Origin of the sequence: Pseudomonas sp. Leaf48 (assembly GCF_001421885.1) — a bacterium.
Classification (GTDB): domain Bacteria; phylum Pseudomonadota; class Gammaproteobacteria; order Pseudomonadales; family Pseudomonadaceae; genus Aquipseudomonas.
Map to the genome: position 1 here is coordinate 1 of NZ_LMLH01000004.1, position 56,245 is coordinate 56,245.

The 56,245-nt window shown below is 58.9% G+C and carries 55 protein-coding genes and 1 pseudogene (1 of these 56 cut by a window edge); 27 read left to right on the forward strand and 29 right to left on the reverse strand.

The features are described from left to right. Window positions 1-160: 160 nt before the first annotated feature. Together rpmG and rpmB are read right to left on the reverse strand one after the other, a co-directional pair. A complete protein-coding gene (gene rpmG, locus ASE98_RS04485; protein ID WP_007894709.1) occupies window positions 161-316 on the reverse strand; it encodes a 50S ribosomal protein L33 in 156 nt (51 codons plus the stop codon). Window positions 317-327: 11 nt separating this feature from the next. Then, the gene (gene rpmB / locus ASE98_RS04490; protein ID WP_007894701.1) at window positions 328-561 is read right to left on the reverse strand and encodes a 50S ribosomal protein L28; all 234 of its coding nucleotides are present in this window, start codon (window positions 559-561) and stop codon (window positions 328-330) included. Window positions 562-1,008: 447 nt separating this feature from the next. On the opposite strand from rpmB, the gene ASE98_RS04495 reads away from it, so the two are divergent. Then, window positions 1,009-2,595 carry an ABC transporter substrate-binding protein gene (locus tag ASE98_RS04495; protein WP_060540176.1) on the forward strand — a complete coding sequence of 529 codons (1,587 nt, stop codon included), beginning with the start codon at window positions 1,009-1,011 and terminating at the stop codon, window positions 2,593-2,595. 138 nt (window positions 2,596-2,733) lie between these two features. Here the strand turns inward: ASE98_RS04495 and radC are convergent, their stop codons facing one another. Continuing rightward, complete coding sequence (radC, locus tag ASE98_RS04500) at window positions 2,734-3,408, reverse strand: RadC family protein (protein WP_060540177.1); 675 nt, start codon at window positions 3,406-3,408, stop codon at window positions 2,734-2,736. A gap of 134 nt (window positions 3,409-3,542) precedes the next feature. Between radC and coaBC the strand changes: the two genes are divergently transcribed. From coaBC to argB, 4 genes and pseudogenes are all read left to right on the forward strand, one after another. Continuing rightward, entirely contained in the window at window positions 3,543-4,751 is a 1,209-nt protein-coding gene (coaBC, locus tag ASE98_RS04505; RefSeq protein WP_060540178.1) for a bifunctional phosphopantothenoylcysteine decarboxylase/phosphopantothenate--cysteine ligase CoaBC, read from the forward strand. A 5-nt stretch (window positions 4,752-4,756) separates the two neighbouring features. Beyond that, on the forward strand, window positions 4,757-5,212 hold the full coding sequence (gene dut, locus ASE98_RS04510; protein ID WP_060540179.1) for a dUTP diphosphatase: 456 nt from the start codon (window positions 4,757-4,759) through the stop codon (window positions 5,210-5,212). 290 nt (window positions 5,213-5,502) lie between these two features. Further along, a pseudogene (locus ASE98_RS04515) lies at window positions 5,503-6,879 on the forward strand (phosphomannomutase/phosphoglucomutase); the annotation flags it as partial. 17 nt (window positions 6,880-6,896) lie between these two features. After that, entirely contained in the window at window positions 6,897-7,802 is a 906-nt protein-coding gene (gene argB / locus ASE98_RS04520; protein WP_060540181.1) for an acetylglutamate kinase, read from the forward strand. 178 nt (window positions 7,803-7,980) lie between these two features. Here the strand turns inward: argB and pyrE are convergent, their stop codons facing one another. Then, window positions 7,981-8,625: an orotate phosphoribosyltransferase gene (pyrE, locus tag ASE98_RS04525; RefSeq protein ID WP_007975175.1), complete on the reverse strand. Its 645-nt coding sequence runs from the start codon at window positions 8,623-8,625 to the stop codon at window positions 7,981-7,983. Window positions 8,626-8,705: 80 nt separating this feature from the next. On the opposite strand from pyrE, the gene ASE98_RS04530 reads away from it, so the two are divergent. Next, window positions 8,706-9,485, forward strand: coding sequence for an exodeoxyribonuclease III (locus ASE98_RS04530; protein ID WP_003176915.1), 780 nt, complete (start codon window positions 8,706-8,708; stop codon window positions 9,483-9,485). A gap of 69 nt (window positions 9,486-9,554) precedes the next feature. Here the strand turns inward: ASE98_RS04530 and gltS are convergent, their stop codons facing one another. The 3 genes from gltS to rph all read right to left on the reverse strand — a co-directional run bounded on the left by gltS (window position 9,555) and on the right by rph (window position 12,282). Next, window positions 9,555-10,763, reverse strand: a complete 1,209-nt coding sequence (gene gltS / locus ASE98_RS04535; RefSeq protein WP_060540182.1) for a sodium/glutamate symporter — start codon at window positions 10,761-10,763, stop codon at window positions 9,555-9,557. Between the two features lie 399 nt (window positions 10,764-11,162). Then, the gene (locus tag ASE98_RS04540) at window positions 11,163-11,531 is read right to left on the reverse strand and encodes a DUF4870 domain-containing protein (RefSeq protein ID WP_060540183.1); all 369 of its coding nucleotides are present in this window, start codon (window positions 11,529-11,531) and stop codon (window positions 11,163-11,165) included. A 28-nt stretch (window positions 11,532-11,559) separates the two neighbouring features. Next, entirely contained in the window at window positions 11,560-12,282 is a 723-nt protein-coding gene (gene rph, locus ASE98_RS04545; protein ID WP_060540184.1) for a ribonuclease PH, read from the reverse strand. Window positions 12,283-12,548: 266 nt separating this feature from the next. Between rph and ASE98_RS04550 the strand changes: the two genes are divergently transcribed. The 6 genes from ASE98_RS04550 to ASE98_RS04575 all read left to right on the forward strand — a co-directional run bounded on the left by ASE98_RS04550 (window position 12,549) and on the right by ASE98_RS04575 (window position 17,853). Next, complete coding sequence (locus ASE98_RS04550) at window positions 12,549-13,412, forward strand: YicC/YloC family endoribonuclease (protein ID WP_060540185.1); 864 nt, start codon at window positions 12,549-12,551, stop codon at window positions 13,410-13,412. Between the two features lie 12 nt (window positions 13,413-13,424). Further along, complete coding sequence (gene gmk / locus ASE98_RS04555; RefSeq protein ID WP_060540186.1) at window positions 13,425-14,045, forward strand: guanylate kinase; 621 nt, start codon at window positions 13,425-13,427, stop codon at window positions 14,043-14,045. Between the two features lie 167 nt (window positions 14,046-14,212). Further along, window positions 14,213-14,476, forward strand: coding sequence for a DNA-directed RNA polymerase subunit omega (gene rpoZ / locus ASE98_RS04560; protein ID WP_007921129.1), 264 nt, complete (start codon window positions 14,213-14,215; stop codon window positions 14,474-14,476). Window positions 14,477-14,533: 57 nt separating this feature from the next. Further along, a complete protein-coding gene (gene spoT / locus ASE98_RS04565) occupies window positions 14,534-16,639 on the forward strand; it encodes a bifunctional GTP diphosphokinase/guanosine-3',5'-bis pyrophosphate 3'-pyrophosphohydrolase (RefSeq protein WP_060540187.1) in 2,106 nt (701 codons plus the stop codon). Window positions 16,640-16,664: 25 nt separating this feature from the next. After that, on the forward strand, window positions 16,665-17,045 hold the full coding sequence (locus ASE98_RS04570; RefSeq protein ID WP_003229509.1) for a RidA family protein: 381 nt from the start codon (window positions 16,665-16,667) through the stop codon (window positions 17,043-17,045). Window positions 17,046-17,112: 67 nt separating this feature from the next. Next, on the forward strand, window positions 17,113-17,853 hold the full coding sequence (locus tag ASE98_RS04575; RefSeq protein ID WP_060540188.1) for a hypothetical protein: 741 nt from the start codon (window positions 17,113-17,115) through the stop codon (window positions 17,851-17,853). Between the two features lie 127 nt (window positions 17,854-17,980). Here ASE98_RS04575 and ASE98_RS04580 read toward each other — a convergent pair whose 3' ends face one another. Further along, window positions 17,981-18,838 carry an SDR family oxidoreductase gene (locus ASE98_RS04580; RefSeq protein ID WP_060540189.1) on the reverse strand — a complete coding sequence of 286 codons (858 nt, stop codon included), beginning with the start codon at window positions 18,836-18,838 and terminating at the stop codon, window positions 17,981-17,983. 187 nt (window positions 18,839-19,025) lie between these two features. On the opposite strand from ASE98_RS04580, the gene exbB reads away from it, so the two are divergent. From exbB to ASE98_RS04610, 6 genes are all read left to right on the forward strand, one after another. Further along, on the forward strand, window positions 19,026-19,994 hold the full coding sequence (gene exbB, locus ASE98_RS04585; protein ID WP_060540190.1) for a tonB-system energizer ExbB: 969 nt from the start codon (window positions 19,026-19,028) through the stop codon (window positions 19,992-19,994). Window positions 19,995-20,000: 6 nt separating this feature from the next. Beyond that, window positions 20,001-20,429, forward strand: a complete 429-nt coding sequence (gene exbD, locus ASE98_RS04590; protein WP_060540191.1) for a TonB system transport protein ExbD — start codon at window positions 20,001-20,003, stop codon at window positions 20,427-20,429. After that, window positions 20,426-21,175 carry an energy transducer TonB family protein gene (locus tag ASE98_RS04595; RefSeq protein WP_060540192.1) on the forward strand — a complete coding sequence of 250 codons (750 nt, stop codon included), beginning with the start codon at window positions 20,426-20,428 and terminating at the stop codon, window positions 21,173-21,175. The genes exbD and ASE98_RS04595 overlap by 4 nt, the downstream gene beginning before the upstream one ends. A gap of 190 nt (window positions 21,176-21,365) precedes the next feature. Continuing rightward, entirely contained in the window at window positions 21,366-22,295 is a 930-nt protein-coding gene (locus ASE98_RS04600; RefSeq protein ID WP_060540193.1) for a hydrogen peroxide-inducible genes activator, read from the forward strand. A gap of 9 nt (window positions 22,296-22,304) precedes the next feature. Further along, window positions 22,305-24,380, forward strand: coding sequence for an ATP-dependent DNA helicase RecG (recG, locus tag ASE98_RS04605; protein WP_060540194.1), 2,076 nt, complete (start codon window positions 22,305-22,307; stop codon window positions 24,378-24,380). A gap of 78 nt (window positions 24,381-24,458) precedes the next feature. Further along, entirely contained in the window at window positions 24,459-25,859 is a 1,401-nt protein-coding gene (locus ASE98_RS04610; protein WP_060540195.1) for an aminoacyl-tRNA deacylase and HDOD domain-containing protein, read from the forward strand. A gap of 163 nt (window positions 25,860-26,022) precedes the next feature. Here ASE98_RS04610 and ASE98_RS04615 read toward each other — a convergent pair whose 3' ends face one another. The 7 genes from ASE98_RS04615 to ASE98_RS04645 form a co-directional block, all read right to left on the reverse strand. Beyond that, window positions 26,023-27,342 (reverse strand): hypothetical protein, encoded by a 1,320-nt coding sequence (locus ASE98_RS04615; RefSeq protein ID WP_060540196.1) that lies wholly within the window; start codon window positions 27,340-27,342, stop codon window positions 26,023-26,025. 244 nt (window positions 27,343-27,586) lie between these two features. Beyond that, entirely contained in the window at window positions 27,587-27,970 is a 384-nt protein-coding gene (locus tag ASE98_RS04620) for a hypothetical protein (protein ID WP_060540197.1), read from the reverse strand. Between the two features lie 176 nt (window positions 27,971-28,146). Continuing rightward, window positions 28,147-28,515: a DUF6124 family protein gene (locus ASE98_RS04625; protein WP_060540198.1), complete on the reverse strand. Its 369-nt coding sequence runs from the start codon at window positions 28,513-28,515 to the stop codon at window positions 28,147-28,149. A gap of 296 nt (window positions 28,516-28,811) precedes the next feature. After that, window positions 28,812-29,717, reverse strand: coding sequence for a leucine-rich repeat domain-containing protein (locus tag ASE98_RS04630; RefSeq protein WP_060540199.1), 906 nt, complete (start codon window positions 29,715-29,717; stop codon window positions 28,812-28,814). A gap of 258 nt (window positions 29,718-29,975) precedes the next feature. Further along, the gene (locus ASE98_RS04635; RefSeq protein ID WP_003213368.1) at window positions 29,976-30,251 is read right to left on the reverse strand and encodes an HU family DNA-binding protein; all 276 of its coding nucleotides are present in this window, start codon (window positions 30,249-30,251) and stop codon (window positions 29,976-29,978) included. 194 nt (window positions 30,252-30,445) lie between these two features. Further along, window positions 30,446-31,594 carry an NAD(P)/FAD-dependent oxidoreductase gene (locus ASE98_RS04640; protein WP_060540200.1) on the reverse strand — a complete coding sequence of 383 codons (1,149 nt, stop codon included), beginning with the start codon at window positions 31,592-31,594 and terminating at the stop codon, window positions 30,446-30,448. A gap of 22 nt (window positions 31,595-31,616) precedes the next feature. Continuing rightward, on the reverse strand, window positions 31,617-31,784 hold the full coding sequence (locus ASE98_RS04645; RefSeq protein WP_003177199.1) for a rubredoxin: 168 nt from the start codon (window positions 31,782-31,784) through the stop codon (window positions 31,617-31,619). Between the two features lie 200 nt (window positions 31,785-31,984). Between ASE98_RS04645 and ASE98_RS04650 the strand changes: the two genes are divergently transcribed. Both ASE98_RS04650 and ubiA read left to right on the forward strand, forming a co-directional pair. Further along, window positions 31,985-32,548 (forward strand): chorismate--pyruvate lyase family protein, encoded by a 564-nt coding sequence (locus ASE98_RS04650; protein WP_060540201.1) that lies wholly within the window; start codon window positions 31,985-31,987, stop codon window positions 32,546-32,548. Continuing rightward, on the forward strand, window positions 32,548-33,438 hold the full coding sequence (ubiA, locus tag ASE98_RS04655; RefSeq protein WP_060540202.1) for a 4-hydroxybenzoate octaprenyltransferase: 891 nt from the start codon (window positions 32,548-32,550) through the stop codon (window positions 33,436-33,438). The genes ASE98_RS04650 and ubiA overlap by 1 nt, the downstream gene beginning before the upstream one ends. A 129-nt stretch (window positions 33,439-33,567) precedes the next feature. On the opposite strand, the gene ASE98_RS04660 is transcribed toward ubiA, so the two are convergent. After that, entirely contained in the window at window positions 33,568-33,960 is a 393-nt protein-coding gene (locus ASE98_RS04660) for a COG4315 family predicted lipoprotein (RefSeq protein ID WP_060540203.1), read from the reverse strand. A 152-nt stretch (window positions 33,961-34,112) separates the two neighbouring features. On the opposite strand from ASE98_RS04660, the gene phoB reads away from it, so the two are divergent. The 3 genes from phoB (at window position 34,113) to ASE98_RS04675 (ending at window position 37,628) form a co-directional block, all read left to right on the forward strand. Beyond that, complete coding sequence (gene phoB / locus ASE98_RS04665; protein WP_060540204.1) at window positions 34,113-34,802, forward strand: phosphate regulon transcriptional regulator PhoB; 690 nt, start codon at window positions 34,113-34,115, stop codon at window positions 34,800-34,802. A 75-nt stretch (window positions 34,803-34,877) separates the two neighbouring features. Further along, window positions 34,878-36,164, forward strand: a complete 1,287-nt coding sequence (phoR, locus tag ASE98_RS04670; RefSeq protein WP_236707777.1) for a phosphate regulon sensor histidine kinase PhoR — start codon at window positions 34,878-34,880, stop codon at window positions 36,162-36,164. Window positions 36,165-36,287: 123 nt separating this feature from the next. Continuing rightward, window positions 36,288-37,628, forward strand: a complete 1,341-nt coding sequence (locus tag ASE98_RS04675; protein WP_060540206.1) for a hemolysin family protein — start codon at window positions 36,288-36,290, stop codon at window positions 37,626-37,628. A gap of 292 nt (window positions 37,629-37,920) precedes the next feature. Here ASE98_RS04675 and ASE98_RS04680 read toward each other — a convergent pair whose 3' ends face one another. The 8 genes from ASE98_RS04680 to ASE98_RS04715 form a co-directional block, all read right to left on the reverse strand. After that, the gene (locus ASE98_RS04680; RefSeq protein ID WP_060540207.1) at window positions 37,921-38,817 is read right to left on the reverse strand and encodes a peptidoglycan DD-metalloendopeptidase family protein; all 897 of its coding nucleotides are present in this window, start codon (window positions 38,815-38,817) and stop codon (window positions 37,921-37,923) included. A gap of 207 nt (window positions 38,818-39,024) precedes the next feature. Further along, window positions 39,025-39,939, reverse strand: coding sequence for a response regulator (locus ASE98_RS04685; RefSeq protein ID WP_060540208.1), 915 nt, complete (start codon window positions 39,937-39,939; stop codon window positions 39,025-39,027). Window positions 39,940-40,106: 167 nt separating this feature from the next. Beyond that, complete coding sequence (gene phoU, locus ASE98_RS04690; protein WP_060540209.1) at window positions 40,107-40,868, reverse strand: phosphate signaling complex protein PhoU; 762 nt, start codon at window positions 40,866-40,868, stop codon at window positions 40,107-40,109. A gap of 72 nt (window positions 40,869-40,940) precedes the next feature. Continuing rightward, the gene (pstB, locus tag ASE98_RS04695; RefSeq protein ID WP_060540210.1) at window positions 40,941-41,774 is read right to left on the reverse strand and encodes a phosphate ABC transporter ATP-binding protein PstB; all 834 of its coding nucleotides are present in this window, start codon (window positions 41,772-41,774) and stop codon (window positions 40,941-40,943) included. Between the two features lie 164 nt (window positions 41,775-41,938). After that, complete coding sequence (gene pstA / locus ASE98_RS04700) at window positions 41,939-43,609, reverse strand: phosphate ABC transporter permease PstA (protein ID WP_060540211.1); 1,671 nt, start codon at window positions 43,607-43,609, stop codon at window positions 41,939-41,941. 16 nt (window positions 43,610-43,625) lie between these two features. Beyond that, window positions 43,626-45,908, reverse strand: coding sequence for an ABC transporter permease subunit (locus ASE98_RS04705; protein WP_060540212.1), 2,283 nt, complete (start codon window positions 45,906-45,908; stop codon window positions 43,626-43,628). Window positions 45,909-46,125: 217 nt separating this feature from the next. Continuing rightward, on the reverse strand, window positions 46,126-47,127 hold the full coding sequence (locus ASE98_RS04710) for a phosphate ABC transporter substrate-binding protein PstS (protein ID WP_060540213.1): 1,002 nt from the start codon (window positions 47,125-47,127) through the stop codon (window positions 46,126-46,128). 248 nt (window positions 47,128-47,375) lie between these two features. Further along, window positions 47,376-48,674 (reverse strand): MFS transporter, encoded by a 1,299-nt coding sequence (locus ASE98_RS04715; RefSeq protein ID WP_060540214.1) that lies wholly within the window; start codon window positions 48,672-48,674, stop codon window positions 47,376-47,378. A 362-nt stretch (window positions 48,675-49,036) separates the two neighbouring features. Here ASE98_RS04715 and ASE98_RS04720 point away from each other — a divergent pair, with 362 nt between their 5' ends. Further along, entirely contained in the window at window positions 49,037-49,441 is a 405-nt protein-coding gene (locus ASE98_RS04720; RefSeq protein ID WP_007942704.1) for an acyl-CoA thioesterase, read from the forward strand. 71 nt (window positions 49,442-49,512) lie between these two features. After that, the gene (locus tag ASE98_RS04725) at window positions 49,513-50,412 is read left to right on the forward strand and encodes a D-hexose-6-phosphate mutarotase (protein WP_060540215.1); all 900 of its coding nucleotides are present in this window, start codon (window positions 49,513-49,515) and stop codon (window positions 50,410-50,412) included. 116 nt (window positions 50,413-50,528) lie between these two features. On the opposite strand, the gene ASE98_RS04730 is transcribed toward ASE98_RS04725, so the two are convergent. From ASE98_RS04730 to purE, 4 genes are all read right to left on the reverse strand, one after another. Next, window positions 50,529-51,065, reverse strand: coding sequence for a DUF3299 domain-containing protein (locus ASE98_RS04730; protein WP_060540216.1), 537 nt, complete (start codon window positions 51,063-51,065; stop codon window positions 50,529-50,531). A gap of 87 nt (window positions 51,066-51,152) precedes the next feature. Further along, the gene (locus ASE98_RS04735) at window positions 51,153-51,398 is read right to left on the reverse strand and encodes a GlsB/YeaQ/YmgE family stress response membrane protein (protein ID WP_060540217.1); all 246 of its coding nucleotides are present in this window, start codon (window positions 51,396-51,398) and stop codon (window positions 51,153-51,155) included. A 106-nt stretch (window positions 51,399-51,504) separates the two neighbouring features. Beyond that, window positions 51,505-52,587, reverse strand: a complete 1,083-nt coding sequence (locus ASE98_RS04740; protein WP_060540218.1) for a 5-(carboxyamino)imidazole ribonucleotide synthase — start codon at window positions 52,585-52,587, stop codon at window positions 51,505-51,507. An 11-nt stretch (window positions 52,588-52,598) separates the two neighbouring features. Continuing rightward, window positions 52,599-53,090: a 5-(carboxyamino)imidazole ribonucleotide mutase gene (purE, locus tag ASE98_RS04745; protein ID WP_008030713.1), complete on the reverse strand. Its 492-nt coding sequence runs from the start codon at window positions 53,088-53,090 to the stop codon at window positions 52,599-52,601. Between the two features lie 458 nt (window positions 53,091-53,548). Here purE and ASE98_RS04750 point away from each other — a divergent pair, with 458 nt between their 5' ends. After that, complete coding sequence (locus tag ASE98_RS04750) at window positions 53,549-54,139, forward strand: reprolysin-like metallopeptidase (RefSeq protein ID WP_060540219.1); 591 nt, start codon at window positions 53,549-53,551, stop codon at window positions 54,137-54,139. A 55-nt stretch (window positions 54,140-54,194) separates the two neighbouring features. On the opposite strand, the gene ASE98_RS04755 is transcribed toward ASE98_RS04750, so the two are convergent. Continuing rightward, entirely contained in the window at window positions 54,195-55,106 is a 912-nt protein-coding gene (locus ASE98_RS04755; protein ID WP_060540220.1) for a LysR substrate-binding domain-containing protein, read from the reverse strand. Between the two features lie 180 nt (window positions 55,107-55,286). Between ASE98_RS04755 and aspA the strand changes: the two genes are divergently transcribed. After that, on the forward strand, window positions 55,287-56,245 hold the 5' portion of the coding sequence (aspA, locus tag ASE98_RS04760) for an aspartate ammonia-lyase (protein ID WP_060540221.1). It continues 466 nt past the right edge of the window; the window shows 959 of its 1,425 coding nt (coding positions 1-959); the start codon lies at window positions 55,287-55,289; its stop codon lies beyond the right edge, outside the window.

Sequence of the window (56,245 nt, forward strand, 5' to 3'; positions counted from 1 at the left end):
AAGCCAGCGTGTAATCGCGCTGACTGCGCCTTTTCCCCGAATCCATTGCTCCCTCCTGAAAATAGGTCAGAAGGTGTAAACCTTATTCAGGACGGGACACCCAACAAAAAAAGGCCCGTATCTCGCGATACGGGCCTTTTTCGTAAGAGGGAAAAATCAATTACTTGATTTTGCCTTCTTTGTAGATCACGTGCTTGCGAACAACCGGATCAAATTTCTTGATCTCGATTTTGTCCGGAGTAGTACGCTTGTTCTTGTCGGTAGTGTAGAAGTGACCAGTACCGGCGCTCGAAATCAAACGAATCAATTCACGCATGATTAGCTCCCTTAGATCTTGCCGGCTTTGCGGATTTCGGCCAGCACGACAGTGATGCCGCGCTTGTCGATGATACGCATGCCTTTGGCAGATACGCGCAGACGCACGAAACGTTTCTCTTCTTCAACCCAGAAGCGGTGATGCTGCAGGTTCGGCAGGAAACGACGACGGGTTTTGTTGTTTGCGTGGGAAATGTTATTCCCAGTCACCGGACCCTTACCGGTAACTTGACAGACTCTAGACATGCCTCAGCCCTCTAAACCACATGCCCAACCCGGCATGGGTTGGCCGCTTAATCTCTCAGTCATTTGGCGCCAGGCGCCGCGTTTCTTTAAGGGTCTTACCGGCTACACCTACAAACGAAGGAACCGGGCCCCTAGAAAAGAGCGCTGCTTTATACCAGAAAGACTTGAGAGCAACAACATTCGGTGTGCGCACAACCCATAAAAAAGCCATTTTTTGCGCTACGAGCGCTTTGGACAAAGGCTATCGTCGGTGGTGACCGCTCGTCGAAGAAAAATCGGCTACCCTGCCAAGTACGCTTTTTGCCCAGCAGTGGCTCAGCAAAACCGACCGTCCATAGTCCCCTGAAAATGAATACGGGGATAGTCATTTTCAAAAGAGCCCACTAGGGTAAGCCTTTTCCAGACTGCACTTGCAGATGGGCCTTCGATCTGTAAAGGAATCCGACCATGCGCCTCGCTGCCCTACCGTTGTTGTTTGCCCCTTTCCTGCTGAGTCCGCAGGCCATGGCGGCGGCCCTGAGTGTCTGCACCGAGGCAAGCCCGGAAGGGTTCGACGTCGTGCAGTACAACTCGCTGACCACCACCAACGCCTCGGCCGATGTGCTGATGAACCGCCTTGTGGACTTCGACACCGCCAGCGGCAAAGTGATAGCCAGCCTGGCTGAGAGCTGGGAAGTCAGCCCCGACGGCCTGGTCTACGTCTTCAAGCTGCACCCGCAGGTGAAATTCCACCGCACCGAATACTTCACTCCGAGCCGTGAACTGACGGCTGAGGACGTGATATTCAGCTTCGACCGCATGCTCGACCCGTCTCATCCGTGGCACAAAGTCGCTCAAAGCGGATTCCCCCACGCCCAATCAATGCAGTTGCCCGCACTGATCAAAAAAATCGACGCCCTCGACCCGCTGACTGTGCGCTTCACCCTCGACCACCCGGATTCGACCTTCCTGGCGACCCTGAGCATGGGCTTCGCTTCGATTTACTCGGCCGAGTACGCCGACAAACTGATGAAGGCCGGTGCGCCCGAGAAGCTCAACAGCCAGCCCGTCGGTACCGGCCCGTTCATTTTCACGCGATTCCAGAAGGACGCCTCGGTTCGCTACAAGGCCAATGCCGACTACTTTGGCGGCAAGCCTTCGGTCGATCCACTGATCTTCGCCATCACGCCGGACGCGAACGTGCGCCTGCAGAAACTGCGTCGCAATGAGTGCCAGATCGCCCTGTCGCCCAAGCCTCTGGATGTCCAGGCCGCACAGCAGGAGCCGACGCTGAAAGTCGAAAAGACTGACGCGTTCATGACCGCATTCGTCGGCATCAATAGCCAGCATCCGCCGCTGGACAAACCCGAAGTACGCCAGGCCATCAACCTCGCTTTCGATAAGGCCAACTACATCAAAGCCGTGTTCGAAGACACCGCCGAAGCGGCCAACGGTCCGTATCCGCCCAACACCTGGAGCTATGCGAAAAACCTTCCGGGTTATCCACATGACATTGCAAAGGCCAAGGCATTGATGGCCAAGGCCGGGTTCAAAGAGGGTTTCCAGACCACCATCTGGACCCGCCCGTCCGGCAGTTTGCTCAACCCCAACCCCAGCCTCGGCGCCCAGTTGCTGCAGTCCGATCTCGCGCAAATCGGCATACAGGCCGAAATTCGCGTGATCGAATGGGGCGAGCTGATCCGCCGCGCCAAGGCCGGTGAACATGACCTGCTGTTCATGGGTTGGGCCGGCGACAACGGCGATCCGGACAACTTCCTCACGCCGCAATTTTCCTGCGCCGCGGTGAAGTCCGGCACCAACTTCGCCCGCTACTGCAACCAGGACCTGGACAAGCTCATCAGCGCCGGCAAGACCACCGGCGAACAAGGGGTGCGCACCAAGCTCTATGAACAGGCCCAGGCGCAGATCCAGCAGCAGGCGTTGTGGCTGCCATTGGCTCACCCGACGGCATTTGCCCTGACGCGCAAGGATATCGAGGGCTATGCGGTGAGCCCGTTCGGCAGGCAGGACTACTCGAAGGTCAGCATCAAATAATCCGCTCCTGCACGCCCCCCTGTAGGAGCGAGCATGCTCGCGAAGAACGTCAATATGACGCGGGACGCCTGAAAGGCCGTGTTCTCTGATCGTTTTTCGCGAGCATGCTCGCTCCTACAGGAGGGCGTCAGCCCTCTCCTACATCCACCCATACTCCGCCATCGACAGCGGATCGCCATCGCCGATGATGAAGTGATCAAGCACCCGCACGTCGATCAATTCCAAGGCCTTTTGCAGGCGCTTGGTCAGCTCTCGGTCGGCCTGGCTTGGGTTGGGGTTACCCGACGGGTGGTTGTGGCACAGAATCAGCGCTGCGGCGTTGTGGGCCAGCGCGCGCTTGACCACTTCCCGCGGATGCACGCTGGTGTTGTCGATCGAGCCGTGGAACATTTTCTCAAAGGTCAGCACTTGATGCCTGGAGTCGAGAAACAGGCAACCAAATACCTCATGGGGCTCGTGGCGCAGCAGCGACTTCAGGTATTCACGAACCGCCTGCGGGCTCTCCAGCGCCGTTTTTTCGCGCGCACGCTCAGCCAGATGGCGCCTGCTTATTTCTTGAGCGGCCTGCAGTTGGGCAAATTTCGCCGGCCCTAACCCCAGCTGCTTGCTAAATGTTTCCTGGTCCGCTTCAAGCAGCAAGCGCAGGCTGCCAAACTGACTCAACAAGTGTCGAGCCAGATCGACGGCGCTTTTACCGACTACGCCCGTGCGTAAAAATATCGCCAGTAACTCGGCGTCCGAAAGGCTTCCCGAGCCTTGTTCAAGCAACCTCTCCCGCGGCCGTTCCGCCGCCGGCCAATCGCGAATACTCATAGCACCTCCCTGTCTGTGGGCGCCGCTGTTCCGTCGCGGTCGCTGTGATATCGTAGCCCATCTTTTTTGCGGGCGAATTCACCTGGGGAGGGGGTTTCGCCACGTATGTCACCAACGAATTGAAAGGCAGGCCTATGCAGCGGCTGTATCGGAAACGCATTGTTCTGGGCGTCGGCGGCGGCATTGCTGCCTACAAAAGCGCCGACCTGGTTCGCCGCCTGATCGACCAGGGCGCCGAAGTGCGCGTGGTCATGACCCGTGGCGGCGCCGAGTTCATCACCCCGCTGACCATGCAGGCTTTGTCCGGCCACCCGGTTCACCTGGATCTGCTGGATCCGGCGGCAGAAGCGGCCATGGGGCACATCGAGCTGGCCAAATGGGCGGATCTGGTGCTGATCGCTCCGGCCACCGCAGACCTGATCGCCCGCTTGGCCCAAGGCATTGCCGACGATTTGCTGACCACCCTGGTGCTGGCCACCGACGCCGTGGTCGCCGTTGCCCCGGCAATGAACCAGGCCATGTGGCGCGACCCGGCCACCCAAGCCAACCTGCAACTCCTTGAAAGCCGTGGCCTGAAGACTTTCGGCCCGGCCTCCGGCAGCCAGGCCTGCGGCGACGTTGGCATGGGTCGCATGATGGAAGCCAACGATCTGGCCCAATGCGCGGCAGACTGCTTCCAGCGCCAGGCGTTGACCGGCCGCCACGTGGTGATCACCGCTGGCCCGACTCAGGAAAACATCGATCCGGTGCGTTACATCACCAACCACAGCTCCGGAAAAATGGGCTTTGCCCTGGCCGAAGCGGCGGTGGAAGCTGGCGCCCGCGTCACCCTGATCAGTGGCCCCGTGCATCTGCCGACCCCGGACCGCGTTACGCGAATCGATGTCGTCAGTGCCCGCGACATGCTCGCCGCCTGCGAATCCGCGATCCCGTGCGATGTGTTCATCGCCTCTGCGGCGGTTGCGGACTACCGACCAGAGGTCGTTGCCCCGCAAAAACTTAAGAAAGATCCTACAAGCGGCGACGGCTTCGTTCTGCAAATGGTGCGCAACCCGGACATCCTGGCCACCATCGCGACCCGTCCCGACCCCCCGTTCAGTGTCGGTTTTGCCGCCGAAACCGAACACCTGCTCGATTACGCTGCCCGCAAGCTGAAAGACAAGAATCTCGATTTGATTGTCGCCAACGACGTCGCCAACCCGACCATTGGCTTCAACAGCGAAGAAAACGCATGCAGCGTGATCGACCGCGAGCTTCATACCACCGCTTTCGCCCAGACCAGCAAGAGCAAGATTGCTCGCCAGCTGGTGACTTTTATCGCCGAACGTCTGAACCAGGTTTAATTTACATGCACGCTTTGCAAGCCAAGATCCTCGACCCCCGCATCGGTACCGAATTCCCGCTGCCGCAGTACGCCACGCCAGGCTCCGCCGGCCTCGACCTGCGGGCCATGCTGGAGCAAGACATCGTGATCAAGCCGGGCGAGACCGTGTTGATTCCGACCGGCCTGTCGGTCTACATCGGCGACCCGAATCTCGCCGCACTGATCCTGCCGCGTTCGGGAATGGGCCATAAGCATGGCATCGTGCTGGGCAATCTGGTCGGCCTGATCGATTCCGATTACCAGGGCCCATTGATGGTTTCCTGCTGGAACCGCGGCCAGACCGACTTCACCATGACCGTCGGCGAGCGTCTGGCGCAATTGGTGCTGGTGCCGGTAGTGCAGGCGCATTTCGAGATGGTCGACGAGTTTGTCGAGACCGAGCGCGGAACTGGCGGATTCGGCCACACTGGCACCAAATAACCGGATACCCATGTAGGAGTTGCCGAAGGCTGCGATCTTTTTATTTTGATTTTTCAAGATCAAAAGATCGCAGCCTTCGGCGGCTCCTACACAAGATCCGAGACCGTCTGGAATCAAGGCATTGGCCGGCCAAAAAGCCGCTCGCGTCGCTGGCATGGCCTTTTCGCACCACGAACTCTCTGTGAAAAACGCCGTCATACCCTTCAGTTTGAGCCTGCTGAGTGACCCGCAGGCAGGTCCAGCCAACTTCGAGATGGAGCATTCCACAGATGAACACCCCGGCCAAAATCGCCCCCAAGTTCCCCGACAGCATCTTCCGCGCCTACGACATTCGCGGCACCGTACCGGAATTCCTGAATGCCGAAACCGCATACTGGATCGGTCGCGCCGTCGGCTCCCAGAGCCTGGCCCAAGGCGAGCCGAACGTCTGCGTTGGCCGTGACGGGCGCCTGTCCGGCCCGGAGCTGGTCGAGCAATTGATCAGGGGCATCGCCGACAGCGGCTGCCACGTCAGCGATGTCGGCCTGGTCCCGACTCCGGCGCTGTACTACGCCGCCAACGTACTGGCCGGCAAATCCGGTGTGATGCTCACCGGCAGCCACAACCCGTCGAACTACAACGGCTTCAAGATCGTCATAGCCGGCGACACCCTGGCCAACGAACAGATCCAGGCCCTGCACGATCGCCTCAAGACCAACAACCTGAGCAGCGGCCAAGGCAGCATCACTCAGGTCGAAATCCTCGACCGCTACACCACTGAAATCGTCCAGGACATCAAACTGGCCCGACGCCTGAAAGTGGTCGTGGACTGTGGCAACGGCGCTGCCGGCGTGATCGCCCCGCAACTGATCGAAGCCCTGAACTGCGAAGTCATCCCGCTGTTCTGTGAAGTCGACGGCAACTTCCCCAACCATCACCCGGACCCGGGCAAGCCAGAAAACCTCGTAGACCTGATCGCCAAGGTCAAGGAAACCAACGCCGATATCGGCCTGGCCTTCGACGGTGACGGCGACCGTGTCGGCGTGGTGACCAACACCGGCAGTATCGTCTACCCGGACCGCCTGCTGATGCTGTTTGCCCGCGACGTAGTGGCGCGCAACCCGGGCGCCGAGATCATCTTCGACGTCAAATGCACCCGTCGCCTGATCCCGCTGATCAAGGAATACGGCGGCCGGTCGTTAATGTGGAAGACTGGTCATTCGTTGATCAAAAAGAAAATGAAACAATCCGGCGCCCTGCTGGCTGGCGAAATGAGCGGGCACATCTTCTTCAAGGAGCGCTGGTTCGGTTTCGACGACGGTATATACAGCGCCGCGCGCTTGCTGGAGATCCTCAGCAAGGAAAAATCCACGGCGGAAGAGCTGTTCGCGACCTTCCCGAACGATATTTCTACGCCGGAAATCAATATCCATGTGACCGAAGAGAGCAAATTCAGCATCATTGATGCATTGCACGACGCACAGTGGGGCCCAGGTGCCGACCTGACCACCATTGACGGCGTGCGAGTTGACTACGCCAAAGGCTGGGGCCTGGTGCGCGCGTCCAACACCACTCCGGTGCTGGTGTTGCGCTTCGAGGCCGATGACGAGGCAGAACTGCAGCGCATCAAGGATGTGTTCCACGTCCAGTTGAAGCGTGTTGCGCCCGATCTCCAACTACCGTTCTGATTCACCCGGAGCCCTGAATGACCCTCGAACGCGAAGCCGCCGCCAATACCGCCAAGGTCCTGTCCGAAGCGCTGCCTTACATCCGACGCTATGTCGGCAAGACCCTGGTGATCAAATACGGCGGCAACGCGATGGAAAGCGAGGAGCTGAAAACCGGCTTCGCACGCGACATCGTTTTGATGAAAGCCGTGGGCATCAACCCGGTAGTGGTTCATGGCGGCGGCCCGCAAATCGGCGACCTGCTCAAGCGTCTGTCGATCGAGAGCCACTTTGTCGACGGCATGCGCGTCACCGACGCGGCGACCATGGACGTGGTAGAAATGGTCCTCGGCGGCCAGGTCAACAAGGAAATCGTCAACCTGATCAACCGTCACGGCGGCAGCGCCATCGGCCTCACCGGTAAAGACGCCGAGCTGATTCGCGCGAAAAAGCTCACCGTCACCCGTCAGACGCCGGAAATGACTACCCCGGAAATCATCGACATCGGTCATGTCGGCGAAGTGGTCGGGATCAACACCGACCTGCTGAACCTGCTGGTCAAAGGTGATTTCATCCCGGTGATCGCGCCAATAGGCGTGGGCCCCAATGGTGAGTCGTACAACATCAATGCCGACCTGGTCGCCGGTAAAGTCGCCGAGGCGCTGAAAGCAGAGAAACTGATGCTGCTGACCAATATCGCCGGCCTGATGGACAAGTCGGGCACTGTTCTCACCGGCCTGACCACCCAGCAGGTCGACGAGTTGATCGCCGACGGCACGATCTATGGCGGCATGCTGCCGAAGATCCGTTGCGCACTGGAAGCGGTCCAGGGCGGCGTGGGCAGCTCATTGATCATCGACGGTCGCGTGCCGAATGCGATCCTGCTGGAGATCTTCACCGATACCGGTGTAGGCACCCTGATCAGTAATCGCAAGCGTCACTAAGCCGTAGCGAATACAAAAAGACCCCACTCAGCCTGGCTGAGCGGGGTCTTTTTTTGCCGCAGATCCCTGTAGGAGCGAGCATGCTCGCGAAAAACTTCAACGATAACGCGGGGCACCTGACGGAAAGTGGCGCCCTGACGCCCATCGCGAGCATGCTCGCTCCTACAGGGTCGGTGTATCAGACGCCGAACTGGGCCCGATAGGCTTCTACGGCCGGCAGATGCTGCTTGAGCTGCGGATCGTCGGCGAGGAACTCCAGCACCTGGTTCAGCGAAACAATGCTGATCACCGGAATACCGAAGTCACGCTCCACTTCCTGGATCGCCGACAACTCGCCGTTACCGCGCTCCTGGCGGTTCAGGGCGATCAACACGCCAGCCGCTTTGGCGCCGTCCTGGGAAGCGATGATCTGCATCACTTCACGGATCGCGGTGCCAGCCGTGATGACGTCATCGATGATCAGCACTTCACCGGTCAACGGAGCGCCGACCAGGCTGCCGCCCTCGCCGTGGGCCTTGGCTTCCTTGCGGTTGAAGCACCATGGCAGGTCACGGTTGTGATGCTCGGCCAGGGCCACAGCAGTAGTCGCCGCCAAAGGAATGCCTTTGTACGCCGGGCCGAACAGCACGTCGAAGGCAATCCCGCTCTCGGCAATGGCTGCAGCATAGAAACGACCCAGCTGGGCCAGGGCCGAACCTGAGTTGAACAGACCGGCATTGAAGAAGTAAGGACTGGTGCGCCCGGACTTCAGGGTGAACTCACCGAAGCGCAAAACCCCGCGATCGATGGCAAAACGAATGAAATCGCGCTGATACGCTTGCATGAAAAACCCCAAATACCACGGATTTAGCTAATTAGCTTGACGCCGTGTATCATACACGCACGCGATTTTTGGGGCCATTTATGCGGATCATCAGTGTGAACGTCAATGGTATTCAGGCGGCAGTCGAGCGAGGTTTGCTCAGTTGGCTGCAGGCACAGAATGCTGACGTCATCTGCCTGCAGGACACCCGCGCCTCTGCCTTTGAACTGGACGATCCAGCCTTCCAACTGGATGGATACTTCCTTTATGCCTGCGATGCCGAAGTCCCTGCCCAAGGTGGCGTGGCTTTGTATTCGCGGCTGCAACCGAAGGCTGTCATCAGCGGTCTCGGTTTCGAGACGGCCGACCGCTACGGGCGCTACCTGCAAGCCGATTTCGACAAGGTCAGCATCGCGACCTTGCTGCTCCCTTCGGGGCAGAACGGCGATGAAGACTTGAACCAGAAGTTCAAGCTAATGGACGATTTCGCCCGTTATCTGGATAAACAGCGACGCAAACGTCGCGAGTACATTTATTGTGGCTCGCTATACGTGGCGCAACAGAAGCTGGATATCAAGAACTGGCGCGACAGCCAGCAATCCCCGGGTTTCCTGGCACCTGAACGTGCCTGGATGGACGAGATTGTCGGCAACATGGGTTATGTCGACGCCCTGCGCGAAGTCAGTCGTGAAGGCGACCAGTACAGCTGGTGGCCGGACAACGAACAGGCCGAAATGCTCAACCTCGGCTGGCGTTTCGACTATCAGCTGCTGACCCCTGGCCTGCGCCGCTTTGTACGCAGTGCACGCCTGCCACGTCAGCCGCGGTTCTCGCAGCACGCGCCGCTGATCGTGGACTACGACTGGACGCTGACTATCTGAGGCGTCGGATCAATAAAAATGCCCGTATCGCAAGATACGGGCATTTTTTATGGCTCAACCAGGCTGAACTTAGACAGCGACAAAAAAAGGCAGCGCAAGAAACAACTTGATCACGATGACGTTGATGATGTCGATGAAAAATGCTCCCACCATGGGCACTACCAGAAACGCAATCTGCGATGGCCCGAAGCGCTGCGTGACGGCTTGCATGTTTGCAATAGCTGTTGGCGTGGCACCCAGTCCGAAACCGCAGTGCCCTGCCGCCAGTACGGCCGCATCGTAGTTGCTACCCATTATTCTGAACGTCACGAATATCGCAAACAACGCCATGACAATAGTTTGAACAGCCAGAATGATGAAGATCGGCAAAGCCAGTGAAGCCAGATCCCATAGCTTAAGAGACATCAAGGCAATGGCCAGGAACAGTGACAAACTGACATTGCCCAGCACCGAGACTTCACGCTCAAACACCTGATACAAGCCCAGTGCTGAAAGTCCATTACGTAATACAACACCCACGAACAACACACAAACGAACGTCGGCAACTCAAATGCACTGCCCAGCAGCCAGCCATTAAGAAGATTACCTGCCAGCAAGCTGACGGCAATCAGGGCGAGTGTCTCGATAAACGAAAAGGGTGTGATCGAACGTTCTTTGTTTGGTTGCTCAAAACCCTTTGGCACGCGCAGCTTGGCTTGCTCAGCACAACCGGGGACTTGCACTCGCTTGATCAGCAGGCGAGCGACCGGCCCACCAATCAGACCACCCAGCACCAAACCAAAAGTCGCAGAAGCCATCGCAAGCTCGGAAGCCGAAGCCAGGCCGTACTTTTCACTGAATGTCGCGCTCCAGGCAGCGCCTGTGCCGTGACCGCCAGCCAAAGTGACCGAACCCGTCAGCAAGCCCATCAGAGGGTCAAGCCCCAGCAGACTTGCGAGACCGATGCCCATGGCATTCTGGACCAGCAACAGCCCGGTGACCGCGAGAATAAAAATCCCCACGACACGCCCGCCCTTTTTCAAGCTGGCGAAGTCCGCGCTCAAGCCAATGGTGGCGAAGAACGCCAACATCAAGGGCGTCTGCAACGAGGTGTCGAACCGCACTTGAATATCAAAGCTGCGTAAAGCCAGGAGAGCCAGGGCGACCACCAGGCCACCTGCTACAGGTTCGGGGATATTGTAGGCGCGTAAAAATCCTACACGAGTGACAAGTCCGCGACCCAGTAACAGCACTAAAGAGGCGGCGACTAACGTTCCATAAAAATCGAGCTGAATCATTTGCATCATTCTTGGATAAGTATTCAGGGGCGAACTTTTTACCTGGACACGCCTCTTGAACAGGTTGATCTCCTCAACACTGGCTGATGTTAGATTCAAGAACCTTCACTGGTCTGAATATATCAAAATATTTCTTGAAATATTTCGCGGTGGCAACTTTATCAATCAGCTCGCCTTATTGCCAAGCACATGGGCACTATTGACACTTTACAGTTGTGACTAAAAGTGTAAACAACTCGGCATTGGGGATTCAACGAATCCTGGTACACGGTGATTGATACAACTAGCAAAGATTTAACACAACTAGAAACACTTATTTAATAAACGAAAATGCCCCGGAATTCCGGGGCATTTTCTTATTGTTGGTGCCAGTTCTGCTTGTGTAGAGCAACCGGGCTTTTACTTGATCAATCGCCAGGTAAACGGGTACCGGTAAGGGAGCCCCTCATTGGCTTTCACGCCTGCAATGATGGTCAGCACCAGCGCACCAATCGCAACCAGACCAAACAGGAAGAACCCGATAATCACCACCATGAGCAGGAAGCAAATGGCAGAGGCAATGGCGACGGTAATCTGAAAGTTCAGCGCCTCCTTGCCCTGTGCGTCGACGAACGGGTCCATCTCGCGCTTCATCTGCCAGAGAATCAGAGGACCGATCAGCGTCCCGAACGGGATCCAGATCCCGAGCAAGGCAGACAGGTGACAAAACATCGCCCACTGCCGAACGTCTTTACTCGGGGTGGGAAGTAGCTCTTGCTCATCACTCATCGCGTCCTCCTTGCTGGGAGCGGCCTGTTCAATCGGCCAGTGCAGCCTTTTGCAGTTCGAAGATTTCGTTCATGCCTTTCTTCGCCAGTTCCAGCATGGCGTTCAGCTCTTCAGGCTGGAACGGCGCGCCTTCGGCAGTGCCCTGCACTTCGATGAAACCGCCAGCGCTGGTCATGACCACGTTCAGGTCGGTTTCGGCCGCCGAATCTTCCAGGTAATCGAGGTCGAGCACCGGCTCGCCCTTGTACATGCCTACCGAAACTGCAGCGATCATTTGCTTGATCGGGTCGCCGCCTTTCAGGCCGCCACGCTTCTTGATCACTTTCAGGGCATCGACCAGCGCCACCATGGCGCCGGTGATCGACGCGGTACGGGTGCCGCCATCTGCCTGAATCACATCGCAATCGACGTACAGGGTGACGTCGCCCAGCTTGGACATGTCCAGCGCAGCGCGCAGGGAACGGCCGATCAAACGCTGGATTTCGAGGGTGCGACCACCCTGCTTGCCACGGCTGGCTTCACGCTGGTTACGCTCGCCGGTGGCGCGCGGCAGCATGCCGTATTCGGCAGTCAGCCAGCCCTGGCCCTGGCCCTTGAGGAAACGCGGCACGCCCGGCTCGACGCTGACGGTGCAGATGACCTTGGTATCACCGAACTCGACCAGTACAGATCCCTCGGCGTGTTTGGTGTAGTTGCGGGTGATGCGGATCGAGCGGAGCTGATCGGCAGCGCGACCACTTGGACGTATCATAGGGAGTACCTGTACTGGGGACGGAAAACTGCGGGCATTATAGAGCCGCTGGCCGCACCTGGGCACTTCTAAAAAAATCCGCCGACGACCGAAGGCTCTGCATGGCGTGGTATCGAAGGCTTGCAGACGTTTGTCACACCGTGTGTTTGGGCGCATCCGCGCCACTGCGTTACAATCCTGCGCCTTTGCTGCCTGTCGGCTTTAATTCATTGATAGCGGATCCCCGGAACCTCGGTTCTGCGCCCATCTGCACTGCGAGGTACCCCATGGTGCACAGCATGACCGCCTTCGCCCGCGTCGAAAAAGCCGGCGCCCAGGGCACCCTGAGCTGGGAACTGCGCTCGGTCAACAGCCGCTACCTGGAACCCCACCTGCGCCTGCCGGAAACTTTTCGCGACCTCGAAGGCGCAGTCCGCGAGGCCCTGCGCCAGGGCCTATCCCGGGGCAAGCTGGAATGCACGCTGCGGTTTACCGAGGAAAGCACCGGCAAGTCCCTGCAAGTGGACCGCGAGCGTGCCGCACAACTGGTCGCCGCCGCCGAGACCATCGCCAGCCTGATCAAGAATCCCGCCGCCCTCAACCCGCTGGAAGTGCTGGGCTGGCCCGGCGTGCTGGTAGGTGACGCCAGCGATCCACAAGCCCTGAATGCCGAAGCCCTCGCGCTGTTCAACCAGGGCCTCAAGGAGCTCAAGGCCGGCCGAGAGCGTGAAGGTGCCGAGCTGGCACGGCTGATCAACGAGCGTTTGACCTCCATAGAAGACGACGTGGTGACCTTGCGCGAACTGGTCCCGCAGATGCTCGCCACCCAGCGCCAGAAAGTCCTCGACCGCTTCGCCGACATGAAGGCGGAGATGGATCCGCAGCGCCTGGAGCAGGAAATGGTCATGCTCGCGCAAAAAAGCGACGTCGCCGAAGAACTGGATCGCCTGAGCACCCACATCATCGAAGTTCGCCGGGTGCTCAAGTCCGGCGGTGCCGCCGGACGGCGTCTGGACTTCCTGATGCAGGAGCTCAACCGCGAAGCCAACACACTGGGCTCCAAAGCCTTCGACCCGCGCAGCACCCAGGCTGCGGTCAACCTCAAGGTGTTGATCGAGCAGATGCGCGAACAAGTGCAGAATATTGAGTAAGGCTACCCTGACATGACCCACAGCACCGGCACCCTGTACATCATTTCCGCCCCTTCGGGCGCGGGCAAAAGCAGCCTGGTCAAAGCCCTGACCGACGCCGATCCGGAGATTCGCGTCTCTGTCTCCCACACCACCCGCGCCATGCGCCCAGGTGAAGTGAACGGCGTGAACTACCACTTCGTCGAACGCAGCGAGTTCGTGAAGATGATCGAACACGGGGACTTCCTCGAGCGCGCCGAAGTTTTCGGCAACCTCTACGGCACCTCGCAAAGCCACCTGCAGCAGACCCTGGACGAAGGCCACGACCTGATCCTGGAAATCGACTGGCAGGGCGCCGAACAAGTGCGCAAGCTGATGCCGCAAGCCCGCTCGGTCTTCATTCTGCCGCCGTCACTTGAGGCCTTGCACCAGCGCCTGACCAACCGAGGCCAGGACAGCGACGAGATCATCGACGGCCGGATGCGCGAAGCAGTCAGCGAAATGAGCCACTACGTCGACTATGACTACCTGATCATCAACGATGATTTCGCCCACGCTTTGCGCGACCTGCAGGCAATTTTCCGCGCCAATCAGCTCCAACAGAAGCGCCAGCAGCAACGTTTTGGCAAATTACTGGCTGAGTTGCTCGGTTAAAGAGCACTTCCCAAAACAGCTGCAAGGGCTTTACATTGGCACTTGCAGCGCGTTGAAGGGCTTGGTCAAAAAATCAGCGCTTCCCTAATCGCTGGTGATTTTTTAAACTGTTCAGTCCGCTCGCCCATCCGGGCAGCGCGCATATTGCATTTGCTACGAGGAAGACCATGGCCCGCGTAACCGTTGAAGACTGCCTAGAACACGTGGATAACCGCTTTGAGCTGGTCATGCTCTCTACCAAGCGTGCCCGTCAATTGGCCACCGGCGGCAAAGAGCCGAAAGTAGCATGGGAAAACGACAAGCCTACCGTTGTTGCCCTGCGTGAAATCGCTGAAGGCCTGATCGACTACGCAGCTATCGCCGAAGCCGAAATCGTTGAAGATGAACCGCTTTTTGCTGCATTCGAGGACGAGTCCAACGAGGCCGTCTAAGCCTATGCCTGGTCGACGTAGCACGGCACGGGATCACAGCTTGCGGCAGGAGACATCATGCCGAGCATAGACGCCCTCGCCGATCGCTTATCGACCTACCTCGGCAACGACCAGGTCAACCTGGTCCGCCGAGCGTATTTCTACGCCGAACAAGCACACGACGGCCAACGCCGCCGTAGCGGTGAGGCGTACGTCACGCACCCACTTGCGGTTGCGAATATTCTTGCCGACATGCATATGGACCATCAGAGCCTGATGGCTGCCATGCTGCATGACGTGATCGAAGACACCGGTATTGCCAAGGAAGCGCTGCAAGCGCAGTTCGGTGAAACCGTGGCCGAACTGGTCGACGGGGTCAGCAAACTGACCCAGATGAACTTCGAGACCAAAGCAGAAGCCCAGGCCGAAAACTTCCAGAAAATGGCCATGGCCATGGCACGCGACATTCGCGTGATCCTGGTCAAGCTTGCCGACCGCCTGCACAACATGCGCACGCTGGAAGTCCTGTCCGGTGAAAAGCGCCGGCGGATCGCCAAGGAAACCCTGGAAATCTATGCGCCCATCGCCAATCGGCTGGGCATGCACGCCATCCGCATAGAATTCGAAGACCTCGGCTTCAAGGCCATGCACCCGATGCGTTCCGCGCGGATAAACCAGGCCGTCAAACGTGCCCGGGGCAACCGCAAGGAAATCGTCAACAAGATCGAAGAGTCCCTCAGCCACTGCCTGGCCGTCGACGGCATTCAGGGCGAGGTCAGCGGTCGGCAGAAACACCTCTACGGCATCTACAAGAAAATGCGCGGCAAACGTCGAGCCTTCAACGAGATCATGGACGTCTATGCGTTCCGGATCATCGTCGACAAGGTCGATACCTGCTACCGCGTGCTGGGTGCTGTACATAATTTGTACAAACCGTTGCCAGGACGCTTCAAGGACTACATCGCGATCCCCAAGGCCAACGGCTATCAGTCGCTGCATACCACGCTGTTCGGCATGCACGGAGTTCCGATCGAGATCCAGATCCGCACCCGTGAAATGGAAGAGATGGCCAACAACGGCATCGCTGCCCATTGGCTGTACAAGTCCAGCGGCGACGAGCAGCCAAAAGGCACTCACGCCCGTGCTCGCCAGTGGGTCAAGGGCGTGCTGGAAATGCAGCAACGCGCCGGCAACTCCCTGGAGTTCATCGAAAGCGTGAAGATCGACCTGTTCCCGGACGAGGTCTACGTGTTTACGCCCAAGGGCCGGATCATGGAGCTGCCCAAAGGCTCCACGGCGGTCGACTTCGCTTACGCGGTGCACACCGATGTCGGCAACAGCTGCATTGCCTGCCGGATCAATCGTCGTCTCGCACCGCTGTCCGAACCGCTGCAAAGCGGCTCCACGGTCGAGATTGTCAGTGCCCCTGGCGCGCGGCCGAACCCGGCGTGGCTGAACTTCGTGGTTACCGGCAAGGCGCGAACCCACATCCGCCATGCGCTGAAACTGCAGCGCCGTTCCGAGTCCATCAGCCTGGGCGAACGCCTGCTGAACAAGGTGCTCAACGGGTTCGACAGTTCGCTGGAAAAAATCCCGGCGGAGCGCGTCAAGGCGATGCTTGCCGAATATCGCCTCGAACTGGCCGAAGACCTGCTCGAAGATATCGGCCTGGGCAATCGCATGGCTTATGTTGTCGCCCGCCGCCTGCTCGGCGAAGGCGAACAGCTGCCAAGTCCCGAAGGCCCGCTGGCGATTCGCGGCACCGAAGGCCTGGTACTCAGCTACGCCAAGTGCTGCACGCCAATCCCGGGGGACCCGATTGTTGGCCACCTGTCTGCGGGCAAAGGCATGGTCGTGCACCTGGACAACTGCCGCAACATCACCGAAATCCGCCACAACCCGGAAAAATGCATCCAGCTCTCATGGGCCAAGGATGTCACCGGAGAATTCAACGTCGAACTGCGTGTCGAGCTGGAACATCAGCGCGGCCTGATCGCCCTGCTGGCCAGCAGCGTCAACGCGGCCGACGGCAATATCGAGAAAATCAGCATGGACGAACGCGATGGTCGCATCAGCGTGGTCCAACTGGTAGTCAGCGTACACGACCGTGTGCACCTGGCCCGCGTGATCAAAAAACTGCGCGCGCTGACCGGGGTGATTCGCATCACCCGCATGCGTGCATGAAGCCCACCCTCACAAGGAGTCATTCATGACCAAGACTGTTATCACCAGCGACAAGGCCCCGGCCGCCATCGGCACCTACTCCCAGGCGATCAAGGCTGGCAATACCGTCTACATGTCGGGTCAAATTCCTCTGGACCCAAAAACCATGGAACTGGTTGAAGGCTTCGAAGCCCAGACCGTCCAGGTGTTCGAGAACCTCAAGGCCGTGGCTGAAGCCGCCGGCGGTTCGTTCAAGGACATCGTCAAACTGAACATCTTCCTCACCGACCTGAGCCACTTCGCCAAGGTCAACGAGATCATGGGCAAATACTTCGACCAGCCTTACCCTGCCCGCGCCGCCATCGGCGTAGCAGCCCTGCCAAAGGGTTCGCAGGTTGAAATGGATGCCATCCTGGTCATCGAGTAATGCGTCTGGCGCAGCTTCAGGCTGCGCCGACTGCTCAGCAGTAAAGAAAGCCTGAAAGGATTCCACCATGCGCAATGCGCTTGTTCTCTCGCTGCTTGCCCTGTTCCTGGGCGGATGTGCCAGCGACCCTGCCGACCGAGATATCAGCGGCACCTGGATCAATCAGGTGGCGATCGATGCAGCATCCAAAGGCGGCCCCCTGCGTGAAGCGCTCCAGGCCTATGGTCCGAACCTGGAATGGGACATCAATACAAAGGCCGGTCAGGCCCGCTACACCAATGGTTTTGAAAACGTCGACGGCAAGCTGCTGGGCGAGGAGTCCGGTGCCTGGAAAGTCGATTTTTATGGCAGTTCCGGCAGTGAACTGAAGCGTGATGGCAAACAATTGAGCCAGGCCGCTACCGAAAACGAATCTGCCCAGCTCTTCGATCGCTCATCGATTCCGGTGCCGGAGGGCGCTCCGATTGGCGCAACTTTCGAGCGTGCGCTGTATTCGACCTACATGGGCGGTAGCTGGAAAGTCATCAGCGGCCCGGGCGAAGGCAGCACTGTACAGTTCCAGCCCGACGGCCAGGTGTCCGGCCTGCCGGGAGCCGATCGCTATGCCCTGTGCCTGGCGGGCGACTGCGCATCGATGAGCGGCGGTAACGACAACATGTGGCTGCAACTCAACGGGCAAGGCAATGCCTGGATTTTTGCGCGCAAAGGCAAAGAGCTGGAAATTTTCCAGACAGTGAACACCGCGCAGGCAGACGAAATGCCGCAGTTCACGCCGGGTGACCGCAAGTGGTTGCTGGAACAACAATAAACAGCGCATAACCCGTGTGGGAGCGGGCTTGCTCGCGAAAACGGTGTGTCAGACGACATTTTTCTCGACTGTCACACCGCTTTCGCGAGCAAGCCCGCTCCCACATTTGGTTTGTGGTGACTGGGAGTCAGCAGCGCCCCTCCAGAATCGCCGCGTAACCCTCGCGGAAACTTGGATACTTCGGGGCCCAGCCCAAGGCTTTTGCCCGAGCATTGCTGCAACGCTTGCTCCCGGTGCGTCGCACGCTGGCATCCTCCGCCCACTCGGTCACGCCCAGATACTCGCGCAACCAACCCACTACGTCTGCCAGGGCTGCCGGGGCGTCATCGACGCCAATGTAGACATCCTCCAACGCCACACCGCGCTGATCCGCCTCAAGCAGGTACGCCATCAACCCTGCGGCGTCATCGGCATGAATACGGTTGGCGTACAGCGGCGGCTCGACCACTACGCGATAACCCCGGCGTACCTGTGTCAGCAACCACTCACGGCCCGGGCCGTAGATACCGGTCAAACGCACAATGCTGGCCGGTATGCCGCTATTGAGCGCAACCTGCTCGGCTTCGAGCATCACACGCCCTGAGTAGCCCGCCGCCACGGCCGTCGACGCCTCGTCGACCCACTCGCCATCCTGCTGGCCGTAAACACTACTGCTGGATACGAACAGAAGACGATTGGGCACCTGCCCATAGTCATTCAGCCAGCCCAACACATGCTGCAAACCTTCTACATAAGCGGCACGGTAACCGTCTTCATCGTGATCGGTTGCGGCGGCGCAATACACCAGGTAGTCCACCGCACCCACCGGCCAGGTCGGCGGACAGTCTTCTTTGAACAGGTCGCCAGCCACACCGACAACACCCTTGGGCAGGCGTGAAACATCGCGCCGCAGGCCATGCACCTCCCACCCCGCAGCCAGCAATTGCGTAGCCAGACGGCTGCCTACGTCACCGCAACCGGCGATCAAAACAGAGGGGACAGACATTGAAATACTCCCATCGGAAAGCAACAGACTAGCGCCGACAATAGACGAGCGGCTAGCAATGCAGGAAAAAAAGAGATGCTATTGCTTCTGTTAACAAGAATTAATTGCAATAATGCCGACCACTTTTGTTCTCGGCCCTTCGAGGCCTGGAAGAACATCACCCTTTTTACTCTCAGGTCCGGCCAGCATGACACGCAATCAACTCCCCGCTTCGCCTACCAAACGACCTCGCGCCTGGAGCGCCGTGGCCGCCCTGCTCCTCAGCATAATGCTGGCACCCGCTGCCGCGTTCGCTGATGCCCAGGCACCCGCCACTCCGACAGCCGCCGCAACCTCTGCATCGGCAGATCAAGCTGCCCCGGTCGCGGCACCGGCCGCCACTGACCCGGCACCGGCTGTCGACACCCTTGGCGAAGACGTTCCTGAAGTCCTCGAAGCCGACAACACCCTGGGCATGGCCCATGATCTGTCGCCGTGGGGCATGTACCAGAACGCCGACATCATCGTGAAAATCGTGATGATCGGCCTGGCCATCGCCTCCGTCATTACCTGGACTATCTGGATCGCCAAAGGCTTCGAGTTGATTGGCGCCAAGCGTCGTCTGCGCGTTGAAATCGCTCACCTGAAAAAGGCTGCCTCCCTCAAGGAAGCCAGCACCACGGCGACCAAGGAAGGCACTCTGGCCAACCTGCTGGTGCACGACGCCCTCGAAGAGATGCGCCTGTCGGCCAACAGCCGCGAGAAAGAAGGTATCAAGGAGCGTGTCAGCTTTCGCCTCGAGCGTCTGGTTGCAGCCTGCGGTCGCAACATGAGCAGCGGCACCGGCGTACTGGCCACTATCGGTTCCACCGCGCCATTCGTCGGCCTGTTCGGTACCGTATGGGGCATCATGAACAGCTTCATCGGCATCGCCAAGACCCAGACCACCAACCTCGCCGTCGTGGCTCCCGGTATCGCCGAAGCCCTGCTGGCCACCGCGCTGGGTCTGGTTGCAGCGATTCCTGCCGTGGTGATCTACAACGTCTTCGCTCGCTCCATTGCCGGTTACAAAGCCCAGGTGTCCGACGCGTCGGCGCAGGTCCTGCTGCTGGTCAGCCGCGACCTCGATCACCAGCCTGAGCGCAGCTCGCAACCGCACATGGTGAAAGTGGGGTAATCGGCCATGGGCCTGCATTTGAAAGAAGGGGCAGACGACGATCTGGCCGAGAACCATGAAATCAACGTCACGCCGTTCATCGACGTGATGCTGGTGCTGTTGATCATCTTCATGGTGGCGGCTCCGCTGGCTACTGTGGACATCAAGGTCGATCTGCCCGCGTCCACCGCCAAACCGGCGCCGCGTCCTGAGAAACCGGTGTTCCTCAGCGTCAAGGCTGACCAGCGCCTGTTCCTCGGCGAAGAGGAAGTGAAGGCTGAAGCCCTCGGCGCCACCCTCGACGCCAGGACTCAAGGCAAAAAAGACACGACGATCTTTTTCCAGGCCGACAAAGGCGTGGATTACGGCGACCTGATGAGCGTGATGGACAACCTGCGTTCCGCCGGCTACCTGAAGGTCGGCCTGGTTGGACTTGAGACGGCAGCCAAGAAATGATCACGACGCGCCATAAGCTGACGCGTTACAGCGGTAGCCTGGCCGTGGTGCTGGGCGTTCACGCGCTGGCCATCGCGCTGGCGCTGAACTGGTCTGCCCGCCCGCCCATCGAGTTGCCCCCACAGGCAATGATGGTCGAATTGGCGCCGGTTCCTGCCCCACCACCGCCTGCTCCGCCGAAGGTCGTCACACCGCCACAGCCCCCGGCTCCGGTTGAAGAACTGCCGATTCCGAAGCTTGCCGAAGCGCCGAAAGCTGAAATTGCCGTGCCCAAGCCGGTCAAACCCAAGCCAAAGCCGCAACCGCCCAAGCCGGTAGAAAAGAAACCTGAGCCACCGAAGGAAAAACCGGCCGAAGAGAAACCTGCCGAAACGCAGCAGACTCAGGCACCGACGCAGAAATCCGCGCAGCCGGCACCAGGCCCTTCGCCTGCTCAACTGGCGGCCAAGGCCAGCTGGCAAGGCACGCTGCTGGCACACCTGCAGAAGTACAAAAAGTACCCTGCAAGTGCCCGGGCGCGGAGCAAGGAAGGCACGAACCGTCTTCGTTTCGTCGTGGATGCTGAAGGTAATGTGTTGTCGTTTGAACTGGTAAGCGCCTCTGGCACTGCCGATCTGGACCGGGCCACCCTGGAAATGATCCGCCGCGCCCAGCCGCTGCCCAAGCCACCGGCCGACATGCTGAACAACGGTTCCATCGAAATCGTTGCACCTTTTGTTTATTCGCTGGAAAAACACCGGCGGTAAAGTACCGCCGAACCACTGTAGGAGCGAGCCTGCTCGCGATGGTCGTCAACGATAACGCGGCGAGCCTGACACCCCACGGCGGTCTCAGGTTCTTCGCGAGCGAGCTTGCTCCTGCACGCACCCAGTCTGATAACGTGCGTCTATCGATTGCAGCCGGTATGCTTGGCCCGCAACCACACGGACGCTTGCTATGACCCTCACAGAATTACGCTACATCGTTACCCTCGCCCAAGAGCAGCATTTCGGCCACGCGGCCGAGCGTTGCCACGTCAGCCAGCCGACCCTGTCGGTGGGCGTGAAAAAGCTTGAAGACGAACTCGGTGTGCTGATTTTCGAGCGCAGCAAGAGCGCCGTGCGCCTGACCCCGGTCGGCGAAGGCATTGTTGCCCAGGCGCAAAAAGTCCTGGAACAGGCCCAGGGCATCCGCGAACTGGCCCAGGCCGGCAAGAACCAGCTGACCGCGCCACTGAAAGTCGGCGCGATCTACACCGTCGGCCCGTACCTGTTCCCGCACCTGATTCCGCAACTGCACCGGGTCGCCCCGCAGATGCCGTTGTACATCGAAGAAAACTTCACCCACGTGCTGCGCGACAAACTGCGCAACGGCGAACTCGACGCGATCATCATCGCCCTGCCGTTCAACGAAGCCGACGTGCTGACGCTGCAGCTCTACGACGAGCCGTTCTACGTGCTGATGCCAGCCCAGCACCCGTGGACGCAGAAAGAGTCCATTGACGCCAGCCTGCTCAACGACAAGAGCCTGCTGTTGCTAGGTGAAGGTCACTGCTTCCGCGATCAGGTGCTCGAAGCCTGCCCGACCTTGACCAAGGGCAACGACGGCGCCAGGCACACCACAGTCGAATCCAGCTCCCTGGAAACCATCCGCCACATGGTCGCCTCCGGCCTGGGCATCTCGATCCTGCCGTTGTCGGCGGTCGACAGCCATCACTACGCCCCTGGCGTGATCGAAGTGCGCCCGCTTTCCGCACCGGTGCCCTACCGCACCGTGGCCATCGCCTGGCGCGCGAGCTTTCCCCGGCCCAAGGCCATCGAAATCCTCGCCGACTCCATTCGCCTGTGTTCCGTGGCCAAGCCAGCGGCACAGGTCGCTGCGGGTTAAGTCACGGCCATGAGCGAGTTGTCGCAAGTGTCGGTGACGGCACTCAAGGGTGTCGGCGAAGCCATGGCCGAAAAGCTGGGCAAGGTCGGCCTGGAAAACCTCCAGGACGTGCTGTTTCACTTGCCGCTGCGCTATCAGGATCGCACCCGCGTGGTGCCCATCGGCGCGCTGAGGCCCGGTCAGGATGCGGTCATCGAAGGCACCGTCAGCGGTGCCGATGTGGTCATGGGTCGTCGTCGCAGCCTGGTTGTCCGGCTGCAAGATGGCACCGGCGGATTGAGCCTGCGCTTCTACCATTTCAGCAACGCGCAGAAAGAAGGCCTCAAGCGCGGCACGCGGATTCGCTGTTATGGCGAAGCGCGGCCCGGCGCCTCGGGGCTGGAGATCTACCACCCGGAATACCGCGCCATCACCGGCGACGAACCACCGCCGGTGGATGAAACCCTGACCCCGGTCTACCCGCTCACCGAAGGCCTTACCCAGCAGCGCCTGCGTCAGTTGTGCATGCAGACCCTGACCCTGCTTGGCCCCAGCAGCCTGCCCGACTGGCTGCCGACCGAGCTGGCCCGGGACTATCAACTGGCACCGCTGGCCGATGCGATCCGCTATTTGCACAACCCGCCCGCCGATGCCGACGTCGATGAACTGGCCCTGGGTCATCACTGGGCCCAGCACCGCCTGGCGTTCGAAGAACTGCTGACCCATCAACTGTCGCAACAACGCTTGCGCGAAAGCATGCGCTCCCTGCGTGCGCCGGCCATGCCCAAAGCCACGAAGCTGCCACCCAAATACCTGGCCAACCTCGGCTTCAGCCCGACGGGCGCCCAGCAACGGGTCGGCAACGAAATCGCCTATGACCTCAGCCAGCACGAGCCAATGCTGCGGCTGATCCAGGGTGACGTCGGCGCCGGTAAAACGGTGGTCGCTGCCCTCGCCGCGCTCCAGGCTCTGGAGGCTGGCTATCAGGTCGCGCTGATGGCGCCTACCGAGATTCTCGCCGAGCAGCACTTCATCACCTTCAAGCGCTGGCTCGAACCGCTGGGCATCGAAGTCGCGTGGCTGGCCGGCAAGCTCAAGGGCAAGAATCGTGTCGCCGCGCTGGAGCAGATCGCCAGCGGCACACCGATGGTGGTCGGCACCCACGCGCTGTTCCAGGACGAAGTGCAGTTCAAGAATCTGGCATTGGTGATCATCGACGAACAGCATCGCTTCGGCGTGCAGCAACGCCTGGCCCTGCGGCAGAAAGGCGTCGGCGGACGCATGTGCCCGCATCAGTTGATCATGACCGCCACGCCGATCCCACGGACGCTGGCGATGAGCGCCTACGCCGATCTCGACACCTCGATCCTCGACGAATTGCCACCCGGGCGAACCCCGGTGAACACCGTACTGATCACCGACACCCGCCGCGTCGAAGTCATCGAGCGGGTACGTGGTGCTTGCGCCGAAGGGCGACAGGCCTACTGGGTGTGCACGCTGATCGAAGAGTCCGAAGAACTGACCTGCCAGGCCGCGCAAAGCACTTACGAAGACCTCACCGCTGCCCTTGGCGAACTGAAGGTCGGGTTGATCCACGGGCGCATGAAGCCTGCGGAAAAAGCTGCGGTGATGGCCGAGTTCAAGGCCGGTAATCTGCAACTGCTGGTCGCGACCACCGTGATCGAAGTCGGTGTCGACGTACCCAACGCCAGCCTGATGATCATCGAGAACCCTGAACGCCTGGGTCTCGCACAACTTCACCAATTGCGCGGCCGGGTAGGCCGGGGCAGCGCAGCCAGCCATTGCGTGCTGCTCTACCATCCACCGCTGTCGCAGATCGGCCGCCAGCGCCTGGGCATCATGCGTGAAACCAACGACGGCTTTGTCATCGCGGAAAAGGATCTGGAACTGCGTGGCCCTGGCGAAATGCTCGGCACCCGTCAAACCGGCCTGCTGCAATTCAAGGTCGCCGACCTGATGCGTGACGCCGACCTGCTGCCCGCCGTACGTGATGCCGCCCAAGCCTTGCTCGAACGCTGGCCAACCCACGTCAGCCCGTTACTAGACCGCTGGTTGCGCCATGGCCAGCAATACGGTCAAGTGTGATCCCCGTCGCAGTTTGTGACGCATCGCCCCAAGCAAGCTGGTTATACTTGCGCAATTGATTTGGTACGGATACGGAACATGACCGAAGTTGCCTTCGCACCCGACACCCCGCACGCTCCGTCGGTTATTCGGCTGATGCTTGGCAAATTGGGCATTACTTACGAAGAAGTGCTGGACCATCACGGCCTTAACCCTGCGCGCAAGATCCAGGCCGTCCTGCTTGATGACGCCGTCGGCGCATTGATGGTGTTGTTCCCCCAGAGCCAGTTGCTGGACCTCAATCGCCTCACCGAACTCACCGGTCGCCGCCTTACGGGCGTGCCGGGCGAACGCTTGGCAAAAATGCTCGGCAAGCACAACCTGAGCCTGCTGCCCGGTCTGCCGGCACTGACCACTTCGCCGTGCCTGTACGAAGAATGCCTGCTGCGCGAGCCGAAGTTGCTGATCAACTCTGGCGAGCCGGGCGTCCTGCTGGAAATCGCCAGCGAAGACTTCAAGACCATGCTGACCAAGGCAAGCGCCGCCAACTTCGGCGAAACCCTGAGCAGCATCCGCCCGAACCTTGACCGACCCGACGATGACCGCGAGGAAATCACCCAGGCTGTTCAAGCGTTCACCGCACGACGCATCCAGCAGCGCCTGGAAGCCACCATCGAAATTCCGCCACTTGCCGAAACCGCGCAAAAGATCATCAAGCTGCGCGTAGACCCGAACGCCACCATCGACGACATTACCGGTGTGGTCGAGACCGACCCTGCGCTGGCGGCACAGGTTGTGAGCTGGGCGGCATCGCCCTACTACGCCTCACCCGGCAAGATTCGCTCGGTAGAAGACGCCATCGTGCGCGTGCTGGGCTTCGATCTGGTGATCAACCTGGCGCTGGGCCTGGCCTTGGGCAAAACCCTGAGCCTGCCCAAGGACCACCCGCAACACAGCACGCCGTACTGGCAGCAATCGATCTACACCGCCGCCGTCATCGAAGGCCTGACCCGTGCCATGCCACGCGCCCAGCGCCCGGAAGCCGGCCTGACCTACCTTGCCGGCCTGCTGCATAACTTCGGCTACCTGCTGCTGGCTCATGTGTTCCCGCCGCATTTTTCGCTGATCTGCCGCCACCTGGAGGTCAACCCGCATCTGTGCCACAGCTTCGTGGAACAACACCTGCTGGGCATCAGCCGTGAACAGATCGGCTCGTGGCTGATGCGCTACTGGGACATGCCCGAAGAACTGGCCACCGCGCTGCGCTTCCAGCACGACCCGCACTACGACGGTGAACACGCCGAGTACCCGAACCTGGTGTGCCTGTCCGTGCGCCTGCTGCGCAGCCGGGGCATTGGTTCCGGCCCGGATGAAGACATTCCTGAGGCGTTACTGGAACGAGTCGGTTTGACCCGCGATAAAGCCAATGATGTAGTCAGCAAAGTGCTCGAGGCTGAAGTGCTGTTACGGGAGCTGGCGTCGCAATTCAGCCAGACTTGAAAAACCCTCAATTGATAGTTCAGTACGGGACTGCTTGAAACCCATAGTAAGTGTTCGTGCTTAGAGACTCCTTCATCACGAACACTTACTTGTCTAGCGTTGAGCGGCACAAAACGCCTCAAGCCGACAACAGAATTGCACTCACTCAACTACCTTCACTGGTTCATACTAAATAACGAAACACAGACCCTCTCGTTGTACCCCCGCCTTCCATCTGTGTTTCACTAACATACATATAATCATCCGACTTCAACGCTGCATCTCGAAAAGTATGGTTTCCTCCAACATCTGGACTTGGGTACTCAACCCAACCCTTGTCAGCGTACTTAAGATCAACATCTCCATTTGGAAGCAGGCGCGCTGTAATAGATGATCTCAATTCGCCCAAATCCTCGCCGCCCTGACCGGCAATAATCAGGTTGCTATCCGATTGCACCATACTTGTCCGCCACAACACGCCTGAGTCCAGGAATTTGGAGACCAACGGCGTTCCGCCGTTGAACAGCAAATTATAGCTTCCTTTTGGAGTTAGATGGACAACCAAGCCTCCGATCTGGTTATCCATTACATAGCCAGCCCCAATCAAACTATTATCGGACTTTACTGTGAAAGAACTTAGACGCACCAGCCTGTCATCGAGTGAAATCAAAACGGTACCGTTGTTTCTTTCGCCAAAACTTCTATCCAGATTTCCTAGCCGGTCATAGCGATTAAAATAACCTCCCAACTTCAAATCTTTGCGATAGTTACCACAAACTACCAGGTAATCATCCTGGAAACGCACGGCCATCACATTGGTCCAATCAAGGCCGTCCGGCAAATTGACCAGTAAATATCCTTTACAATTAAATGTGATGTCCAGGTTTCCCGTGGAGTCCAACTGAATCACGATACCTCGCGGAAACGGTGTTCCCTCAACACTGACCACGCTGCCTATGACAATTTTTCCATCCTGCTGTGTGGCAGAAATCGCACCATTGCCACCATCGTTATCCATGATGTCAGTTGGCGCTTGATCAGATGATAGTAAAGTTGCCCCCTTAACAAGATCATCAACGTCGATAAGCGTTAAGCCCGGTGTTGAAGCTGCACCGTATGTCGGATCTAGCGAGCCATCTGCCTGGAATTTGGCAACAGCCAGAGACAGTCCTTTTTCGGTTGACGCAGTACCTGCAATCAACCAGCCCCCGCTTGTTAGCAAAAGCACGGTATTCGGGTAAAAAGTGAGCGACTGAGAAAAAGATATATCTTTTATTCCCCCACTACCGAATACAGGATCAAGGCTCCCATCTTCCTTAAATACAGCCAAACCTAAAGCTACATCGTCGAATGGCGGATATACCAAGGTTACAAGCACCCTCTTATCCGGAAGAATAGTAACGGTCCTATTGAGTCCTTCGCTACCTGGAAGCGGAAAGAAGGCAAATCCTCGTTGACCAAAACCAGGATCGATAGTGCCTGGTGCACGCGTAGTTTGAGTCATGATTATGTTCCCTGTAATCGACTGAGTTAAAAACCAACAGTCGAAGTGAAACACACCACTCAAGCTAACGTAACTGTCAGAAATTACAGTTGTTAAAAAGCCTTTCAAATACAGGTGCTGAGGCTGTATTTCAGCATATTGAAGACTTGTTCGAAGTTTCCCTAAAAGCGCCGCGGGCGAGCCCCACTCCAGTAGGAAAAAGATTCGCCCACGATAGATTCAACCCCGGTCTATCTCAGAAACCTCAAACCCTCGCCTTTGCCTTCTTCGGTTTCAAATACTTGGTCAACCCCTGGAACCAGATCACCAGTGCCGGGTTGCCCTTGATCTGAATCGACTTGTCCTGAATCCCGGTCATGAACGCCAATTGCTTGTTCTTCGCCTGCATCGTGGCAAAGCCATAGGCGGCATCTTTAAAGGCAATCGCAAATGCAGGCTCGGCATGCACACCCGATTGGCTGGTAATGCGCTGGTCCTTCACGCGGAAATGCCGCGCTACTGTCCCGTCCAGGGTCTGCAACTGAAACACCAGGTCCTTGTCACCCAACTGCTGCTGAAACGCCGGATTGGTCCGGCTGGCCTTGCCCATCAACAAACCCAGCATCCATAGCAGAAAACGAAACTTCATGCGCACAGCCTCGAAAGAAAAATGAACGGCGGGGGCAGTGTAACGGCAAAAACAAAGAACACCACTATCTGCATTATTTAGCAGGAGATGTTGTCGTTTTTGACGCTGATGACTACCAAGTCATTAACGAAGGTTGGTACATGAGAGGTGTCGCGAGGCTGTGCTTTCCTACTCGCTCACGCATTTTCAGAAACACCGGTATTGTCCAGAACCCGATTCACTGCCAACTGACCCAGCATGATGATTTGTTGAAGCGCCAGCATTGTTTTGCGGTGTGAGCCCTCCAGAACCCCGACAAAATCACCCGCCATCACCCTCGCCGATTCCAGCGACTCAGACGCGTGCGCCAACAACGTTTCGTTATTGATGTCAGGCGCAATCGTAAAAATCGAGCCGGGTATGATCTGCGTCTTAACGGGAACGGGATTGAGGTAATAGTTCAGCGCACGGTCAGCAGCATCGTGCAGTTTTCTCGAAGTAGCGCAGACATACGGGGAAATGCTGTCGGCTTCTGATTCAGAAGGTATGTCGGTGATACTGACCATAGTGATTCCGTCATGAAAGAGTGGAGCTATCACGCTAACCCTCACACTTCCGAAGGCCAACCCTAAAAAAGCGTCGGATGATTCGTCGATTTTCTGAGGCTTTTCATCATGGGTGGACGTTTTCTTACAAATATTAAACGCAGCTCAACACCCGCCTGCCAATTCCAATTCCAATTCCAATTCCAATTCCAATTCCAATTCCAATTTTATGAGCCGGGCGCGGAAAACGCTGTCGCGTTCCTACGCACGGCTTATGTCAGGTAACTTCACCTGATAGCCATAAGACAGGCTGGCCGTTATGCAGTCACTGTCCAGCGATAACTCACATTGGTTAGCCGCCCATGAATAGCCAGCATCACCTCGAACGTACCAGTGTTGTCAGTCGGCAAATGCACATAGAGCCGGTTTTGATCCAGATACGCACCTGGACTGCCCAGGATTTCGACACCGCTTGGTACATACAATTTGTCACCCGGCGTCTGGGCCTGCACAAATATTTCCGGAAGCCTGATCGGCAGTGAACTGTTTTGCCGCACGCGGCCCAAGTCAAAAATGCCCAAGGCTTGATTGATGAAGTTGAAGAAGTTAACAGAATGCAGGGCATTCAAGACACTCAGGTCTTCAAACCCGTTGCTCTGAATCGACAGTGATTTGAGGGAGGTCAGCCTGGCCAAGGAATCCGGCAGTTTTCCGCACAGGTTACTGTTATTGCTGATGTCGAAGCGTTCCAGTTGTGTCAGGTTGCCGATCGACTCCGGAACAGCGCCTCTCATAACGCCCAGCGGAACTTGAGAACTCAGGTCCAGAATGGTCAGGCTAGTGAGATTTCCGATCCAGCATGGAATTGACTTGATTGAGCAATTGATGAAGTACCCCAGCGTCAACTTTTTCAATGTCCCGAAGTCTTCAGGCAGGCAAGTGACAGGTTGGCGCTCTATCATCAACTCCTGCAAGTTGCGCAGATGCCCGATGCCTTGCAGGCTGGTGAACTTTCTCGGATCCGCGCTCAGCACTCTCATCACCGTCACTTTATCAAGCATGTCCTGCGTCACAACGTCTTCAATAGTCACCGGCATGCCCGTGGCCGCTGAAATATACTCGGCAACCACGTGCGCAAATCTGATATCGGAAAAGAGCGTCTTGATCGGCGCCGGGATTGTCAGAGGGGTGAAAGTCTTTGCTGTTACGGTGTTCGAGGCCATATTTGTCACCTTTCTATTGGGTAAGGGGACTCCCTTTTTAAAGCATCAATTGACCACTTTAAACTGTCATAACTTACAGTTTGCAAGATCCATTTTGAATAATCCGAAGCGCCGGACAGCGGAGTGAACGGCCTGCGGTGCCTTGTAAAATGTAAGGCTGCGCTGGTTGGCCCCACCCACAAAAAATGGGCACCCAACCTCGGTTGGCCTGCCCATTTTTTATTCCACTCCCCCCGCTACGCGAGAGTTGAAAACGGATTACGGATTAACGCTGTCCTTCAACGATTTACCTGGCTTGAAAGCCACGGTATTGCTGGCCTTGATTTTGACGGGCTCACCGGTTTGCGGGTTTTTGCCGGTGCGGGCGCCGCGATGGCGTTGCAGGAAGGTGCCGAAGCCCACCAGCGTCACGCTGTCCTTGCGATGCAGGGCGCCGGTGATTTCTTCGAGAACGGCGTTGAGAACGCGGTTGGCTTGTTCTTTGGTGAGGTCTGCTTTTTCAGCGATGGCTGCAGCGAGTTCTGGTTTACGCATATGAGTGAAGCCCCTTTGACGGTTTTTTGTTGTTATGTCCGTGCTGCTCTCTGCGAAGCAGCGCCCAAAGCGCCGCAGGTGCTCTACTCTGCGGCAGACGGGAGTGAGGATGGCACGCAGCGAGGAGCCGCGCCAGTGTCGGCGCGGCCAATGTAGGGGCAAAAGGGGGGTGAATCCGACAGAACGACCGGTATTTACGCCAGCAGTGCCGGAAGCTCTTTGTTCAGGGCCAGTTTTTCCATTACGGCCGCGCCCGTCAGGGCATAACCGAGCAGGTTGCCCGTCGCGTCGCGGCATAGAACCTTGATGTCGGCGCCCTGCCCTTCGACTGTCCAGACGCCTTCGGCACCCCGCGGTGGCGGCGAAACCACCAATGGGCAGACCGGCGTTTTGACGGTGATCGGCATTGGCCCATAGCTTACGACGGTCGGGTTGCCGGCCAGGGTTTGCGCCAGCGCCCTGGCACAGCTCATCAGGGGCATGACGTACAGAAGATTGAGGCCATCGACCTCGGCGCAATCACCCAGGGCGTAGATGTTGGCATGGGAGGTTTTCAGGTGACGGTCGACCACCACGCCACGATTGACCTGCAATCCAGCCGCTGCGGCGAGATCGATGCGCGGACGCAGGCCAATGGCCGAGACCACGACATCACACGCGATCACCTGACCATCGGACAGATGCGCTTCCAGGCCTTCTGCCACTCGTTGCAGGCGATTGAGCACCGGCCCCAGATGAAAGCGTGCACCCAGGCTTTCCAGGCCTGCCTGCACGGCAGCAGCGGCCGCCGGATGCAGCAGGGTCGGCATAACCTGTTCACATGGCGCAACCAGTTGCACCTCGTAGCCGCCCAGGGTCAGGTCGTTGGCGAACTCGCAGCCGATCAGGCCGGCTCCAAGCAGTAACACCCGACGCTTGCCGGCCGCAGCCGCGCGAAAGCGCGCGTAGTCTTCCAGATCGTTGATCGGAAACACGCAGTCCGCTGCGTCGCCTTCAATCGGAACCCGTACGGTTTCGGCGCCCCAGGCCAGGATCAGGTCGCGGTAGGTCACCGCTTCTTCACCGATCCATAGACGCTTGTGACCCGGGTCGATGCCGCTGATGCGCGTGTGGGTGCGCACTTCGGCCTTCAATTGCTCGGCCATCGCGCCCGGTTCGGCCATGCTCAGGCCGTCGGCATCCTTGTTCTTGCCGAAGCCGGTGGAGAGCATCGGCTTGGAGTAGGAACGGCCGTCGTCGGCAGTAATCAGCAGCAGCGGGGTTTCGCTATCGAGCTTGCGAAACTCGCGGGCCAGGTTGTAGCCAGCCAGGCCGGTGCCTACGATTACGACAGGTGCGTTCATTCCTTACTCCTCTGGTTTTTTATTAGTTGATTTCGATCATTTCGAAATCCATTTTGCCCACACCGCAGTCCGGGCACAGCCAGTCTGCCGGGACATCTTCCCAACGGGTGCCCGGCGCAATGCCGTCATCGGGCCAGCCGTCGGCTTCGTTATAGATCAGGCCACAGACGATACATTGCCACTTTTTCATTCAGATACTTCCTCAGGGGTCAGGCATTTGCAGGCTCAGACGGTCGATGGTGAAACGCTGCCATCCGGCTCAGGGCGTTTTGTACTGATCGGGCCCGCCAGTTGCAAGCACTGTTCGGCGCAACGGCGGGCCATTTCAATCAAAGTCGTCGACCGACATGTTAAGCTCGCCGCCTCATTTGCTGCCAATAATGACGCACTGTGCCGCACTCAAAACCCTCCTGCACGGCCCCGCTCTGGCTTCCCCGAAGCGAGCTGACGCCCCTCCCCGACCCGGCTGCCCTCGACTGGCTGTTCGATGAAGGCTCGCTGACCCGGCGCCTCATTCAGCTCTCCAATGATGCTTTCAGCGTCACACCCACGTTCGAAGGCTGGCAGTTACTGCGCGCTGACGAATGCGCGGCACTGGATCTGGCCGAAGGCAGCGAAGGCTGGGTACGCGAAGTGTATTTGCGCGGCCACGGCGAAGCCTGGGTGTTTGCCCGAAGTGTCGCTGCGCGCAGTGCACTGCAGGGCGATGGCTTGCATATGGACGAATTGGGCAGCCGCTCCCTGGGCGAGTTGCTGTTTTGCGACCACGCATTCCAGCGTCGGGACATCGAGGTTTGCCATTACCCTCAAGCCTGGCTGCCGACCGAGATACAGGCCGGCGGGCTGTGGGGCCGTCGCTCGCGCTTCGACCGCGGGGCCTTGAGCGTCCTGGTAGCCGAAGTATTCCTGCCGACCTTGTGGAATGCCGCTCGCGCCCATCCGGAGAAACCTTGATGTACCAGAGCCTGCTCAAGTCCCTGAACCGCCTGAATCCGCGAGCCTGGGACTTCATCCAGCTGACGCGCATGGACAAGCCGATCGGCATATACCTGCTGCTGTGGCCGACGCTGTGGGCGCTGTGGATTGCCGGCAAAGGCTCGCCGTCCCTGGCCAACGTGGTGATTTTCGTGCTCGGCGTGGTGCTGACCCGCGCTGGCGGCTGCGTGATCAACGACTGGGCCGATCGCAAGGTCGACGGCCACGTGAAGCGTACCGAGCAACGCCCGCTGGTGAGCGGCAAGATCAGTTCCAGAGAAGCCCTGGTGTTCTTTGCCTTGCTGATGGGGGTGAGTTTCCTGCTGGTGCTGTGTACCAACGCCGCGACCATCTGGCTGTCGCTGGGCGGGCTGGCGCTGGCGTTCAGCTACCCGTTCATGAAACGCTACACCTATTACCCGCAAGTGGTGCTGGGAGCGGCGTTTTCCTGGGGGATGCCGATGGCGTTTACCGCCGAAACCGGTGAGCTACCGGCTGTCGCCTGGCTGCTGTGGATCGCCAACCTGATGTGGACAGTGGGTTACGACACCTATTACGCAATGACCGATCGCGACGATGACCTGAAGATCGGCGTGAAATCCACGGCCATCCTCTTTGGCGAGGCAGACCGGGTAATCATTCTGACCCTGCAGGGGCTGGCACTGGGTTGCCTGTTGCTGGCAGGCTCGAAATTCGAGCTGGGGATATGGTTCCACTTCGGGCTGCTGGTGGCCGCAGGTTGCTTCGCCTGGGAGTTCTGGTACACCCGCGGCAAGGACCGGATGCGCTGCTTCAAGGCGTTCTTGCACAACCACTGGGCCGGGTTGGCCATATTCGTGGGAATTGTGCTGGATTATGCGTTGCGCTGAGTTCAGGCCAGACTCGCTCCGACAGGTTGTCCACACCGTACAGGAGGGATGTGAGCTTGTTCGCGAGAAAACGTTGACGCGCACGCCGCCTTCAAGTTCATCGCGAGCAAGCTCGCTCCTGCAGGATCCTTACATCTTCGGCCCGGAATTGGTGATGACGTGCCAAACGTCTTTCATCTTGTCGCCTTCCTTTTGCCCCGGGGCCTTGTCCTTGACGAAGTAGTACAGCGGCTTGCCGTCGTAAGCCCACTGCATCGAGCCATCGTCACGCTTGATGATGCTCCACTTGCCTTCAGCCTTGTCGTCGGCCTTGGCCATCAGCGGCGGCCAGTTTTCCGCGCATTGCCCGGTGCACACCGACTTGCCGCCGGTGTCTTTGTCGAACGTATACAGCGTCATGCCTTTGTGGTCGGTCATCACGCCATCTTTCATCATGGCCGGTTCGGCGGCGAACGCCATCGATGGCAGAATCAGGGCAGCTGCCAGCAGCAGGCCCTTGAAGGATTGCGAGTGCTGATACATGGAAACCTTCCTTTGGTGGTTGTCAGGATTCGGACTTAAAGCTTAGTTCAGGATCATGACAATCACCCGGCGACTAAAATACTGTCACACGACTGCAATAATTCCGTTATCTAATGCGGCGCAAGACAGTTAAATGACAAGAGGAGTAAGGCATGGTTGGCAGGAGCATTCTGATCGTCGACGACGAGGCGCCCATTCGCGAAATGATCGCCGTTGCGTTGGAAATGGCCGGCTATGAATGCCTGGAGGCGGAGAACTCCCAGCAGGCCCACGCCATCATCGTCGACCGCAAACCCGACCTCATCCTGCTCGACTGGATGCTGCCCGGCACCTCAGGTATCGAGTTGGCCCGCCGCCTCAAGCGTGATGAACTGACCGGTGACATCCCGATCATCATGCTCACGGCCAAAGGTGAAGAGGACAACAAGATCCAGGGCCTGGAAGTCGGCGCCGACGACTACATCACCAAACCTTTTTCCCCGCGCGAGCTGGTAGCACGCCTCAAAGCCGTGTTGCGCCGTGCCGGCCCGAGCGATGGCGAGGCGCCAATCGAAGTCGGCGGCCTGCTGCTCGACCCGATCAGCCACCGAGTGACCATCGATGGCAGTCCTGCCGAGATGGGCCCTACCGAATATCGTCTGCTGCAATTCTTCATGACTCACCAGGAACGCGCCTACACCCGTGGCCAGTTGCTGGATCAGGTCTGGGGCGGCAACGTGTATGTCGAAGAACGCACCGTCGACGTACACATTCGGCGCCTGCGCAAAGCCCTCGGTGATGCATACGAAAATCTGGTACAAACCGTGCGCGGTACCGGCTATCGGTTCTCGACCAAGGCCTGAATTGACCGCCAGACTCGCTGACAAGGACGCATATTTTCCGTGAATCAAAACTGGCATGGCACCCTGATTCGCCACATGCTGTTACTGGTTACCGCCTGCCTGGTGATCGGTCTGATTACCGGCTATTTCGGCTGGAGCCTTGCTGCAGGCCTGGGCCTTTACCTGGCCTGGACCCTCAAGCAGCTGCTGCGCCTGCATGAGTGGTTGCGCCTGCACAAACCCGATGAAGCCCCCCCCGATGGTTACGGCCTGTGGGGCGAGGTGTTCGACAGCATCTACCACCTGCAACGCCGCGACCAACGGGTGCGCGGGCGCCTGCAAGCGGTGATCGACCGGGTCCAGGAATCCACCGCCGCGCTGAAGGACGCGGTGATCATGCTCGACACCGACGGCAACCTGGAATGGTGGAACCGCGCCGCTGAAACCCTGCTGGGCCTCAAGACCCCGCAGGACAGCGGCCAGCCGGTGACCAACCTGGTGCGCCATCCGCGTTTCAAGGAATACTTCGAGCAGGACAACTACGCCGAGCCCCTCGAAATCCCTTCGCCGACCAACGACCGGGTACGCATTCAGTTGTATATCACCCGTTACGGCAACAACGAACACTTGATGCTGGTACGCGACGTGACGCGCATCCATCAGTTGGAGCAAATGCGCAAAGACTTCATTGCCAACGTTTCCCATGAGTTGCGTACACCGCTCACGGTGATCTGCGGCTACCTCGAAACCCTGCTCGACAACGTCGAGGAAGTGAACCCGCGCTGGAGCCGCGCCCTGCAACAAATGCAGCAGCAAGGTGGACGCATGCAGGCGCTGCTCAACGACTTGTTGCTGTTGGCCAAGCTTGAAGCTACCGATTACCCGTCGGACAACCAGCCAGTACCCATCGACGGATTGCTGCAATCGATCAAGAGCGACGCCCAGCAACTGTCCGGGCAGAAAAACCAGCACATCACCCTGGAGGCGGATCCAACGATTCTGCTCAAAGGCAGCGAAGCGGAACTGCGCAGCGCGTTCTCCAACCTGGTGTTCAACGCGGTGAAATACACCCCGGCCGAAGGCAACATCCGCATTCGCTGGTGGGGCGACGACCAGGGTGCGCACCTTAGCGTGCAGGATTCCGGGATCGGCATCGACAGCAAGCACCTGCCGCGCCTGACCGAACGCTTCTACCGCGTCGACTCCAGCCGCAACTCCAACACCGGCGGCACCGGCCTTGGCCTGGCGATCGTGAAACACGTGTTGCTACGTCATCGGGCGCGGATGGAAATCAGCAGCGTACCGGGCCACGGCAGTACGTTTACCTGCCATTTTGCCCCGGCCCAGGTCAGTAAATCCCGGGTTGTCGATACCGCAGACTGATACCGGCCAGCACGCGCCACTAGGCAACAGATCAGTCAGCCGCTACATTGGCTGACTTGTGCCTGCCTTTCAGGCGCGGCTTATTCTTCCCTTTCGAACACACGGAACCCGCAAAACTCCATCATGGACCCTTCCCCTGGCTTGTCCCTCGCAACAATATTCGCCGACTTCGGCATGATTCTTTTTGCTCTGATCCTGGTTTTGCTCAACGGATTTTTCGTTGCGGCGGAATTTGCCATGGTCAAACTGCGCTCGACCCGGGTCGAAGCCATCGCTGACAAGAACGGCTGGCGCGGGCACATCCTGCGCACCGTACACAGTCAGCTCGATGCATACCTGTCGGCCTGCCAACTGGGTATCACCCTTGCCTCCCTGGGCCTTGGCTGGGTCGGTGAGCCGGCATTCGCGCATATTCTCGAACCGTTGCTTAGCGCGATCGGCGTGGAATCGGCCGAAATCGTCAAGGGCGTGTCGTTCTTCACTGCGTTCTTCATCATTTCGTACCTGCACATCGTGGTCGGTGAACTGGCCCCGAAATCCTGGGCAATCCGCAAACCCGAACTGCTGTCGCTATGGACGGCGGTGCCGCTGTACCTGTTCTACTGGGCCATGTACCCGGCCATTTACCTGCTCAACGCCAGCGCCAACACCATCCTGCGCATCGCCGGCCAAGGCGAACCCGGCCCGCATCACGAGCACCACTACAGTCGCGAAGAGCTGAAGCTGATCCTGCACTCCAGCCGTGGCCAGGACCCGAGCGACCAAGGCATGCGCGTACTGGCCTCGGCGGTGGAAATGGGCGAACTGGAAGTGGTCGACTGGGCCAACTCCCGCGAAGACCTGGTGACCCTGGAGTTCAACGCACCGCTCAAGCAGATCCTGGCGATGTTCCGTCGCCACAAGTTCAGCCGCTATCCGGTGTACGACAGCGAGCGCCAGGAGTTCGTCGGCCTGCTGCACATCAAGGATCTGCTGCTGGAACTGGCGGCGCTGGACCACATTCCCGAGTCGTTCAACCTCGCCGAACTGACCCGCCCGCTGGAGCGTGTCTCGCGGCACATGCCGCTGTCGCAGTTGCTGGAGCAGTTCCGCAAGGGCGGCTCGCACTTCGCTGTGGTCGAAGAGGCTGATGGCAACATCATTGGCTACCTGACCATGGAAGACGTGCTGGAAGTGCTGGTAGGCGACATCCAGGACGAACACCGCAAGGCCGAGCGCGGGATCCTCGCGTACCAGCCGGGCAAACTGTTGGTGCGAGGCGATACGCCGCTGTTCAAGGTTGAACGCCTGCTGGGGATCGACCTTGATCACGTCGAAGCCGAAACCCTCGCCGGGCTGGTCTACGAAAGCCTCAAACGGGTGCCGGAAGAGGAAGAAGTGCTGGAAGTCGAAGGTCTGCGGATCATCATCAAGAAGATGAAAGGACCGAAGATCGTTCTGGCCAAGGTGTTGATGCTCGATTGAGGCACGCTCCCAGGGCCTTCGGTGGCATGGGACCTCTGTGGCTTGGGGCTTCTGTGGCTTGGGGCTTCTGTGGAGGAGGCTTCCTGTGGCGAGGGGGCTTGCCCCCGCTGGGCTGCGAAGCGGCCCTGAAGTCTTGGGCTTTGCTCTGATTGATGCACCTTGTTCAAAGGCTTTGGGACGGCTTCGCCGTCCAGCGGGGGCAAGCCCCCTCGCCACAGGCAGGACCCCTCACCACAGGCAAGACCCCTCGCCACAGGCAGGCACCCCTCGCCATGTTTGATCGCTATCGCCGTTATTGCTTGCCCAGCGCAAAGTTGGGCAATGCTCCCACCGGCTGCTTGAACTGGTACGGAATCGACACCAGCCCCATCCCGGTGTTGCGCTGAACCACGAAGTGCAAGTGCGGCCCGCTGCTGTTGCCGGTATTGCCCGATAACGCCAGCGCGCTGCCCACCTCGACTCGTTGACCTTCACGGACACTGACCGAACCTTTCTTCAGGTGCAGGTACACGCCCATCGTCCCGTCACTGTGCAGCACCCGCACGAAATTGCCCGATGGATTGCTGCCGCGCCCGGTCTGGCTGTTCTCGACCTTCACCACGACCCCGGCGCGCGCGGCAATGATCGGCGTGCCTTCAGGCATGGCGATGTCCATTGCGTAACGATTCTTAGGTCCATAGTGGCTGTATTGGCCGTTAGCGCCCTGACTTATGCGAAACGGTCCGCCACGCCAAGGCAAGGGGTATCGATAGCCTGTGGCGATCCCAGAGGGGTCACCCAGCGAAAATCTCAACCTGGGGGTGTATGCGATTGGCCTTCCGGCCTTGGTCGCGGTGAGCTGTGCCAGACGAACACTGGTGCGCAGCGGTATCACTCGTCGAATCGGCCGGCCCGGCGCGCCGCTGACGTTCTTCAACCCGGAAAATCCCAGTTCGATTTCGACCGGCGCATACAGGTCATTGCGCACGTACACAGTGTCAACGCCGTCCTTCTTCATCACCACGTAATACACCTGGCGCTCCAGGCGTTCGTCCATACGATCGCGCAACGTAAACACCTTGGAGCCTTTCGTGGGGCGGTCGCTATAGGAGACCACGCCATTGGCGTCGGTGGACTTGTAGATCGTCAAGGCCAAAGCCGGGGCGGCGGCCATGAGCAGACCACATAGAAGCAGCAGGCGCGCGAGCATGGGCGGGATTCTGTCGAGTAAGGCTTGGGACCAAGCCTAGCAGTCGCAATTGACCTGCGTAGTCGGCAGATGTTTCAAAATGGGCAGCCTGGTAAATGTGCGGTGAATTCATTAACCCCATCGCGAACAAGCCCGCTCCCACAATTGAAATGCATTCCAATGTGGGAGCGGGCTTGCTCGCGATGGCATACGGGCAGGCGGCGAAGGTTACGCACCCGGAATAAATTGCTTCTGCGCCGTACCACGGGCGATCAACCGCGAGATGTAATCGAGCTTCTGCGTATCCTGGTCGACAAAACGGAAAGTCAGTTGCAACCACTCGCTGTCGGGCTTTTGTTCGTGGGCCACGACCGCGTGCAGGTAGCCGTTGAGGCGGGCAACTTCGGCGTTATCCCCCTGCTCCAGGTCGAGCACGGCGCTATCAAGAATCTGCGGCAGAGCCTCGGTACGTTTCACCACCAACAGCGCTTCCTTGAGGCTCAAGGCCTTGATTACGCATTGCTGGATGCCGTTCGGCAAGCGCAATTGGCCCTGGCCGCGGCCACTGGCGATTGCAGCCGATGACGAGGCCGCAGGGACTTTGAGCGGCGGGCTGTTCAGCAGGCCTCGGGAGGGATTGGCAGCAGGGCTGGAAGTTGCTGCGCTCACGGCAGGCTTGCCGCTGGTCAACGCGTTCAGAGAGTCATTGCCGTACGGCGAGCTCACTTTACTCGGCGCACTGCTGACCAAGGCGTCGAGCTTGCCCACCTTATGCAACGCCTGTTTGACCTTGTTGACCAGTTGCTCGTTGGTAAATGGCTTGCTGACGTAGCCGGAAACGCCGGCCTGAATCGCCTGGACAACGTTTTCCTTGTCTCCACGGCTGGTCACCATCACGAAGGGCATGGCCTTGAGACCCTCCTGCTCGCGGCACCAGGTCAGGAGTTCCAGACCGGACATTTCCGGCATTTCCCAGTCGCACAGAACCAGATCGAAGGCTTCCTTTACCAGCATGGCCTGGGCCTTTCTGCCATTGATCGCGTCTTCGATGCGCATGCCCGGGAAATGGTTACGCAGGCACTTCTTCACCAGGTCACGAATGAACGAAGCGTCGTCCACGACCAACACACTGACCTTACTCATCCATCACCCCTTAAAAAAGTCCCGGCAAGCATACCGTCTTGCTGATGGCATATTGCCAATAACGCTCAGTCACGCCGGACTTTTCGTTCGCGGGTGCTGCCTTTGGAATTCGTGGGCCGCAAACAAAAACGCCCGGCCAACAGGCCGGGCGTGTTCATTGGGCAATCTTACTTATCGTCAGATTTGCCCGGAACATTAGCGGTTTCCCCGCCGGTTCCTTCAACTTCTTCTTTCATGCGTTTAAGACCCAGGTGACGCACGTCGGTGCCGCGCACCAGGTAAATCACCAGTTCCGAAATGTTGCGCGCGTGGTCGCCGATGCGCTCAAGCGAACGCAGCACCCAGATAATGCTCAAGACGCGCGAGATAGAGCGCGGGTCTTCCATCATGTAGGTGGCCAGCTCACGCAGGGCGGTCTTGTACTCGCGGTCGATGATCTTGTCGTACTGCGCCACCGACAACGCCAGATCGGCGTCGAAGCGGGCAAAAGCGTCCAGTGCGTCGCGGACCATGTTGCGCACCTGGTCGCCGATATGGCGCACCTCGACGTAACCGCGCGGCGCTTCACCTTCTTCGCACAACTGGATGGCGCGACGGGCGATCTTGGTCGCTTCGTCACCGATGCGCTCCAGGTCGATCACCGATTTGGAAATGCTGATGATCAGACGCAAGTCGGACGCGGCCGGCTGACGACGGGCCAGAATGCGCAGGCATTCTTCGTCGATGTTGCGTTCCATCTGGTTGATCTGGTCGTCGATCTCGCGAACCTGCTGGGCCAGGCCGGAATCGGCCTCGATCAGCGCGGTGACCGCGTCGTTGACCTGCTTCTCGACCAGCCCGCCCATGGCCAGGAGGTGGCTGCGCACTTCCTCCAGCTCGGCGTTGAACTGCGCGGAAATGTGGTGGGTAAGGCCTTCTTTACTAATCATGTTGGCGTCCTTGGAGCGTCCGGTAAGGTGCGGTGGACCGCAGCGTCAGTTCAATGAGCAACCACAGCTTTCCTAGCCGTAACGACCGGTGATGTAGTCTTCGGTCTGCTTCTTCGCCGGATTGGTGAACAGGGTATCGGTGTCGCCGAACTCCACCAGTTTGCCCATGTACATGAACGCGGTGTAGTCGGAAACCCGTGCCGCCTGTTGCATGTTGTGGGTCACGATGACGATGGTGAACTTGGATTTCAGTTCGTAGATCAGCTCTTCGACTTTCAACGTGGAGATCGGGTCGAGTGCCGAGCACGGTTCATCGAGCAACAGCACTTCCGGCTCCACGGCGATGGTGCGGGCGATCACCAGACGTTGCTGCTGACCACCGGACAGGCCCAGTGCCGACTCGTGCAGACGGTCTTTGACTTCGTCCCACAATGCCGCGCCTTTCAACGCCCATTCAACGGCTTCGTCGAGCACACGCTTCTTGTTGATGCCCTGGATGCGCAGGCCGTAGACCACGTTCTCGTAGATGGTTTTCGGGAACGGGTTCGGCTTCTGGAACACCATGCCGACACGGCGACGCAGTTCGGCCACATCTTCGCCCTTGCGGTAGATGTTGTTGCCGTACAGGTTGATCGCACCCTCTACGCGACAGCCGTCAACCAGGTCGTTCATGCGGTTGAAGGTCCGCAGCAGCGTGGACTTGCCGCAGCCGGAAGGGCCAATGAAGGCGGTCACGCGCTGTTTCGGGATGTTCATGCTGACGTCGAACAGCGCCTGTTTGTCGCCGTAGAACAGGCTCAGGCCCGGTACTTCGATGGCTACGGTTTCCTGCTCGAGGCTCAGGCTCTGCTTGTCGCGACCCAGGGCCGACATGTTGATGCCGTGGGTATGTGTTTCGTGCTGCATGGGAGGCTCCCTGTGCTAACAAATTCGGTTCAGTGAGCCGCAGGCCTTGCCTGCGGTTACGCAATTCTGTCTGTAGGAGCCGGCTTGCTGGCGATGGCATCACCGCGGTGAAACTGGCAGACCGAGTTGCCAGCATCGCCAGCAAGCCGGCTCCTACAGGGTTGTCAGCTATCCAGCGCCTTGTACTTCTCGCGCAGGTGGTTACGGATGTACACCGCCGACAGGTTCAATGTCGCGATCACCAGCACCAGCAGCAACGCCGTGGCGTACACCAGCGGTCGTGCCGCTTCGACGTTCGGGCTCTGGAAGCCGACGTCATAGATGTGGAAGCCCAGGTGCATGATTTTCTGATCCAGGTGCAAGTACGGGTAGTTGCCGTCCACCGGCAGCGACGGCGCCAGTTTCACCACACCCACCAGCATCAGCGGCGCCACTTCACCGGCGGCACGGGCCACGGCGAGGATCATGCCGGTCATCATTGCCGGGCTGGCCATCGGGATAACGATCTTCCACAAGGTTTCAGCCTTGGTCGCGCCGAGGGCCAACGAGCCTTCGCGCACGGTGCGCGGGATTCGCGCCAGGCCTTCTTCAGTGGCCACGATCACCACCGGCACCGCCAGCAGCGCCAGGGTCAGCGAAGCCCAGAGCAGACCCGGCGTACCGAAGGTCGGCGCCGGCAGCGCTTCCGGGAAGAACAAGCGGTCGACCGAACCACCCAACACGTAAACAAAGAAGCCCAGACCGAACACGCCGTATACGATCGCTGGAACGCCAGCCAGGTTGTTCACGGCAATCCGGATGATCCGGGTCAGGGTGTTCTGCTTGGCGTATTCACGCAGGTACACCGCCGCCAGCACGCCGAACGGCGTCACGATCATCGCCATGATCAGCGTCATCATCACGGTGCCGAAAATCGCCGGGAAGATCCCGCCTTCGGTGTTAGCTTCACGCGGGTCGTCCGACAGGAATTCCCAGATCTTGCTGAAGTAGAAACCGACCTTGGTGAACGTACTCATCGCGTTCGGCTGGTAGGCGTGAACCACTTTGCCCAGACCGATTTCGATCTCTTTGCCGTTGGCATCGCGAGCCGTCAAGGCATCGCGGTTGAACTGCGCATGCAGATCGGCCAGACGCGCTTCGATGTCCTGATAACGCGCATTCAGTTCGGCGCGCTCGGACTCCATGTCCGCTTGCGCGGTGGCGTCGAGATTGCCTTCGAGTTCCAGTTTGCGACCGTGCAGACGGATGCGCTCCAGCCCGGCGTTGATTGCACCGATGTCGGTTTTTTCCAGCGACTTCAGTTGCGCTGCGAGGCCGTTCACACGGTTGATCCGCGCTTGCAGCTCAGGCCATGCCGCTTCGCCCTCGGCGATGACCTTCCCGTCCTGTTTGACGTTGACCAGGTAGCCGTAGAAATTGCCCCACTCGCGACGCTCGATCGCCATCAGCTCCGGCGGGGTCGTCTGGTTAGTCAGCCACTCGCCGACGATCCAGCTGAAGTCGTTGCCGTTGAGGTCACGGTTGCCGACCTTGATCAGCTCGCGGGTCATGAACTCCGGGCCTTCGTCAGGCACCGGCAGGCCAGCGCTTTTCAAACGCGCGCGCGGTACTTCTTCTTTCTGCACCACCTCGCCAACGACCAGGTGATTGGCCTGGCCCGGCACGTTGTAGCTGGCGTGGATCAGATCCGCCGGCCAGAAGTGACCCAGGCCGCGCACGGCAATCACTGCCAGCAGGCCAATGGTCATGATGACCGCGATGGACACCGCGCCACCGCTGATCCAGACGCCCGGGGCGCCGCTCTTGAACCATCCTTTCAGGGAGTTCTGTTTCACAGACTTCTACCTTTGCTTAAAGCGACGAGTATTTCTTGCGCAGACGCTGACGAATCAGTTCTGCCAGGGTGTTCATGACGAAGGTGAACAACAGCAGCACCAGCGCCGAGAGGAACAGCACGCGGTAGTGGCTGCCGCCGACTTCCGACTCGGGCATTTCCACCGCAACGTTGGCAGCCAGGGTGCGCAGGCCTTCGAACAGGTTCATTTCCATGACCGGGGTGTTACCGGTGGCCATCAGCACGATCATGGTTTCACCGACCGCACGACCCATGCCGATCATCAACGCCGAGAAGATGCCCGGGCTGGCGGTGAGAATCACCACGCGGGTCATGGTCTGCCACGGCGTGGCACCCAAGGCCAGAGAGCCCAGGGTCAAACCGCGAGGCACGCTGAACACGGCGTCTTCAGCGATGGAGTAAATGTTCGGGATGACCGCGAAACCCATGGCCAGGCCGACTACCAGAGCGTTGCGCTGGTCGTAGGTGATCCCCAGGTCGTGGGAAATCCACATGCGCATGTCGCCGCCGAAGAACCAGTTCTCCATGAACGGGCTCATGTACAGCGACAGCCAGCCCACAAACAGGATCACCGGAATCAGCAGCGCACTTTCCCAGCCATCCGGAACTCTCAGGCGGATCGACTCAGGCAGACGGCTGAAGGTGAAGCCGGCGACCAGAATGCCGATCGGCAGCAACATCAACAGGCTGAAGATACCCGGCAAATGCCCTTCCACGTATGGCGCGAGGAACAGGCCGGCGAAGAAACCGAGGATCACCGTCGGCATCGCTTCCATCAGCTCGATCACCGGCTTGACCTTGCGGCGCATGCCCGGGGCCATGAAGTACGCGGTGTAGATCGCAGCAGCAACGGCCAGCGGCGCGGCCAGCAACATGGCGTAGAAAGCCGCTTTCAGGGTGCCGAAGGTCAGTGGCGAGAGGCTCAGTTTCGGTTCGAAATCGGTGTTGGCCGCAGTCGATTGCCAGACATATTTAGGCTCGTCGTAGTTCTCGTACCAGACCTTGCTCCACAGCGCGCTCCACGACACTTCCGGGTGCGGGTTGTCGAGCAGCAGCGGTTGCAGCTTGCCGCCGGCTTCGACGATCACGCGGTTGGCCCGCGGCGACAGACCGAAAACGCCTTGGGTTTCGGTTACCTGATCCACCAGCAGGGTGCGGTGGGCGGTGCTGTGGAACACGCCGAGCTTGCCGGAGGCGTCGAGGGCAAGGAAGCCCTTGCGGCGCTCTTCGGCGGTGATTTCAACGATCGGCGTGGTGCCCATCTGGAAGGTACGGATTTGCTTGAGGCGCTGTTCGCCATCCGGGTCGCGGGCCATGAACCACTGGGCCAGGCCACCCTTGGAGTCGCCGAGGATCAGCGAGATACCACCCACCAGTTGCGTACTGGCGGTGATTTGCGCTTCGCCATCTTCAAGCAGTTTGTAGCGACCGTTGAGGCTTTTGTCACGCAGGCTGAACACGTCGGCCTGGGCACGCCCGTTGATCACATACAGCCACTGCTGACGCGGGTCGACGAAGATGTTCTTCACCGGCTCGGTCATTTGCGGCAGATCGATACGCTTCTGCTCGTTGGTGATCTCGCCGGTCATCATGTTTTCTTCGCTGGTCAGCGACAAGACATTGAGTTGCGAACCGGTGGCGCCGACCAGCATCAGGGTCGAGTCGTTGGCGTTGAGGCTGACGTGCTCCAGGGCACCTCCGGCTTCGTTCAGCGCGATCGGCGCTTCGCCGTACGGGTACTCGATCGCCGGCGAAATGGTCTTCTTTCCATCCGGATAGCTGACTTTATAGGTGTGACGGAACACCAGTGCCTGACCGTTGGACAGGCCCACTGCCACCAGCGGCTGACCTGGCTGATCTTCACCCAGGGAGGTCACGGTGGCGCCGGCCGGGACAGGCAGATCGACGCGCTTGAGTTCGGCGCCACTGTCGATATCGAAGAACAGTGCCTGGCCCTTGTCCGAAACCCGCATGGCCACCTGGTTCTGCTCTTCCAGGGAGATCATCAGCGGCTTGCCGGCGTCTTGCATCCAGGCGGGCGTGATGGCGTCCTTGGCGGTCAGCTCGGCACCCTGGAACAGGGGCGCGACGACGTAGGCAAGGAAGAAGAAAATCAGGGTGATCGCGCCGAGCACGGCGAGGCCGCCAACGAGGACGTACCAGCGGGTCAGGCGATCTTTGAGCGCACGGATGCGGCGCTTGCGTTGCAGCTCAGGCGTATTGAAATCAATTCGCTTGGGGGGATTTGTAGTCATGTTGGAATTGGCCAGATCATTCATGCGCACACCCTAGCGATCCTGTATGACAGAAAGATGACAATGCAGTGACGCAACAAATCCGCTGCCAGCAGGGACTGGCAGTGGATAGAGAATTTGGGGGGTGTAGGAGCCGGCTTGCTGGCGAAAAATGGTACATCCGACGCATTTTCTGCGGATGGATGACCATCGCCAGCAAGCCGGCTCCTACCGAGCCCGGAGTAAATCCGGACTCAATTTGTTACTTTTTTGCGACTTCAGCGCCGCCTTCCTGCAGACCCAGGTCAGCCAGTGCTTTTGCAGCAACCTTGGCTGGCAACGGGATGTAGCCGTCTTTCACAACAACTTCCTGACCCTGTTTGGACAGAATCAGTTTCACGAACTCGGCTTCCAGCGGGGCCAGAGGCTTGTTCGGGGCTTTGTTGACGTAAACGTAGAGGAAGCGCGACAGCGGGTACTTGCCGTTCAGGGCGTTTTCTTCGGTGTCTTCGACGAAATCGGTGCTGCCTTTCTTGGCCAGAGCTACCGTTTTCACGCTTGCGGTCTTGTAGCCGATACCCGAGTAACCAACGCCGTTCAGCGAGGAGCTGATCGACTGCACGACCGAAGCCGAACCAGGTTGTTCGTTGACGTTTGGCTTGAAGTCGCCTTTGCACAAGGCTTCTTCTTTGAAGTAGCCGTAGGTGCCCGATACCGAGTTACGACCGAACAACTGAACCGGCTTGTTCGCCAGGTCGCCGGTCACACCCAGGTCGCCCCAGGTTTTCACGTCGGTTTTAGCACCGCACAGGCGAGTGGACGAGAAGATCGCGTCGACTTGCTCCATGGTCAGACCCTTGATCGGGTTGTCCTTGTGTACGAATACTGCCAGAGCATCCACGGCAACCGGGATAGCGGTTGGCTTGTAGCCATATTTGGTTTCGAAGGCTTGCAGCTCGTTGTCCTTCATCTTGCGGCTCATCGGGCCCAGGTTAGCGGTGCCTTCAGTCAGCGCAGGTGGCGCGGTCGAAGAACCGGCGGCCTGAATCTGGATGTTTACGTTCGGGTATTCTTTTTTGTAGTTCTCAGCCCAGAGGGTCATGAGGTTGGCCAAGGTATCGGAACCAACGCTGGACAGGTTGCCCGACACACCAGTGGTCTTGGTGTAGCTCGGGATAGCAGGGTCAACAGCGGCAACCGCGTTGGCAGTCGCAACGCCAGCAGCGACAAAAGTCATTGCCGCCATCAAACGCTTCAGTTTCATGCCTTACTCCTAGCAGATAGGGTGTGTTAAGTCGGGGCCAAGTATCAGCAGGCCGTGTGAACACTCTATGGCTGAAATATGACAATTGGATGAAAGGCCAGTATTTGGGTTTTGCAGGCATACCGCGTTATCGTTCTTCGCGAGCAAGCCCGCTCCCACATTTAACCGAGTTCCTCAGGAGAATTGCGGTCGCAGGTGGGAGCGGGCTTGCTCGCGAAGGCGAAAGTGAAGTCAATACATAATCGGGATCAACGCCCCTTCTTCCACAACCAGGCACCCACCACAATCCCGACCCCACACAGCACCGCCACATAATAAGCAGGCCCCATCGCACTCTCCTTGAGCAACAGGCTGACAATCATCGGTGTCAGGCCACCGAAGATGGCGTAAGCCACGTTGTAGGAGAACGACAGACCGCTGAAGCGCACGACCGGTGGAAAGGCCTTGACCATCACATAGGGTACCGCACCGATGGTGCCGACCAGCAGACCGGTCACGGCGTACATAGGGAAAAGCCAGTCGGGGTGATCGGCCAGGCTGTGGTAGAAGGTCCAGGAACTGGCCAGCAACGCCGCGCAGCCAAAGACAAAGACCCGCCCGGCGCCGAAGCGATCCGCTAGCGCACCCGCAACGACACAGCCGATACTCAGGAACACGATCGCTACACTGTTGGATTGCAAAGCCGTGGTCGGCGAGAAGTGGTAGACCGTCTGCAACACGGTTGGCGTCATCAGGATGAGCACCACAATAGCGGCGGACAGCAGCCAGGTCAGCAGCATCGAAATCGCGATGGCACCACGATGGTCACGCAGCACCGCGCGCAGCGGCACTTCTTCAGCCAGCGCCTTGCGTTGTTGCAACTCGGCGAACACCGGTGTTTCGTGCAGCCAGCGGCGCAGGTACACCGAGAACAGCCCAAACACCCCCCCGAGCAGGAACGGAATACGCCAGGCGTAATCCGCCACTTCCACAGGGGTATAAATGCTGTTGATTGCCGTGGCGACCAGTGAACCGAGGAGGATGCCCGCCGTCAGACCGCTGGTGAGGGTGCCGCAGGCATAACCGATGTGCCGTTGCGGGACGTGCTCGGAAACGAAGACCCAGGCGCCCGGCACTTCACCACCAATCGCCGCGCCCTGAATCACTCGCATCAACAGCAACAGGATTGGCGCCCACATACCGATCTGCGCATAGGTCGGCAGCAGGCCCATGATCAGGGTCGGCACAGCCATCATGAAAATGCTCAGGGTGAACATCTTCTTGCGGCCCAGCAGGTCGCCGAAGTGTGCCATCACGATCCCGCCCAGCGGCCGCGCCAGGTAGCCGGCGGCGAATATGCCGAAGGTCTGCATCAGGCGCAGCCATTCGGGCATGTCGGCCGGGAAGAACAGCTTGCCCACTACCGTGGCGAAGAATACGAAGATGATGAAATCGTAAAACTCCAGCGCACCACCCAGGGCGGACAACGACAGAGTCTTGTAGTCACTGCGGGTCAATGGACGGGCGGGTTGGTCTGGCTGCGCGATGCTCGAGGGCGCTGTGGTCATGGCAAGGGCTTCTCTTATAGTCGAATCTGCTACCTCAACAACGCTGGCTGAGGCTTGGGCAGGTCCGGCACCATAGCAAATTGTTCGAAAAAGCACATAGAGGCGCGTTTTTGACAGTCAAAATGAGAACCGGACGGTCGTCTCGGAGTCTACCGACCGATATACTCGTGTTCTTGCAACAGATTGAAAGGGTTGCTGTGCGAAAGCGCCTGCCGGGTTGTAGGCGATTTCGCAGAGTTTCCCTTTAGTTGCCTTACGAAAAACGTGACGAACGTAGTATGTTCGGTGCTGAATCGTTTTTCCCGAAGACGGCTACCACCAGCAGTACCAACGAAGAGTCACGGGTCAGAGGCACCCCCGGAATGATAGAGCTCGAACAAGAAGATCCAATCCCGCAAGGCGACCTGGCCCTGCAAATCACCGCGCTCCCCCGCGAAACCAACGGCTTCGGCGATATTTTCGGCGGCTGGCTGGTAGCGCAAATGGATCTGGCAGGCACCGCAATGGCCAGCAAGGTCGCCGGCGGACGCGTGGCCACCGTGGCGATCGATCGCATGGCGTTCCTGGTTCCGGTGGCGGTAGGTGCTCAGCTCTCCTTCTATACCCAGGCACTGGAAATCGGCCGCAGCTCGATCAAGATGATGGTCGAAGTCTGGAGCGACGATCCGCTGTCCAGCGAATGGCGTAAAGTGACGGAAGCGGTTTTTGTGTTCGTTGCCATTGATGGCAGTGGTCGTACCCGTTCGGTTCCGCCCAGGGCTCGTTAATCCGGACAGCGTAAACCTGACGAGCATTTTGCGGTCCATAGCCGTCCTTGTTCCTGATTGAGAGCTGTCCCATGAGTACGCCCAACGTTGAAGCCGTAAAACTGGATGAACTGAACTGCTGGCGAATCCGCCATGGTCAGGCCGAATTACTGGTGGCCCAGCAAGGCGCGCACATCCTCAGTTATCAACTGGTCGGCCAACCGCCACTGATCTGGCTTAACGACGAGGCCGTGTTCAAGACCGGCCAGAACATCCGCGCCGGTGTACCGGTGTGCTGGCCGTGGTTCGGCAACTTTGCTCGCAACCCGCAGAGCGTCCAGGCCATGCGTATCAGTGATCAAGCGCCGACGGCTCATGGGCTGGTTCGGGCCATGGACTGGGAATTGGGTGGCATAGAAGCCGAAGGCGACAGCCTGAAGATCGAGTTCCTCCTGCCCTACCCCGAAGGCGGACTGCCGGGCTGGCCACATCAGGTGGGCCTGAAGCTGGCTATTCGTCTCGATGAGCAATTGCACATCAGCCTGACCAGCCACAACCAGAGCGCTGAAACCGTCAGCATCAGCCAGGCGCTGCACAGTTATTTCGCGGTCAGCGATGTTCGCCAAGTGCATGTCGAAGGGGTGGATGGCTTGAGTTACATCGAAACCCTGGATGACTGGAAAACCGTGACGCAGACCGGCGACCTGAATTTCAGTGGCGAGACCGACCGAATCTACCTCGACGCTCCAGAAAAACTCAGCATCGTCGACCCGGCCTGGGAGCGACGCATCGAACTCACCAGCAGCGGTTCGCGCACAGCGGTGATCTGGAACCCATGGATCGATCGCGCCGCCGCTTTCAGTGACATGGCCGACGATGGCTGGCAGCGCATGCTGTGCATCGAAACGGCGAATGTGATGGGCGACGTGGTGAACCTGGCCCCGGGCGCCAGTCATACATTGGGCGTCAGTATCGGCAGCAAATCGCTCTAGGCAACTCTAAAAATCAATGTGGGAGCGGGCTTGCTCGCGAAAGGGCCATCACATTCAACATCCAGTTGACTGTTAACCTGCTTTCGCGAGCAAGCCCGCTCCCACATTTGGATCTCTTATAAATCCGACTCTTTCACAACCCGCACTTTCGCCGCATCCAGCGCATACGCCGCATCAGCCAGGTCATTGCTGACCTTCTCGATCTTCAACGTTCCGGTCACCCATAGCGGCGTGTAGATATCGTTCAGCTTCAGGCCTTTGGGGTAGCGCACCAGTACCAGTTGATTGGGCGGCGGAGGCGGCACGTGAATGCAGGCACCGGGGTACGGCACGAGGAAAAACAGCGTGCTGTTGCCCTTGGCATCGGACTCCAGCGGCACGGGATAACCGCCGATACGAATGTTCTTGTCGTTCATCGACGGCACGGTTTTGCTCGAGTACATCACCGCCGGTAAACCCTTGCTCTGTTTCATGCCACCTTTTTCGGTAAAGGTGCCATTGGCCTCGGGGGTGTCGTGGTCGATTTCGGGCATGGCCTCGAGGGCTTTCTGGTCCGACTTGGGCATCAGTTCGAGCCAATCGGTTTCCGGCAGGTCGCCGGCGTGGGCAAGGCCCGTACCCAGAAACAGAAGAGTAATCAGAAGACGGCGCATGAAGGGGCTCGGAAAGTGGAAGAACAGAAAACGCCGAGCATTCTAGCCCTCCTGGCTGCCTTGCCGGAGAGGGCTTTGTCGCCTGGATCAGTTCTTTTTGATGAGTCCGTACACCACCAGCAGCACCACGGCGCCCACCAGCGCACCGATGAAGCCTGCGCCCTGGCCAGCCGAATAAATACCCAGTGCCTGGCCGCCGTAAGTAGCCGCCAGCGAACCGCCGATACCGAGCAAAATGGTCATGATCCAGCCCATGCTGTCATCGCCTGGTTTCAGGAACCGTGCCAGCAGGCCAACAATCAAGCCGATAAAGATGGTTCCGATAATTCCCATGGCATTCCCCTCTTAATGAAGTCGCTACTCAAAAGCCTAGTCAGGCTTTCGTAACCTGCCATGAGAGAACGGTGTACCCGGAAGGTTCCACCGCTGCACATAAAAACTATTCGGCGATCAGTGCTTCCACCTTGAGGATCTGGGCTGCCAGTGTCTCTCGGTCCGCACAACGCAGGTTGGCGTGACCCACCTTGCGACCGGCCTTGAAGGCCTTGTCGTAGTGATGCAAATGGCAGTCGGCAATCGCCAGGACTTTTTCCGTGTCCGGCACTTTACCGATGAAGTTGAGCATCGCGCTTTCACCGACTTTTGCTGTCGAACCCAGTGGCAGACCGGCAACCGCCCGCAGGTGGTTTTCGAACTGGCTGCACTCGGCGCCTTCGGTGGTCCAGTGCCCGGAGTTGTGCACTCGCGGGGCGATTTCGTTGGCCTTGAGGCCACCGTCGACTTCAAAGAACTCGAACGCCATCACGCCGACATAATCCAGCTGCTTGAGCACGCGACTGGAGTAGTCCTCGGCCAGGGCTTGCAGCGGGTGGTCGGTGCTGGCCACGGACAGCTTGAGGATGCCGCTGTCGTGGGTGTTGTGCACCAGCGGATAGAAGCGGGTTTCGCCGTCGCGGGCACGTACGGCGATCAGCGAAACTTCGCCGGTGAAGGGTACAAAGCCTTCCAGCAGACAGGCCACGCTGCCCAGTTCGGCGAAGGTGCCGATCACGTCTTCAGGGGTGCGCAGAACCTTCTGGCCCTTGCCGTCGTAACCCAGGGTCCGGGTCTTCAGCACAGCCGGCAGACCAATGGATGCCACCGCGGCGTCCAGATCGGCCTGGGACTGGATGTCGGCAAACGCCGGGGTTGGAATCCCCAGGTCCTTGAACATGCTCTTCTCGAACCAGCGATCCCGGGCGATGCGCAGGGCTTCGGCACTCGGGTAGACCGGGACGAACTGCGAGAGGAACGCCACGGTTTCTGCCGGAACGCTTTCGAACTCGAACGTTACCAGATCGACTTCATCGGCCAGCTGGCGCAGATGGTCCTGATCGCCGTAATCGGCTCGCAGGTGCTCGCCCAACGCGGCTGCGCAAGCATCCGGCGCCGGGTCCAGGAAAGCGAATTTCATACCCAGCGGAGTACCCGCCAGCGCCAACATGCGACCCAACTGGCCGCCACCGATTACACCGATCTTCATCGTCAACAACCTCAGGCGATGCGTGGGTCTGGATTGTCCAGGACGCTGTCTGTCTGCTCAGCACGGAAGGTTTTCAGCACCTCATGGAACTGCGGGTGCTTGGCGCCCAGGATGCTCGCCGACAACAGTGCTGCGTTGATTGCACCGGCCTTGCCGATGGCCAGGGTGGCAACCGGAATGCCCGCCGGCATCTGTACGATAGAGAGCAGCGAGTCGACGCCCGAGAGCATCGCCGACTGTACCGGTACGCCCAGTACCGGCAAGTGGGTCTTGGCCGCACACATGCCAGGCAAGTGGGCTGCGCCACCGGCACCAGCGATGATCACCTCGATGCCTCGCGCTTCGGCCTCTTCGGCGTACTGGAACAGCAGGTCCGGGGTGCGGTGGGCAGAAACCACTTTCACCTCGTAAGGGATGCCGAGCTTTTCCAGCATATCGGCGGTGTGGCTAAGGGTGGACCAATCGGACTTGGAGCCCATGATCACGCCAACCAGTGCACTCATCGTCGTGCCTCTTCTCTCTGGGCGCCCGCAGGCGCGTCAAAAACAACAAGCCACGCAGAATGCGTGGCTTGATTGTACGAAAAATGGCCGGTCGTAACCGGCCGAAGGCCGCGCAGTATACCTCAATGAAGCAGATAAACAGCCCCCAGTGCGACCATCTGTCATTTGCCGCAAGCCGGTGAATTTATTGACTCGCAGGTCAGCCGAAATAGCCCAACCCTAGAGGGCAATTCAATTACTCGAATGCGCGATTCTCTACACCAATCAATTCTTTGAAAGTTGAATCTGCATAGGGCTTCGACGTCATGCAACAGCAGGAAATATACCTGGAGTCGCGAAACCAATACGTCTTGGTTAGTTTGACTATCGCTGAGGACCATTAATGTTTTTCAGCCCCGATATTCCAATAGCTATTTATTTTAGCCTTACTCAAGAAGTAATTCAGAAAGGAATCAAGGATGACTTCGACACCGCAGACAAAAAACGCCATTACCATTTTCGCCATCGTTCATGATGACGTTCCGAAATCAACGAGCGAAACGATTTATGCCGACTACTTCCAACCTCTCGTAAGCGAGCTGGAAAGCTTCACCGAGCGAAAAGTCCACGTCGTTTTCAGCGGCGGCAAGCCTTACAGCAACTTCGATTACAAAGGCAAAGATACAACGAAGACCCTGCGGCGCTGGGAAACTCTGGGTCATGAATATCTGGTTGAAATGAGAAAAGAGGGTTTTGATACAGATCTTTTGACCAAAGTAATTTTGGTTACAAATGATATGTTGAATGCTAGAGAAGCAGGAGTCGCACTTGTTTGGGCCCCAACCAACGCCGGAACATTTGCCATCGCATCACTGGCCTCTTATTCGACGGTAGGCCATGAAATTGGTCACTTACTGGGAGCCAAACATGAGGACTCGCAAGTTCAGTACAACGGCTGGTGGGCCGAAACCTATATGATCCCAGAGCGAGACATTATCAGATCCAATGCCTACGCCTTCAGCCCCGCCAACCGACAAAACATCAAGAACTACCTGGCCAAGAAAGATTGACGTCATCGCTCCCATTAACGACAGGAGCAAAGTAAACGCTTCTGCCGATACCGGCCTAAACGCTGGCGCTTGCCGCGCCGCCTTCAAGCTTGCGCCACAACAACCGGACATTGGCCTTGCGCACCAGCGCACAGCGATACAGGCGAATCTCCAGCGGCACATGCCATTGCGGCCCGCCACAGACCACCAACTCACCGCGCGCCAGTTCGGCGCGCACACTCAATTGCGGCACCCAGGCGATACCCAACCCTTCCAGGGCCATGCTTTTCAGGCTGTCAGCCATGGCGGTTTCGTAGACAGTAGTGAAACGCAACGCCCGTTGACGCAACAGCATGTTCACCGAACGACCAAGAAAAGCCCCGGCGCTATAGGCCAGGAGTGGCACGCTGCCCTCGCCTTCCAGATCGAACAGCGGCTGGCCCTGCGCGTCCGCCGCGCAGACTGGCAACATCTCGGTATGGCCAAGGTGCAGCGACGGGAAGATTTCCGGGTCCATCTGCAGCGCCGCGTCCGGGTCGTAGAACGCCAGCATCAGATCGCAGCCGCCTTCGCGCAATGCATGCACGGCGTCACCGACGTTGGTCGCCACCAGGCGTGTGGCGATGTTCAAGCCTTCGTTGCGCAATTGGGCGATCCAGCGCGGGAAAAAACCCAGCGCCAATGAGTGTGCGGCAGCGACCTGCATCACCTCGCCCTGCCCACCCTCCAGATGATGGAGATGGCGCAGCACTTCACCCAACTGTTCGACCACGGTGCGCGCGGTAACCAGAAACAATTGACCCGCCGCGGTCAGCTCCACCGGCGTGCGCGAGCGGTTGACCAGTGTCAGCCCCAGTGCGGCTTCAAGGCTGCGAATTCGCCGACTGAACGCCGGCTGGGTCACGAAGCGCCGCTCGGCTGCCTGGGAGAAGCTGCGGGTGGCGGCCAGGGCACTAAAGTCCTCCAGCCATTTGCTTTCCAGATTCATCACGCCCTCCCGGGTACGCACCAATTTAGGTCACACGTTCGCCGTCAACACGGCGTCACACGGACATTATGCCGAATGTGCATAGGCTAGTGTTTAACAGCATTGGCCCAAAATTCTGCACAAGCCTAGCATTCACAGCGTTCCGGCACAGACCGGGTCCATATTGAGATGATTTCTATCATGTCCTCCGCTGCATCATTCCGCACAGAAAATGACCTGCTTGGCGCACTCGAAGTACCTGCGCAAGCGTATTACGGTATCCAGACCCTGCGAGCGGTGAATAACTTCCGCCTCTCGGGCGTTCCGATCTCGCACTACCCGAAACTGGTTGTCGGTCTGGCCATGGTTAAACAGGCCGCCGCTGACGCCAACCGTGAGCTGGGTCACCTGAGCGAAGCCAAGCACGCTGCCATCAGCGAAGCCTGTGCACGTCTGATCCGCGGCGACTTCCACGAAGAATTCGTGGTGGACATGATTCAAGGCGGCGCTGGCACTTCGACCAACATGAATGCCAACGAAGTGATCGCCAACATCGCACTGGAGACCATGGGTCACCAGAAAGGCGAGTACCAGTACCTGCACCCGAACGATGACGTGAACATGGCGCAGTCGACCAACGACGCCTACCCGACGGCCATCCGCCTGGGTCTGCTGTTGGGTCACGACACCCTGCTCGCCAGCCTCGACAGCCTGATTCAGGCGTTCGCGGCCAAGGGTAAAGAATTCGATCACGTCCTGAAAATGGGCCGTACCCAACTGCAAGATGCCGTGCCGATGACCCTCGGTCAGGAATTCCGTGCCTTCGCCACCACCATGGGCGAAGACCTGGCCCGTCTGAAGACGCTGGCCCCGGAACTGCTGACTGAAGTGAACCTGGGCGGCACCGCGATCGGTACCGGCATCAACGCCGACCCGCGTTATCAGGCGCTGGCGGTACAGCGTCTGGCGCTGATCAGCGGTCAACCGCTGGTGCCAGCGGCCGACCTGATCGAAGCCACCTCCGACATGGGCGCCTTCGTGCTGTTCTCCGGGATGCTCAAGCGCACTGCAGTCAAGCTGTCGAAGATCTGCAACGACTTGCGCCTGCTGTCCAGCGGCCCACGCACCGGCATCAACGAAATCAACCTGCCAGCGCGTCA

What these genes read in the sequence shown, in the direction of transcription:
- rpmG (WP_007894709.1), bottom strand. Translation starts at nt 316, where the DNA reads ATGCGTGAATTGATTCGTTTGATTTCGAGCGCCGGTACTGGTCACTTC.
- rpmB (WP_007894701.1), bottom strand. Translation starts at nt 561, where the DNA reads ATGTCTAGAGTCTGTCAAGTTACCGGTAAGGGTCCGGTGACTGGGAAT.
- ASE98_RS04495 (WP_060540176.1), top strand. Translation starts at nt 1,009, where the DNA reads ATGCGCCTCGCTGCCCTACCGTTGTTGTTTGCCCCTTTCCTGCTGAGT.
- radC (WP_060540177.1), bottom strand. Translation starts at nt 3,408, where the DNA reads ATGAGTATTCGCGATTGGCCGGCGGCGGAACGGCCGCGGGAGAGGTTG.
- coaBC (WP_060540178.1), top strand. Translation starts at nt 3,543, where the DNA reads ATGCAGCGGCTGTATCGGAAACGCATTGTTCTGGGCGTCGGCGGCGGC.
- dut (WP_060540179.1), top strand. Translation starts at nt 4,757, where the DNA reads ATGCACGCTTTGCAAGCCAAGATCCTCGACCCCCGCATCGGTACCGAA.
- argB (WP_060540181.1), top strand. Translation starts at nt 6,897, where the DNA reads ATGACCCTCGAACGCGAAGCCGCCGCCAATACCGCCAAGGTCCTGTCC.
- pyrE (WP_007975175.1), bottom strand. Translation starts at nt 8,625, where the DNA reads ATGCAAGCGTATCAGCGCGATTTCATTCGTTTTGCCATCGATCGCGGG.
- ASE98_RS04530 (WP_003176915.1), top strand. Translation starts at nt 8,706, where the DNA reads ATGCGGATCATCAGTGTGAACGTCAATGGTATTCAGGCGGCAGTCGAG.
- gltS (WP_060540182.1), bottom strand. Translation starts at nt 10,763, where the DNA reads ATGATTCAGCTCGATTTTTATGGAACGTTAGTCGCCGCCTCTTTAGTG.
- ASE98_RS04540 (WP_060540183.1), bottom strand. Translation starts at nt 11,531, where the DNA reads ATGAGTGATGAGCAAGAGCTACTTCCCACCCCGAGTAAAGACGTTCGG.
- rph (WP_060540184.1), bottom strand. Translation starts at nt 12,282, where the DNA reads ATGATACGTCCAAGTGGTCGCGCTGCCGATCAGCTCCGCTCGATCCGC.
- ASE98_RS04550 (WP_060540185.1), top strand. Translation starts at nt 12,549, where the DNA reads ATGGTGCACAGCATGACCGCCTTCGCCCGCGTCGAAAAAGCCGGCGCC.
- gmk (WP_060540186.1), top strand. Translation starts at nt 13,425, where the DNA reads ATGACCCACAGCACCGGCACCCTGTACATCATTTCCGCCCCTTCGGGC.
- rpoZ (WP_007921129.1), top strand. Translation starts at nt 14,213, where the DNA reads ATGGCCCGCGTAACCGTTGAAGACTGCCTAGAACACGTGGATAACCGC.
- spoT (WP_060540187.1), top strand. Translation starts at nt 14,534, where the DNA reads ATGCCGAGCATAGACGCCCTCGCCGATCGCTTATCGACCTACCTCGGC.
- ASE98_RS04570 (WP_003229509.1), top strand. Translation starts at nt 16,665, where the DNA reads ATGACCAAGACTGTTATCACCAGCGACAAGGCCCCGGCCGCCATCGGC.
- ASE98_RS04575 (WP_060540188.1), top strand. Translation starts at nt 17,113, where the DNA reads ATGCGCAATGCGCTTGTTCTCTCGCTGCTTGCCCTGTTCCTGGGCGGA.
- ASE98_RS04580 (WP_060540189.1), bottom strand. Translation starts at nt 18,838, where the DNA reads ATGTCTGTCCCCTCTGTTTTGATCGCCGGTTGCGGTGACGTAGGCAGC.
- exbB (WP_060540190.1), top strand. Translation starts at nt 19,026, where the DNA reads ATGACACGCAATCAACTCCCCGCTTCGCCTACCAAACGACCTCGCGCC.
- exbD (WP_060540191.1), top strand. Translation starts at nt 20,001, where the DNA reads ATGGGCCTGCATTTGAAAGAAGGGGCAGACGACGATCTGGCCGAGAAC.
- ASE98_RS04595 (WP_060540192.1), top strand. Translation starts at nt 20,426, where the DNA reads ATGATCACGACGCGCCATAAGCTGACGCGTTACAGCGGTAGCCTGGCC.
- ASE98_RS04600 (WP_060540193.1), top strand. Translation starts at nt 21,366, where the DNA reads ATGACCCTCACAGAATTACGCTACATCGTTACCCTCGCCCAAGAGCAG.
- recG (WP_060540194.1), top strand. Translation starts at nt 22,305, where the DNA reads ATGAGCGAGTTGTCGCAAGTGTCGGTGACGGCACTCAAGGGTGTCGGC.
- ASE98_RS04610 (WP_060540195.1), top strand. Translation starts at nt 24,459, where the DNA reads ATGACCGAAGTTGCCTTCGCACCCGACACCCCGCACGCTCCGTCGGTT.
- ASE98_RS04615 (WP_060540196.1), bottom strand. Translation starts at nt 27,342, where the DNA reads ATGACTCAAACTACGCGTGCACCAGGCACTATCGATCCTGGTTTTGGT.
- ASE98_RS04620 (WP_060540197.1), bottom strand. Translation starts at nt 27,970, where the DNA reads ATGAAGTTTCGTTTTCTGCTATGGATGCTGGGTTTGTTGATGGGCAAG.
- ASE98_RS04625 (WP_060540198.1), bottom strand. Translation starts at nt 28,515, where the DNA reads ATGGTCAGTATCACCGACATACCTTCTGAATCAGAAGCCGACAGCATT.
- ASE98_RS04630 (WP_060540199.1), bottom strand. Translation starts at nt 29,717, where the DNA reads ATGGCCTCGAACACCGTAACAGCAAAGACTTTCACCCCTCTGACAATC.
- ASE98_RS04635 (WP_003213368.1), bottom strand. Translation starts at nt 30,251, where the DNA reads ATGCGTAAACCAGAACTCGCTGCAGCCATCGCTGAAAAAGCAGACCTC.
- ASE98_RS04640 (WP_060540200.1), bottom strand. Translation starts at nt 31,594, where the DNA reads ATGAACGCACCTGTCGTAATCGTAGGCACCGGCCTGGCTGGCTACAAC.
- ASE98_RS04645 (WP_003177199.1), bottom strand. Translation starts at nt 31,784, where the DNA reads ATGAAAAAGTGGCAATGTATCGTCTGTGGCCTGATCTATAACGAAGCC.
- ubiA (WP_060540202.1), top strand. Translation starts at nt 32,548, where the DNA reads ATGTACCAGAGCCTGCTCAAGTCCCTGAACCGCCTGAATCCGCGAGCC.
- ASE98_RS04660 (WP_060540203.1), bottom strand. Translation starts at nt 33,960, where the DNA reads ATGTATCAGCACTCGCAATCCTTCAAGGGCCTGCTGCTGGCAGCTGCC.
- phoB (WP_060540204.1), top strand. Translation starts at nt 34,113, where the DNA reads ATGGTTGGCAGGAGCATTCTGATCGTCGACGACGAGGCGCCCATTCGC.
- phoR (WP_236707777.1), top strand. Translation starts at nt 34,878, where the DNA reads ATGCTGTTACTGGTTACCGCCTGCCTGGTGATCGGTCTGATTACCGGC.
- ASE98_RS04675 (WP_060540206.1), top strand. Translation starts at nt 36,288, where the DNA reads ATGGACCCTTCCCCTGGCTTGTCCCTCGCAACAATATTCGCCGACTTC.
- ASE98_RS04680 (WP_060540207.1), bottom strand. Translation starts at nt 38,817, where the DNA reads ATGCTCGCGCGCCTGCTGCTTCTATGTGGTCTGCTCATGGCCGCCGCC.
- ASE98_RS04685 (WP_060540208.1), bottom strand. Translation starts at nt 39,939, where the DNA reads ATGAGTAAGGTCAGTGTGTTGGTCGTGGACGACGCTTCGTTCATTCGT.
- phoU (WP_060540209.1), bottom strand. Translation starts at nt 40,868, where the DNA reads ATGATTAGTAAAGAAGGCCTTACCCACCACATTTCCGCGCAGTTCAAC.
- pstB (WP_060540210.1), bottom strand. Translation starts at nt 41,774, where the DNA reads ATGCAGCACGAAACACATACCCACGGCATCAACATGTCGGCCCTGGGT.
- ASE98_RS04705 (WP_060540212.1), bottom strand. Translation starts at nt 45,908, where the DNA reads ATGAATGATCTGGCCAATTCCAACATGACTACAAATCCCCCCAAGCGA.
- ASE98_RS04710 (WP_060540213.1), bottom strand. Translation starts at nt 47,127, where the DNA reads ATGAAACTGAAGCGTTTGATGGCGGCAATGACTTTTGTCGCTGCTGGC.
- ASE98_RS04715 (WP_060540214.1), bottom strand. Translation starts at nt 48,674, where the DNA reads ATGACCACAGCGCCCTCGAGCATCGCGCAGCCAGACCAACCCGCCCGT.
- ASE98_RS04720 (WP_007942704.1), top strand. Translation starts at nt 49,037, where the DNA reads ATGATAGAGCTCGAACAAGAAGATCCAATCCCGCAAGGCGACCTGGCC.
- ASE98_RS04725 (WP_060540215.1), top strand. Translation starts at nt 49,513, where the DNA reads ATGAGTACGCCCAACGTTGAAGCCGTAAAACTGGATGAACTGAACTGC.
- ASE98_RS04730 (WP_060540216.1), bottom strand. Translation starts at nt 51,065, where the DNA reads ATGCGCCGTCTTCTGATTACTCTTCTGTTTCTGGGTACGGGCCTTGCC.
- ASE98_RS04735 (WP_060540217.1), bottom strand. Translation starts at nt 51,398, where the DNA reads ATGGGAATTATCGGAACCATCTTTATCGGCTTGATTGTTGGCCTGCTG.
- ASE98_RS04740 (WP_060540218.1), bottom strand. Translation starts at nt 52,587, where the DNA reads ATGAAGATCGGTGTAATCGGTGGCGGCCAGTTGGGTCGCATGTTGGCG.
- purE (WP_008030713.1), bottom strand. Translation starts at nt 53,090, where the DNA reads ATGAGTGCACTGGTTGGCGTGATCATGGGCTCCAAGTCCGATTGGTCC.
- ASE98_RS04750 (WP_060540219.1), top strand. Translation starts at nt 53,549, where the DNA reads ATGACTTCGACACCGCAGACAAAAAACGCCATTACCATTTTCGCCATC.
- ASE98_RS04755 (WP_060540220.1), bottom strand. Translation starts at nt 55,106, where the DNA reads ATGAATCTGGAAAGCAAATGGCTGGAGGACTTTAGTGCCCTGGCCGCC.